The 57,671-nt window shown below is 68.7% G+C and carries 47 protein-coding genes and 1 pseudogene (1 of these 48 running past the window's edge); 23 read left to right on the top strand and 25 right to left on the bottom strand.

The genetic code is table 11. The features are described from left to right. The 8 genes and pseudogenes from VEW47_10965 to VEW47_10930 form a co-directional block, all read right to left on the bottom strand. A protein-coding gene (locus VEW47_10965) for an aminotransferase class I/II-fold pyridoxal phosphate-dependent enzyme (GenBank protein ID HYS05699.1) crosses the window boundary here: on the bottom strand, nucleotides 1-924 show its 5' portion. 294 nt of this gene lie to the left of the window's left edge; the window shows 924 of its 1,218 coding nt (coding positions 1-924); it begins with the start codon at nucleotides 922-924; its stop codon lies off the left edge, out of view. 326 nt (nucleotides 925-1,250) lie between these two features. Further along, nucleotides 1,251-1,787: a hypothetical protein gene (locus tag VEW47_10960; protein ID HYS05698.1), complete on the bottom strand. Its 537-nt coding sequence runs from the start codon at nucleotides 1,785-1,787 to the stop codon at nucleotides 1,251-1,253. Next, the gene (locus VEW47_10955; protein HYS05697.1) at nucleotides 1,774-2,316 is read right to left on the bottom strand and encodes a sigma-70 family RNA polymerase sigma factor; all 543 of its coding nucleotides are present in this window, start codon (nucleotides 2,314-2,316) and stop codon (nucleotides 1,774-1,776) included. The genes VEW47_10960 and VEW47_10955 overlap by 14 nt, the downstream gene beginning before the upstream one ends. A gap of 22 nt (nucleotides 2,317-2,338) precedes the next feature. Then, nucleotides 2,339-2,464 carry a hypothetical protein gene (locus VEW47_10950; GenBank protein HYS05696.1) on the bottom strand — a complete coding sequence of 42 codons (126 nt, stop codon included), beginning with the start codon at nucleotides 2,462-2,464 and terminating at the stop codon, nucleotides 2,339-2,341. Between the two features lie 171 nt (nucleotides 2,465-2,635). After that, on the bottom strand, nucleotides 2,636-3,199 hold the full coding sequence (locus VEW47_10945) for a superoxide dismutase family protein (protein HYS05695.1): 564 nt from the start codon (nucleotides 3,197-3,199) through the stop codon (nucleotides 2,636-2,638). A 97-nt stretch (nucleotides 3,200-3,296) separates the two neighbouring features. After that, the gene (locus VEW47_10940; protein ID HYS05694.1) at nucleotides 3,297-4,313 is read right to left on the bottom strand and encodes an alkaline phosphatase family protein; all 1,017 of its coding nucleotides are present in this window, start codon (nucleotides 4,311-4,313) and stop codon (nucleotides 3,297-3,299) included. Beyond that, a pseudogene (locus VEW47_10935) lies at nucleotides 4,310-4,657 on the bottom strand (redoxin domain-containing protein). Before VEW47_10935 ends, VEW47_10940 begins: the two are co-directional and overlap by 4 nt. Before the next feature lie 12 nt (nucleotides 4,658-4,669). Continuing rightward, on the bottom strand, nucleotides 4,670-5,122 hold the full coding sequence (locus tag VEW47_10930; protein HYS05693.1) for a hypothetical protein: 453 nt from the start codon (nucleotides 5,120-5,122) through the stop codon (nucleotides 4,670-4,672). A gap of 23 nt (nucleotides 5,123-5,145) precedes the next feature. Here VEW47_10930 and VEW47_10925 point away from each other — a divergent pair, with 23 nt between their 5' ends. The 5 genes from VEW47_10925 to VEW47_10905 all read left to right on the top strand — a co-directional run bounded on the left by VEW47_10925 (nucleotide 5,146) and on the right by VEW47_10905 (nucleotide 9,488). Continuing rightward, entirely contained in the window at nucleotides 5,146-5,721 is a 576-nt protein-coding gene (locus tag VEW47_10925; protein ID HYS05692.1) for a GNAT family N-acetyltransferase, read from the top strand. A 110-nt stretch (nucleotides 5,722-5,831) separates the two neighbouring features. Further along, nucleotides 5,832-6,341: a hypothetical protein gene (locus tag VEW47_10920; protein HYS05691.1), complete on the top strand. Its 510-nt coding sequence runs from the start codon at nucleotides 5,832-5,834 to the stop codon at nucleotides 6,339-6,341. Between the two features lie 53 nt (nucleotides 6,342-6,394). Beyond that, nucleotides 6,395-7,162, top strand: coding sequence for a hypothetical protein (locus VEW47_10915; protein ID HYS05690.1), 768 nt, complete (start codon nucleotides 6,395-6,397; stop codon nucleotides 7,160-7,162). Beyond that, nucleotides 7,156-8,763: an NAD(P)/FAD-dependent oxidoreductase gene (locus VEW47_10910; protein ID HYS05689.1), complete on the top strand. Its 1,608-nt coding sequence runs from the start codon at nucleotides 7,156-7,158 to the stop codon at nucleotides 8,761-8,763. Before VEW47_10915 ends, VEW47_10910 begins: the two co-directional genes overlap by 7 nt. A 191-nt stretch (nucleotides 8,764-8,954) precedes the next feature. Next, nucleotides 8,955-9,488, top strand: a complete 534-nt coding sequence (locus VEW47_10905; GenBank protein ID HYS05688.1) for a hypothetical protein — start codon at nucleotides 8,955-8,957, stop codon at nucleotides 9,486-9,488. Between the two features lie 74 nt (nucleotides 9,489-9,562). Here VEW47_10905 and VEW47_10900 read toward each other — a convergent pair whose 3' ends face one another. From VEW47_10900 to VEW47_10890, 3 genes are read right to left on the bottom strand one after another with little or no spacing between them, the layout of a single operon-like run. Further along, nucleotides 9,563-11,053 (bottom strand): trypsin-like peptidase domain-containing protein, encoded by a 1,491-nt coding sequence (locus VEW47_10900; protein ID HYS05687.1) that lies wholly within the window; start codon nucleotides 11,051-11,053, stop codon nucleotides 9,563-9,565. 27 nt (nucleotides 11,054-11,080) lie between these two features. After that, nucleotides 11,081-12,637, bottom strand: coding sequence for a trypsin-like peptidase domain-containing protein (locus VEW47_10895; GenBank protein ID HYS05686.1), 1,557 nt, complete (start codon nucleotides 12,635-12,637; stop codon nucleotides 11,081-11,083). After that, nucleotides 12,612-14,198: a trypsin-like peptidase domain-containing protein gene (locus VEW47_10890; protein ID HYS05685.1), complete on the bottom strand. Its 1,587-nt coding sequence runs from the start codon at nucleotides 14,196-14,198 to the stop codon at nucleotides 12,612-12,614. Before VEW47_10890 ends, VEW47_10895 begins: the two co-directional genes overlap by 26 nt. A gap of 101 nt (nucleotides 14,199-14,299) precedes the next feature. On the opposite strand from VEW47_10890, the gene VEW47_10885 reads away from it, so the two are divergent. Then, a complete protein-coding gene (locus tag VEW47_10885; GenBank protein HYS05684.1) occupies nucleotides 14,300-16,051 on the top strand; it encodes an amidohydrolase in 1,752 nt (583 codons plus the stop codon). 234 nt (nucleotides 16,052-16,285) lie between these two features. Continuing rightward, nucleotides 16,286-16,867, top strand: a complete 582-nt coding sequence (locus VEW47_10880; protein HYS05683.1) for a porin family protein — start codon at nucleotides 16,286-16,288, stop codon at nucleotides 16,865-16,867. A 138-nt stretch (nucleotides 16,868-17,005) separates the two neighbouring features. Here the strand turns inward: VEW47_10880 and VEW47_10875 are convergent, their stop codons facing one another. The 3 genes from VEW47_10875 to VEW47_10865 form a co-directional block, all read right to left on the bottom strand. Then, the gene (locus tag VEW47_10875; GenBank protein ID HYS05682.1) at nucleotides 17,006-17,218 is read right to left on the bottom strand and encodes a hypothetical protein; all 213 of its coding nucleotides are present in this window, start codon (nucleotides 17,216-17,218) and stop codon (nucleotides 17,006-17,008) included. Nucleotides 17,219-17,293: 75 nt separating this feature from the next. Beyond that, the gene (locus VEW47_10870) at nucleotides 17,294-17,680 is read right to left on the bottom strand and encodes an RNA-binding protein (GenBank protein HYS05681.1); all 387 of its coding nucleotides are present in this window, start codon (nucleotides 17,678-17,680) and stop codon (nucleotides 17,294-17,296) included. 7 nt (nucleotides 17,681-17,687) lie between these two features. After that, entirely contained in the window at nucleotides 17,688-17,891 is a 204-nt protein-coding gene (locus tag VEW47_10865; protein ID HYS05680.1) for a cold-shock protein, read from the bottom strand. Nucleotides 17,892-18,182: 291 nt separating this feature from the next. Between VEW47_10865 and VEW47_10860 the strand changes: the two genes are divergently transcribed. The 3 genes from VEW47_10860 (at nucleotide 18,183) to VEW47_10850 (ending at nucleotide 21,935) form a co-directional block, all read left to right on the top strand. Then, nucleotides 18,183-19,910 (top strand): cobalamin-dependent protein, encoded by a 1,728-nt coding sequence (locus tag VEW47_10860; protein ID HYS05679.1) that lies wholly within the window; start codon nucleotides 18,183-18,185, stop codon nucleotides 19,908-19,910. Between the two features lie 120 nt (nucleotides 19,911-20,030). Further along, complete coding sequence (locus tag VEW47_10855; protein HYS05678.1) at nucleotides 20,031-21,077, top strand: cyanophycinase; 1,047 nt, start codon at nucleotides 20,031-20,033, stop codon at nucleotides 21,075-21,077. A gap of 78 nt (nucleotides 21,078-21,155) precedes the next feature. Next, entirely contained in the window at nucleotides 21,156-21,935 is a 780-nt protein-coding gene (locus tag VEW47_10850) for a class I SAM-dependent methyltransferase (GenBank protein HYS05677.1), read from the top strand. A gap of 9 nt (nucleotides 21,936-21,944) precedes the next feature. On the opposite strand, the gene VEW47_10845 is transcribed toward VEW47_10850, so the two are convergent. From VEW47_10845 to VEW47_10835, 3 genes are all read right to left on the bottom strand, one after another. Further along, entirely contained in the window at nucleotides 21,945-24,305 is a 2,361-nt protein-coding gene (locus tag VEW47_10845; GenBank protein HYS05676.1) for an MMPL family transporter, read from the bottom strand. Between the two features lie 27 nt (nucleotides 24,306-24,332). Beyond that, on the bottom strand, nucleotides 24,333-24,782 hold the full coding sequence (locus VEW47_10840) for a thioredoxin fold domain-containing protein (GenBank protein ID HYS05675.1): 450 nt from the start codon (nucleotides 24,780-24,782) through the stop codon (nucleotides 24,333-24,335). Nucleotides 24,783-24,914: 132 nt separating this feature from the next. Then, nucleotides 24,915-25,472, bottom strand: coding sequence for a hypothetical protein (locus VEW47_10835; protein ID HYS05674.1), 558 nt, complete (start codon nucleotides 25,470-25,472; stop codon nucleotides 24,915-24,917). A 180-nt stretch (nucleotides 25,473-25,652) separates the two neighbouring features. Here VEW47_10835 and VEW47_10830 point away from each other — a divergent pair, with 180 nt between their 5' ends. After that, nucleotides 25,653-28,010, top strand: coding sequence for a redoxin domain-containing protein (locus tag VEW47_10830; protein HYS05673.1), 2,358 nt, complete (start codon nucleotides 25,653-25,655; stop codon nucleotides 28,008-28,010). Here VEW47_10830 and VEW47_10825 read toward each other — a convergent pair. Then, on the bottom strand, nucleotides 28,000-28,887 hold the full coding sequence (locus tag VEW47_10825) for a DUF481 domain-containing protein (GenBank protein ID HYS05672.1): 888 nt from the start codon (nucleotides 28,885-28,887) through the stop codon (nucleotides 28,000-28,002). The genes VEW47_10830 and VEW47_10825 overlap by 11 nt on opposite strands. 57 nt (nucleotides 28,888-28,944) lie before the next feature. On the opposite strand from VEW47_10825, the gene VEW47_10820 reads away from it, so the two are divergent. Further along, nucleotides 28,945-30,540: an MASE1 domain-containing protein gene (locus tag VEW47_10820; GenBank protein ID HYS05671.1), complete on the top strand. Its 1,596-nt coding sequence runs from the start codon at nucleotides 28,945-28,947 to the stop codon at nucleotides 30,538-30,540. A gap of 7 nt (nucleotides 30,541-30,547) precedes the next feature. Here the strand turns inward: VEW47_10820 and VEW47_10815 are convergent, their stop codons facing one another. Then, nucleotides 30,548-32,089, bottom strand: a complete 1,542-nt coding sequence (locus VEW47_10815) for a neutral/alkaline non-lysosomal ceramidase N-terminal domain-containing protein (protein HYS05670.1) — start codon at nucleotides 32,087-32,089, stop codon at nucleotides 30,548-30,550. Here VEW47_10815 and VEW47_10810 point away from each other — a divergent pair. The 10 genes from VEW47_10810 to VEW47_10765 all read left to right on the top strand — a co-directional run bounded on the left by VEW47_10810 (nucleotide 32,061) and on the right by VEW47_10765 (nucleotide 44,208). Continuing rightward, nucleotides 32,061-33,725 carry a lipase maturation factor family protein gene (locus tag VEW47_10810; GenBank protein HYS05669.1) on the top strand — a complete coding sequence of 555 codons (1,665 nt, stop codon included), beginning with the start codon at nucleotides 32,061-32,063 and terminating at the stop codon, nucleotides 33,723-33,725. The genes VEW47_10815 and VEW47_10810 overlap by 29 nt on opposite strands. 100 nt (nucleotides 33,726-33,825) lie before the next feature. Then, a complete protein-coding gene (locus VEW47_10805; GenBank protein ID HYS05668.1) occupies nucleotides 33,826-35,568 on the top strand; it encodes a glycosyltransferase family 39 protein in 1,743 nt (580 codons plus the stop codon). A 127-nt stretch (nucleotides 35,569-35,695) separates the two neighbouring features. Next, complete coding sequence (locus VEW47_10800) at nucleotides 35,696-37,741, top strand: VIT domain-containing protein (GenBank protein HYS05667.1); 2,046 nt, start codon at nucleotides 35,696-35,698, stop codon at nucleotides 37,739-37,741. 1 nt (nucleotide 37,742) lies between these two features. Continuing rightward, nucleotides 37,743-38,378, top strand: coding sequence for a class GN sortase (locus tag VEW47_10795; GenBank protein HYS05666.1), 636 nt, complete (start codon nucleotides 37,743-37,745; stop codon nucleotides 38,376-38,378). A 55-nt stretch (nucleotides 38,379-38,433) separates the two neighbouring features. Further along, the gene (locus VEW47_10790) at nucleotides 38,434-39,213 is read left to right on the top strand and encodes a carboxypeptidase regulatory-like domain-containing protein (GenBank protein HYS05665.1); all 780 of its coding nucleotides are present in this window, start codon (nucleotides 38,434-38,436) and stop codon (nucleotides 39,211-39,213) included. Next, nucleotides 39,206-41,518 carry an ATP-binding protein gene (locus tag VEW47_10785; protein HYS05664.1) on the top strand — a complete coding sequence of 771 codons (2,313 nt, stop codon included), beginning with the start codon at nucleotides 39,206-39,208 and terminating at the stop codon, nucleotides 41,516-41,518. Before VEW47_10790 ends, VEW47_10785 begins: the two co-directional genes overlap by 8 nt. A gap of 7 nt (nucleotides 41,519-41,525) precedes the next feature. Next, nucleotides 41,526-42,641, top strand: coding sequence for a hypothetical protein (locus VEW47_10780; protein HYS05663.1), 1,116 nt, complete (start codon nucleotides 41,526-41,528; stop codon nucleotides 42,639-42,641). Between the two features lie 82 nt (nucleotides 42,642-42,723). Next, the gene (locus tag VEW47_10775) at nucleotides 42,724-42,864 is read left to right on the top strand and encodes a hypothetical protein (GenBank protein ID HYS05662.1); all 141 of its coding nucleotides are present in this window, start codon (nucleotides 42,724-42,726) and stop codon (nucleotides 42,862-42,864) included. 12 nt (nucleotides 42,865-42,876) lie between these two features. Continuing rightward, the gene (locus tag VEW47_10770; GenBank protein HYS05661.1) at nucleotides 42,877-43,239 is read left to right on the top strand and encodes a phage holin family protein; all 363 of its coding nucleotides are present in this window, start codon (nucleotides 42,877-42,879) and stop codon (nucleotides 43,237-43,239) included. Between the two features lie 27 nt (nucleotides 43,240-43,266). Then, nucleotides 43,267-44,208: a homocysteine S-methyltransferase family protein gene (locus VEW47_10765; GenBank protein HYS05660.1), complete on the top strand. Its 942-nt coding sequence runs from the start codon at nucleotides 43,267-43,269 to the stop codon at nucleotides 44,206-44,208. Between the two features lie 43 nt (nucleotides 44,209-44,251). On the opposite strand, the gene VEW47_10760 is transcribed toward VEW47_10765, so the two are convergent. Beyond that, entirely contained in the window at nucleotides 44,252-46,483 is a 2,232-nt protein-coding gene (locus tag VEW47_10760) for a DUF5916 domain-containing protein (GenBank protein ID HYS05659.1), read from the bottom strand. Between the two features lie 2 nt (nucleotides 46,484-46,485). Continuing rightward, nucleotides 46,486-47,748, bottom strand: a complete 1,263-nt coding sequence (locus VEW47_10755; GenBank protein HYS05658.1) for a dipeptidase — start codon at nucleotides 47,746-47,748, stop codon at nucleotides 46,486-46,488. A 111-nt stretch (nucleotides 47,749-47,859) separates the two neighbouring features. Between VEW47_10755 and VEW47_10750 the strand changes: the two genes are divergently transcribed. Further along, the gene (locus VEW47_10750; GenBank protein ID HYS05657.1) at nucleotides 47,860-49,245 is read left to right on the top strand and encodes an aspartate aminotransferase family protein; all 1,386 of its coding nucleotides are present in this window, start codon (nucleotides 47,860-47,862) and stop codon (nucleotides 49,243-49,245) included. A gap of 1 nt (nucleotide 49,246) precedes the next feature. Here VEW47_10750 and VEW47_10745 read toward each other — a convergent pair whose 3' ends face one another. Genes VEW47_10745 through VEW47_10730 form a run of 4 tightly spaced genes read right to left on the bottom strand, consistent with a single transcriptional unit; the run spans nucleotide 49,247 to nucleotide 57,329 of the window. After that, nucleotides 49,247-51,421, bottom strand: a complete 2,175-nt coding sequence (locus VEW47_10745; protein HYS05656.1) for an EAL domain-containing protein — start codon at nucleotides 51,419-51,421, stop codon at nucleotides 49,247-49,249. Continuing rightward, complete coding sequence (locus VEW47_10740) at nucleotides 51,418-54,357, bottom strand: response regulator (GenBank protein HYS05655.1); 2,940 nt, start codon at nucleotides 54,355-54,357, stop codon at nucleotides 51,418-51,420. Before VEW47_10740 ends, VEW47_10745 begins: the two co-directional genes overlap by 4 nt. 4 nt (nucleotides 54,358-54,361) lie before the next feature. Continuing rightward, nucleotides 54,362-55,312 carry an ABC transporter substrate-binding protein gene (locus VEW47_10735; GenBank protein ID HYS05654.1) on the bottom strand — a complete coding sequence of 317 codons (951 nt, stop codon included), beginning with the start codon at nucleotides 55,310-55,312 and terminating at the stop codon, nucleotides 54,362-54,364. A 16-nt stretch (nucleotides 55,313-55,328) separates the two neighbouring features. After that, nucleotides 55,329-57,329, bottom strand: a complete 2,001-nt coding sequence (locus VEW47_10730) for a TonB-dependent receptor (protein ID HYS05653.1) — start codon at nucleotides 57,327-57,329, stop codon at nucleotides 55,329-55,331. Nucleotides 57,330-57,671: the final 342 nt, after the last annotated feature.

Here is a 57,671-nt window from a genome sequence, read left to right as displayed (position 1 = left end):
CCGGCGGGCGCGGTACCCCTCGGCGAGACCGGCATAATAGGTCCGTGGCAGGTCGAGGGCTGCGGCCCCCGCCTCCTGCAGCGGCGCCGGCGCCCCCACGGTGAGGAAGTCGTGCACCTTGCGGATGGCGCCGCTGATCGGGGCGGGGGCGATGGCCCAGCCCACCCGCCAGCCCGTGACGCTGTAGGTCTTCGACATCCCGTTGATGGTGATGGTGCGATCGCGCATCCCCTCGATCCGCGCCATGGAAAGGTGCGTGACGCCGTCGTAGAGGATGTGCTCGTAGATCTCGTCGGTGATGGCGAGCGCTTTGTGCTCGTGGCAGAGGTCGCGGATGAGCTCCAGCTCGGCGCGCGTGAACACCTTGCCGGTGGGGTTGTTCGGCGTGTTGAGGACGATCGCCTTGGTGCGCGCTCCGAACGCCCGGCGCAGCTCGCGCTCGTCGAAGGTCCACTCCCCGTCGGGGTCCTCCGGCGGGCGCAGCCTCACGAACCGGGGACGCGCGCCCGACAGGATCGCGTCGGGTCCGTAATTCTCGTAGAAGGGCTCGAAGATGACGATCTCGTCTCCGGCGTCCGTCACCGCCAGGAGCGCCGCGATCATCGCCTCGGTCGAGCCGCAGCAGACGGTGATCTCGGACTCGGGGTCGATCTCGAGCCCCTGCGACACCTTGACGTTGCGCGCGATCGCCTCCCGGAGGTTCTGCGCGCCCCAGGTGATCGCGTACTGGTTGATGTCCGCCGCGATCGCCTGCTGCGCGGCGCGCTTGATCTCCTCCGGGGCCGCGAAGTCGGGGAACCCCTGCGCCAGGTTGACGGCGTCATGGAGCATCGCCTGCCGGGTCATCTCGCGGATCACCGACTCCGTGAAGCGCTCCGTGCGGGCGCTGACTATGCGCTTCCCTCCGATCGCACCCGGGTCCATGACCGCGAAGCGTAGCACACCCCCGGGGGAGGAACGGCCGGGCCGATTCCCGGTTTGCCGTGGGCAAAATTCCGTCTTATAAGAGTTGTGTTCGGAGGCGGCGATAGCACTCGGTTTCGCCGCTCTTCCGGCTCTGGCGGACGGCACCGGAAATGGAGTCCGAAGTCGACACCGGGACCGACGGGCACTCCAGTAAATCTGATGTCACCGGTCTCGAGCGGGCCAAGGAGGCGGTGTCCGCCGGGTTCGCGAAGAGCATCGCCACGCTCCAGGGGCTCCTGGACAAGGTCCCGTCCGGAGGAAGCGGGGGCGCTGACGCCCTCCAGTCATGCTCGTCGGGCGGCGAGGACCGGGGTGGCCCCCGCCAGGAGCCCGGCGATCATCACACCGAGCCCCACGAGACCGTACAGCAGGCAGCCGACCGAGCCGGCGACGCCGGCGATCAGGCAGGCGGTGACGAACGGGATCGCGCGGCCGTCACGCGGGCGGGGCGCCAACACCCCGAGGGTGATGCCCCCGAGAAGACCACCCACACCACACACCGTCGGGAAGAGAAGACAGCCGCCCGAGGCGCAGACATGTCCGGTCGCCTGCGCCAGGATCGGCAGCAGGAGAGGAACGAAGCCGGCGACGAGACCCGGCCCGACACCGCGGCGGTAGCCCTGGCCGCGCCACTGGCAGAATGCGACAAGGAGGACGAGACCCGCGCCGGAGATGAGGGTAGGGCCGGGGTTGTGGCAGCAGACGAGCGCGATCCCGACGGCCGGCAGCAGGAGGAGGCTCCAGCGCAGGGCGGCCCCGAGACGCCCCATCTCGTAGGCGCGCCGCGCCCGTTCCAGCAGGAGGCGGTCAGGGTCGGCCATCGGTCGTCCTCCAGACGGAGCGCAACCGCGTCAGCGCGCGCTCGACCCTCTTCCTGAAGGTCGCGGCCGCGAGGGAGGGACGCTCGCCGCGCGCGTACAGGCGCAGCGTCTCGGCGTCTTCCGGTCGCAGCGCGCCCAGCGCTTCCTGCAGCATCCTCTCCGTGTCATTGGTCATGGCCTCCATCTCCGGGGTCTGCGCCCCGTCCCGCAGCCTCCCGAATGACCCTTCCCGGACGGCGTCCTCCCTGCGGCGCAGCCGGCGCCTGCGCAAAGTCTTGATCTCGAACGCGGTGATTCCGAGGGCCCAGGCGAGAGCGTTGCGCGACGGATCGAACTCGCCCGCCCTGAAGAAGATCTTCACGAGGGCCTCCTGGGCCGCGTCCTCCGCCTCCTCGGGCCCAAGGTGCCGGGCCGCGAAGCGGCGCAAGAGGGGCCAGAGGACCGCGAAGACCGGATGGAACGCGGAGCGGTCGCCGTCGGCGAGCCGTTCCATCTGCGTCTGCAACTCGGAAAGCGTTGCGCGGTCCATCCGGTCTTCGGTCGGTTCCGTTTCAGGGGCAGCAGATCGGGCAGCAACAGTGACTGGCTGCCGTGACGACCTTGTCGGCCGCCCAGGCGGCCATGGGGATCGCCGCCAGTAGGACGGCCGGCAGCACGCGATTCAGGAGCTGTCTCATCTCAATCACCTCCTCCCCTCGAAGCGTCGGACCTCGAGAGGGATAGGCGCGGCCCCGTCGTGGCGTGACAGGGATCGCCACGGCAAACAGCGATCCTGCCGGCGCCCCGCGCCGAGGAGTGCGTGGGAAGGGGGATTGAATCAGGGCGGGCGATGGCGCCCGGGCCGGGGGCTATTTCTTGGCCAGCTCCACGACACCGCAGGCGATACGCCCGCCGGCATTGCCGGTCGGCTGGGTCGTGAAGTCGTCCGCCTTGGCGTGGACGATGACCGCCTTGCCGACCACGTCGGTCTCCGGCGCGCCGCCGATCGTCCAGAGGTCCGTCGTCAGCGTGAGGGTCCCCTTGCCGTCGGCGCCGACGTCGATGACGCCGATGTCGCCGTGATGGAACGGCGCGGTCCCCCACTTGCCGTGGTTCTCGTGCGTCGGGTTCCAGTGCCCGCCCGCGGATGCGCCGTCCGGCGCGGTGCAGTCCCCCTTCTCGTGCAGGTGGACCGCGTGCGGCCCCGGCTCGGCCCCCACGATCATGACCTCGAGATTGACCTTGCCGCCCTCTTCGCGGAAGGTCGCCTCGCCGGTCACGTGGCTGTCGCTTTTCGACTGGATGACGGCGACCGCCTTCTTGTCCTGCTCCTTGGCGGCTGTCTTGGCCTTGTCACCGGCCGCGTAGCACCCCCCCGCCACCATCCCCGCGACCACCGCCACACCGATCAAAAAGCGGACTGTCTTCTTCACGTTGGCTCTCCTCTGTTGTCCTGGGTCTCGATGCCGGACGATCCTACAGGCGACCGGGTCGATCGTCAACGTGGCGCCCGCGCACCGGCGCGGCTTCTCAGGAGCCGCCGGTCCAGATGGTGTTGACCGGCGTCACGGCTCCGGCGTCGCCCAGATAGCCGGGCAGATCGAATCCATCCTCGAGCATGCGCAGCACGCTGTAATGATAGAAGGCTCCGTCGTAGGATCCGGGGACCGCGAGCGCGCTCAGGATCGCGCACGCGACGTGTCCCCCCTGGGCGAGCCCGTTCTTCTTGGCCAGGCCGCCGGCTCTCTCGTCCTCGTCGTAGACGATGATGATCACGCCGTCCGGGCCGAACGCGGGCGAGGCTTCGATCAGCGGGACCTCCCGCGCCAGGAACGCGTCGAACTGGGTGTAGCGGTTGTTGATCGGTGCGCAATTCCCCTCGCCGTCTTCACAGCCGTTCGGCAGGATGAGGTTGAAATTCGCGACGCGGCCTGTGGCCAGAGCCGCGTTGAAGAAACCCATCGGGTCGGTCCGGTCGCCCGCCGGGATGTCGTTCTGCAGACATTCCTGCGAAAGGTCGGTCGCCGACCACACGCCGTAAGCTCCCTCGATGTCGTCGAACAGGATGGCGGGGTTGCCCGTGGTGTAGAAGCCGGTCAGCGGACAGGGCGTGCTCGACTCGCAGGTCCCCCCCATGCCGGTGTCGCATCGGGCGCTTCCCCCCTCGAGCCAGGTCGTCCAGGTGAGGCGGCTGAGATCGAGCTGGTGGAACAGGTTGTCCACGTCCTGGTGGCATGCGGCGCCGTAATCCTGCTGCTCGCAGCGCGTGAACTGCCCCGACACCAGGGCGACGTAGTTCGCCTGCGACCAGTGCGTTGCCGCGTAGTACTCCGTGAGCCAGGCGGACCGCGGTCGGATCGACCCCATGAGGTAGGGGGCGTTGGTCGGCGTCAGGTGATCGTAGGTGGTGTTTTCGCCGACGATCAGGAAGACATGCCCGAACCGGGGCACTCCTTCGATCGTCCTGCTGGCGGCTGCTGCGGGCAGGCTCGACGCCAGGAAGACGAACGCCGCGAGACCGGGGCGGAAGAGCCGGAACGAGTTCATGATGGACCTCCGAGCTTGAGATCGTCCACGATCTTCAGCACCTGCTCCGGCCGGGCGCGCACCGCGATCGAATCGGTCAGGTTGGCCCAGCGCACGGTTCCCTGGGAATCGATCAGGAATTCGGCGGGACGGGAGATGTCCGTTCCGCCCGGCCCGGCCTTCTCGTGGACGAGGTCGTAGAGACGAATGGCATCCGAGGAGACGTCGGAAAGGAAGGTGAACGTGTAGCCCTGCTTGCCGCAAAGCTCGCGGTTCCGCTCGGGTGGATCGACGCTGATGGCCACAAGACGCACGCGTCGGGCGTCGAAATCGACGAGCCGGTCCTGGAAACCCCGTAACTCGGAGTTGCAGAGCGGTCACCAGTATCCGCGGTAGAAGATCAGGAGCGCGGCCCGTGCCCCCGCCCCACCCCCCGCCTCCGCCTCGAAGAGCTTCGAGAGGCTGACCGGGTTCCCGTCCGTGTCCGGCAGCGTGAAATCCGGGGCCTTCTGGCCGACTCGCGGCGCGCCGTTCGACGGCGGAAGCTGTCGCAGTGTGTAGAAAATCGAAACAAGGAACAGCCCGAACAGAGCGACCCCGGCCGTCAGGACGATCGAGCCCGAGATCTTCCCTCGATAGATCTGCGGCTCCCGGAAGGCCCGCCTCAACCCGAAGACCATGAGGAGGAGGCCCGCGCCGAAGATCAACAGGGTCGCCCAGGGGAGGTCCCGCGTGACCGGGAACCGGACGAAGACGGTCAGGTAGGTGACGGGGGCGGCAAGAACGACCAGGAAGCCCGCCCACAGGAGAGCGTTCCAGCGACGTTTCATCCCGCGCAATCTCCAGGGGGTGCATGCAGTATAGCGCAGCCCGCCGCTCCCTGGGATACGATTTCCGGCGCACGGGGAAGGAGCGTGACATGGCGGAGGACATCCTCATCGTGAAAGCCGGCGCCGAGCGCATTCAACACCTCGAGCCGCTCTGGAAGGTCCTGCACTCCCGGCACCTGGAGGTCGATCCCGGGCTGCCGGGAATCCCGATCCGATCGCAGGAGGAGGCCTGGGATGGCCGTCGCCGCCTCTACGCCGCGTGGCTCGCCGAACAGGACGCTTTCCTCCTGATCGCGGAGCAGCGGGGACGGCCCGTCGGATACGCCTTGACCCACCTGCACGAGGCGGACGAGAGCTGGGACACCCGCGGCCGCTTCGGTGTCCTCGAGAGCCTGTCCGTTCTGCCCGAATTGAGACACCGCGGTGTGGGGAGGCGGTTGATGTCGGCCGTGTACGACGAACTTCGCAGGCTGAAGGTCGCGGTGCTGGACATCGGAGTCGTGGCGACCAACGAGAGCGCCCGGCGGTTTTACGAGCGCCAGGGCTTCGCGCCCTGGCTCATCCATTACCTCGGCGTCATTCCCGGCCCGGGCGGCTGAGTCCGCGCGCCGGAGTGCGGCGGCGTCATCTCCTGCTGCACTCGAGCCGCGGGAACATCCTGAGTCCGGGCCGGCGCGGACGCGTGCTGTCGTAGAGTGCGGAACGCACCATGCGCACCGTTCATCTGTTGATCGTACCGTTCCTGCTGGCCTTCCTGCCCCCGGCCCTTGCCGCGGACCCCCCTCCTCCCTGCGGCGCGCCGCAGCACCGCCAGTTCGATTTCTGGATCGGCGAGTGGGACGTGCGGACGCCGGACGGCAAGCGGGCTGGAACCAATCGCATCACCGGGATTCTGGGCGGCTGCGGACTCCAGGAAAACTGGACGGGGGCGGGCGGCACCACCGGCACGAGCCTCAACACCTACGACGCCACCCGCGGTCTCTGGCACCAGACCTGGATCGACAGCAGCGGCTCCGTCCTGCTGCTCGAGGGATCCTTCCGCGACGGCAGGATGGTCCTCGAAGGCGTGACGCGCCCGGCCCGCGGCGCCACGACCCACGATCGAATCACCTGGGAGCCGCTCGTGGGCGGCGACGTCCGCCAGGTCTGGGAGCAGTCGTCGGACGGCGGCACGAGCTGGACGGTGGTGTTCGACGGACGGTACACCCGCAGGCGCTGACGGCCCTGCGCGAAGGACATTTCTGCTATGGTGCGCGCGTGCGGACGTCGCGCGTGGCGAGACCCGGGGGCGGAGGGCTGGTCGGGGCCGTTCTCTGTCTTCTCCTGGGCGCCGATACCGCGCGCGCGGGCGACGAGATCCAGGTCTACAACGCCGAGATCAATCCTCCGGGACGGTTCAGCCTGCAGCTGCACGGCAACTACGTTCCCCGCGGCCGCGCCGCCCCCGAGCATCCCGGCGGCCTGGTTCCGGACGGAGCCTGGAACGGCACGCCGGAGTTCGCGCTCGGCCTGACCGATTTCTGGGAGGTGGGTCTGTACCTCCCTTATGCGGTGACGCGTGGCGGTGATTTCGCCGCGGGCGGGGCCAAGCTGCGCACGCTCGTCGCCTCGCCACACGCCCACGACCGGCGCTTCTTCTACGGCGTCAACTTCGAGCTGGGCTATCAGCCGCGCCTGTTCGAAAAAAGCCATTGGAACTCGGAGATCCGTCCGATCATCGGCTGGCGCCGCGCCCCGCTCGAATTCATCCTCAATCCGATCGTGGACGTCGTTCTGAGCGGACCGCGGCATACCGTCGATTTCGCGCCCGCGGCGCGCCTGGCGTACCTGTTCTCCTCCACCTGGGCCGCCGGGATCGAGCACTACGCCGACTTCGGTCCCATCGACGATTTCGAATCCGGCGGACGGCGCTTCCAGGAGGTGTTCCTCGTCGGCGACTATTCCGGCCCGAAGCTGGACGTCGATTTCGGAATCGGCCGGGGTCTCACCGCGGGGTCGGACGACTGGACCGTGAAGTTCATCCTCGGGTGGGGATGGTGAGCGGGCCGTTCGACGTCATCGTGCTGGGGGCCGGACACAACGGCCTCGTGGCGGCGGCGTACCTGGCGCGCGGCGGGATGAAGACCCTGGTCGTCGAGCGCCGGCCGATCGTCGGCGGCGCCTGCGTCACGGAGGAAATCTTCCCGGGGTACAAGTTCTCGACGACGTCCTACGTCCTGTCGCTCCTGCGCCCCGAGATCATCCGGGATCTTCGGCTGCGGGAGCACGGCCTCGAGATCCTGCCGTGCCGCACCTCGTTCACGCCGTTCCCGGACGGACGATCGCTCCTGCTCGGGCTCGGTCCGGAGGAGGACGCGCGTCGGATCGCGCGCTTCTCCAGGAAGGACGCAGAGGCCTATCCCCGGTTCAACGCCGCCATCGCCCGCATGGCCGACTTCGTCCGCCCGACTCTGGCGATGCTTCCTCCAAGCCTGCCCTCCCCCGGCGTCGTCGACCTGCTCGGCCTGCTGAGGCTGGGGAACCGATTTCGACGTCTCACCCTGGCCGACCAGACGCTTCTTCTCAAGACGATGACCATGAGCTGCTCGGCGCTCCTGGATGAATGGTTCGAGTCGAAGGAGCTGAAGGCCGGCTTCGCCGCCACCGGGACGATCGGCACGTACGGCAGTCCGAGCGCGCCGGGGACGGCCTTCGTCTTCCTGCACTACTACCTCGGAGAGGCGGACGGATCACCGGGCTCGTGGGGATTCGTGCGCGGGGGGATGGGGGGCGTGACCCAGGCCCTGGCCGCCGCGGCCCGCTCCCACGGCGCGGAGATCCGGGTCGGCGCGCCGGTCGAGCGGATCCTGGTCGCGGACGGCGCCGCCCGGGGGATCGTCCTCGAGGGAGGCGAGGAGATCCTCGGCCGGTGCGTCGTCTCGAACGCCGACCCGAAGCGCACGTTCCTGGGATTGATGGAACGCTCCCAGCTGCCGCCCGATTTCGTGCTCGGCATCGAGAACGTCCGCTGCGTCGGCAACTCGGCCAAGATCAATCTGGCCCTCTCGGAGCCTCCCGACTTCACGGCCCTCCCCGGCGACGGACCGCATCTGCGCGGCTCCATCCAGGTCTGCGGGCAGAGCCCCGGATATCTGGAGGAGGCGTTCGAAGACTACCGGGCCGGACACCCGTCGCGCCGGCCCTACCTGGACATCGTCCTCCCTTCGACCGTCGACACGACGCTCGCGCCTGAAGGCCGCCACGTCCTGTCGATCTCGATGAAGTTCGTCCCCTACCGCCTGGCCGAGGGGGACTGGCCGTCCCGCAGGGAGGCCCTCGGGGACCTGGCCGTCGACACTCTCGCCTCGTACGCCCCGAACCTGCGCCGGGCCATTCTCCACCGCCAGGTCCTCACGCCGCTCGACTTCGAGGAGATCTACGGCCTGACCGGCGGAAACATCTGCCACGGCGACATGGCGCTCGACCAGCTCTTCGCGATGCGCCCGCTCCTCGGTTGGGCCCGCTACCGGACTCCGATCGATAACCTTTATATGTGCGGCTCCGGGACGCACCCGGGAGGAGGGGTCATGGGAGCGCCGGGCAGGAACGCGGCCCGGGTCGTCCTGAAGGACCGGCGGAGCGGGCGGCCGCGCCGGGGCTGAACGGGACGAATCCGTCATCCTCCCCGTCCAGGCTCCTCTCCGATCGCCGTCCTCTGCTCCTCCCGTCACACGATCGTGATCCCCGCGACACCTTGCGCGGCGCGGGCTTGCCGGATTTCGGGGCGGCCGCCATATTGACACCTCGAGTCCCGTGCCTCCCCGCGGGGTGACGGGACAGGGAGGATTCCAGCATGGACAGGGCGCGCGCTCTGGGCATTCTCGCCGTGATCGCTCTTCTCACCGGCGGCTCACGTCTCATCGCCGACGACACGTCGCAGAAAGAGGTCACGACGACCAAGGACGGCAACACAGTCACCCGTCACGGCACGGTGACCGGCCCCAACGGCAAGACCACGACCAGCGAGTCGACCACGACCCGGAGCGGCAACACCGTCACGCGCGTCGGCACCACCACCGGCCCGAAGGGCAAGAAGGTCACCACGCAGAACACCTGGACCAATGACGGCAACACGATCACGCGCCAGGGCACCGTGACCGGCCCCAACGGGAAGACCGCGAGCAGCAGCGCCGGCTGGACCAAGGACGGCAACACCGTCACGCGCGACGGCTCGACCACGGGGCCGAACGGCGGGACCGTGAGCAGCCACGGCACCTGGACCAAGGACGGCAACACGATCACGCACGAGGGGACGACCACGAAGCAGGGCGCCGCTGCCAAGAAGAAGCCGCGGGCGCGCGTGCCACGGCCCAGAGCGCATTCCTGATCGAACGCACGCTCCGAACGGCCCCGGCCGATGGATCGGTCGGGGCCGTTCGTTTCGGTGGAGATCGGAAGAGACTAGAGCGCCGCAGTAGGGGTCAGGATTTCCCACAGGTAAAGCTCGCGCTTCGTCCCGTCCTTCGACTTGAATCGCAGCCCCAGGGCAAAGTCGAGGTCTGAATACGCCGTCTCGAGGCGCGTCTCGAGATCGGACACCGTGTGCACCGAGCGCCAGCGCGAGTTGTCCTTGGCACCGTGCAACCAATCCTTCTTGCTCAGGACGCTCTGCAGGACGTCCCCCGCCGCAATCTTGTAATGGACGAGCTCCGATCCCGGGACGACAGAGGCGACGACCAGCCTGTCGTCCCCCTGGGGGATCAGATCGAGGCCGGCGAAAAAACGCAACGCATCGATCCCGGCGAGCCGTGGGCGCTCCGGCCGCGGCGACAGCGTCACAGCAACGTGCTGGACATCCGCTCCCCGCATGATCTCGAGGGCGACCGGCTCCCCGGTCTTCATGGACAGCAGCCTCTCCTGCACGCGGGGCAGCGTGGAGACTTCCTCGTCCTGAACTTTCAGCAGACCATCGCCTCTCTTGAGACCGGCGGCGGCCGCCGGGCTGCCCGGGAAAATCTGCTCGATGACGAGCTTCGCCTGGGGCGGCAGCCTGTACCTCTCCCGCGCCTCGGAATCCACCGCGATGGTGTACGCCCCCAGCCAGGCGCGGGGGGGGGCGCCGGAGCGGATCCAGGCGAGCGCCCGGTCGATCCACTCCGCCGGGACGGCGTAGCCGATGCCGCTCTGTCCGAGGTAGACGCGCGAGCCCAGCACGAGTCCCGTGCTCATCCCGACGACCCGGCCGCCGGGGTCGATCATCGGCCCTCCGGCAAGCCCGCGCGGCAGCGATGCGTCGGTCTGGAGATAGTCCTCGATCGGGTGGTAACCGGCATTGCCGCGGTGCAGCCCGCTGACGACCCCGGATGAGACCACCACCGTGCCGCCGGGGCCCACGCCGCTCGAGAACCCGAGGGCGTCGAGGCTCTCCCCCGTGCGCGGCGGCTCGTTTTCGCGGACGCTCAACGGCGCCACGTCCTTGAGATCGGCCCGCAGGAGGGCGACTCCAATCATCGAATCGGTGCCGACGATGGACGCGATCACCGTCCGACCCGTGGAGGTCCGCAACGATACCTCCTTCGAGCCGACCAGCAGGCCGCTGTCCGTCACGAACTCTCCGGGCCCGATGGCGAATGCGCTCCCGAGAATCGCTCCGACCTGCACGTTCGACTCGCTGGCGAGCGAGTTGTAGGTCGAGGTCAGCTCACTGTCGTGGACCGTCACCACCTGCACCACGGCGCTGCGCCTGTCCGGAGTGGCGAGTGCGGGGACGGCAGGCTTCTCGAGCCTGTAGCCACAGCGTCCGCAGAACTGGGCGCCCGGTTCGAGCGGAGCTCCGCACTTCGGGCAGGTCGCGTCCTCCGCGAATCCCCAGAGCGCCGGACCGCACGCGATCAGGGCCGCGACGGTCAGCCCCCAGAGCGGGAGGCGTGTCAGGACCTCGCGTCGTCTCATCCTGGACTGTCTCCTGCGGACGCACCCCTAGTACACGGGTGGCGCCAGGAAATCGGGAAACAGGTTCACGTAATCCCGCGTCACCTTCTCGTCCCCTTCCTTGCGGACCTCCAGCGTCACGACGTAGGAGGAGGCGAAGCGCTTGTCGCTCACGGGTCCGTCCGCGAAGATCTCCTTGAACTTCGTCCGGATGGTCTCGTCGAACGTCGCGAACGTCTTGACCGATTTCTTGTCGACCGCCGTGATGATGTCGCCGTCCTTGTAATGCCCCTTCTCCCCCCGGCCGCCTCGCACCATGTTGGTGACCACCAGTCCCTGCTGCGCGCCCGGTCCGGTGGTGACCTCCTTGAGATTCACCTCGAGCGTCTCCTGCAGCTCATCGATCGGGTCGAGCATCACGCGCTCCGGCCGCTTCGCCGGCGTCACGGTCACCCGGGTCTCGGTGTTGCCGCGCGCGACCATCAGCGTCACGCCGGCACCGCCGGGCGGCGCCGCCAGCAGCCTCTTTCCCGCCTCCCAAATGGTCGTGATCTTCTCCCCTCCGACCTGCAGGAGGAGGTCCCCCGGACGGAGCCCGGCCTGGACCGAGGGCGAACCCGGAATGAGATAGGAGATCAGCGGCTGGCCCGCGCCGCCGTCGAGGCCGAATTTCGCGCGCCGCCGCTCATCGGGAGCAGAAAGACCGATGCCGAAGAACGGCCGGACGGGCTGTTCGTGCCGGACGAGGGATGCGACGATGTCCTGCAGACCGTCGAGCGGCAGCGCGTAGGTGATGCCGTCGTCCGGACTCCCCAGGATCATCCCGGCGATTCGTCCCCGCGAGTCGACCAGAGGGCCGCCCGAGCAGCCGTCCTCGATCGAGTGATCGGTCCGCAGCAGGTTTTCGAACGAAACCTGAAAGGTGCCGGCCTGGCCGGTGGCGGTCAGGTGGCCGCGGTGGAGGGATACCGGGAGATATCGAACCACGTCGTCCTCGAAAACCACCGGGAAGCAGACCGCCCACGAGGACTCGGGCGGAGCCGGAACCGTCTGTGCGACCTGAATCGAAGGCACGGCTGGAATGTCCGCCTTCAGCACGCCCACCCCGGAGGGCAGGTCGTATCCCACGATCGAGGCGGGATACTCCCGATTGTTGTACGAGCGCACCCTCAGCTTGCTTTCGTCGGCGCCGATCAGAAAGCGCGCGTTCGTCAGCCACAGTCCCGGGCCTCCAAAAGGGAACGCGGTCGAGAAGCGGTTCCGCCGGCCGCCCACGATGACGCCCATCGAGGCGCGCGCGATCGCCTGCAGGCGGCTCTCCTCCGCCTCTCCAATGAGCCTTGTCATGTCCCATCCACAGGCGACGCAGTAGTGCCAGGCAGGATCGCACAGATAACCGCACCGCGGGCAGGTCGAGAGCTTCGGACCGGGCGGCTTCGGGAGCGGCGCCGGCGTCGGAGTGGCCTCGAGGCTTTCGGGCGGCGGCGGCAGAGCATTCTGGGCGAACAGGCCGCTCCCGACGAGACCGGCGGCCAGGGTCAGGACCGCCGCCCCGGGGCGCCGGCGCGGCGCAGGGCGGCTAGAGGATGATCGGCCAGAGCTCATCGAACACCAACGATGCGACGGGGGCTGACGGGTTGTCGATCTCGAACGTGGCGGCCATTTTTCCGCCGCGGTAGGCACGCTTCAGCGCCGACCTCAGATCGTCGAGGCTGTCGATCGGGATCGGCCTCGCGTGCGTCTTGTAGTAGCTCAGGGTGATCGGCTCCTCGGGCCAGTCCTGGGCCGGCAGCACGCTCTTGACCCGGAAGCCATCGTAAAGACCGGGCGCGCGGCGCGAACGGTAGGGGTCGCGAATCATCACCTGTTTCCGTTTCACGTCCTCCTCGAAGTGCAGGCGAAGATAGTTCTGCATGTCCTCGAGCGGATCGACGCGGGGCGCCGCCGGACGCCCGGTGGTCGTCACCGGCAGTTCAAGGGTCTTGCCCTGCCGGTCGAGCGCGAGTCTCACTGCGGCCCCGGCGCCCACGCTGGACACCGCCTCCTGGAGGAGATAGGTCGATGCCACCTGATGGCCGTTGACGCCGTACAGCACGTCCCCCGGCTTGAGACCGGCCCTGCCGGCCGGCGAGTCCGGCAGCACGTACTCCACGACCGAGCCGTCGGTCCTCGAAAGAGCGAATTTCTTGATGGCGTCGGAGTCCACCGAGCGGACCTGCACGCCGATGAATCCCCTCTCGTACCGTCCGTCCTTCGCCAGACGGTCGACCACCAGCCGCGCCATCCGGGACGGGATCGAATAGCCCTGTCCCTTCTCGCTGGAGAATACGATGTCGCTCACCCCGATCACCTGCCCCTGCACGTCCACGAGGGGACCTCCGCTGTTGCCGTGGGTGAAGTGTGCGTCGGAGTGCACGAACGACTCGACCTGATTCATCCCGACCCGCGTCCCGGCGATCCCTGACATCGTGCCGCGGGCGATCGAGATTCCGATGTTCAGCGGGTTCCCAATCACCCAGGTCTCCTGCCCCACCCGAATCGCGCCCGAGTCGCCCCACGCGAGGGGCGCCAGCGCGTTGGTGTCGATCTTCAGGAGCGCCAGATCGCTCGGGACGTCCACGCCGAGCAGGCGCGCGGGGAAACTCCTGCCGTCCTGCGTTTCGACGGTGAGGTCGGCCTGCATGCCGTCGGGGCTGGCGACATGCGCGTTGGTCACGATCTGGCCGTCCGGGCTGATGACGAAGCCGGAGCCGGCGAAGCGGCTGTCACTGTCCGACGTCTCGATCTTGCCGAGCATCGCCCGGTGGTAGTACTCGGCCTCCTCGTCCTTCCAATAGGTCATCGGGTACTTGTAGGTCGTCTTGGTCCGTACCCGGATGCGCACCACCGACTCCGAGACGCGGCGCATGACCTGCTGGATCTCGTCCGGGGAGATCGTTCCCGGCGAGCGGACGAAGCCCTGCACCCGGCGCTCGGGGTCGATCGCCGGCAGAGGGGTGCCGTCCTTCATGCAGAAGCGGTTTTCGGCGCGGTTCTGCGCTCCGCAGACCGGGCAGTAATGAAAGGAGGGATCGTCGGCGGAACGGGACGGGGCCGTGAGCGTACAGGCAAGAAGGAAGACCGTCAGCAGTCTCGGGCCGCGACGTTGCACCGGTTTGCGGGGCATTCCCCGTCTCCAGGGGGCCGATCGTGTGAGATATTCTAGGCGGAAGCTTCGGATTGGCGCAAGGGTGGTAGGCTCGGGCGGATGCGGCCTCGGGGACGCCCATGAACGGGACCGGGTGCGGATTGTCCCGCCGGACGGGGCTCCTCGCCCCGGTTCTCCTCGCTCTCAGCGCGGCGTGCGGCGTCCCGCGCCAGGAGACGGCCGACCTGGTCATCCACGACGCGAAGATCTACACCGTGGATCCGGCGCGGCCGTGGACCGAGGCGGTTGCCATCAAGGACGATCGTATCCTGGCAACGGGCAGCGACGCCGAGATCCTTCGCTTCGTATCGAGCCGGACCCGGGTCCTCGATGTGCGGGGACGTCTCGTCCTTCCGGGATTCATCGACAGCCACAACCACATCACCTTCGGGTCCGACCCGGACGTGCTGCAGCTGTCGGATGTCCGCTCGCCCCGCGAAATCTACCAGCGCGTGCGGTTCGCGGTCGCCACCCAGCGGGAGGGAGGATGGATCGAGGGGGAAGGCTGGAACTACTCCGTCTTTCCCGGTGGGGCCCTGCCGACCTGGCGTGACCTCGAGGTCGCGACCGGCGACCGGCCGGCCTTCCTGGTGTCCTACGACGTCCATACCGTCTGGCTGAATCGCGCCGCCCTGAAGAGGCTGGGGATCACCCGCACCACCGCCAGCCTGCCGTACGGAGAGGTCGACAAGGACCCGCGCACGGGGGAGCCGACGGGCATCCTCAGGTCGTTCGCGACCATGGGGCTGTCAGTCGCTGGGCAGCAGGCGCTGCGACAGATCCTGCCGTCCTGGTCGGCGGGGCGCCGTTTCGGGCGCCTGAAGCGGAATCTCGAGGTCGCGTCCCGGTTCGGCATCACCACGATCGTCGAGCCGCAGGCGTTTCTGGAAGACCTTTCGCTCTTCAGCCGGGCGCGGCAGGACGGGATCTTGAATTCCCGCCTGCAGATCGCCCTGTATCACCCGCGAGGGACACCGGAGTCCGAGCTCGCGCGCTTCGACGAAGCGCGGCGGCGATTCGACGACGACGTCCTCCGGGTCGCCGCGGTCAAGCTCTACATCGATGACGTCGTCGAGCCGCACACGGCGGCCATGCTCGAGCCTTACAGCGACAGCCCCGGTGAACGGGGCGCGACGCTCTACCCGCCCGACGAGTTCAAGACCGTCGTGGCCCGCATCGATCGGATGAAGTTTCAGATGTTCATCCACGCGATCGGGGACCGGGGGATCCGCACGGCGCTCGACGCCCTGCAGTACGCCCGCGAGCAGAACGGCCCGCGAGACAGCCGGCACCAGCTGGTCCACATCGAGTGCCTGTCTCCCGAGGACATTCCCCGCTTCAAGGCGCTCGGCGTCGTCGCGTGCATGCAGCCCCGCCACTGCGCCCCGGACATCACCGGAAAATGGGCGATGAACATCGGGCCCGAGCGTTCCCGGTACGCCTGGGCGTTCCGCAGCCTGCGGGATTCCGGCGCGACCCTGGCCTTCGCCAGCGACTGGAACGTGGCGGAGATGGATCCGCTCGTGGGGATCTACACGGCGCTCACGCGCAAGGGGCTGGACGGGCGGCCTCCCGGCGGGTGGATCCCCGAGCAGACGATCGACCTCGTAAGCGCCCTGCGCGCCTACACGATCCAGGGGGCGTACGCGAACTTCGTGGAGGGGAACCGCGGGTCCATCGAAGCAGGCAAGTACGCCGATGTGATCGTCCTGTCGGACAACCTGTTCGACCTGGCGCCGGACAGGATCAAGGACGCGCGCGTCCTTCTCACCCTCGTCGGCGGCCGGGAAGCGTACCGCTCCCCCGACCTCGCCTCACCGATCCCGCAGTAGCCTGGTCCCGTCCCGCTTCCGGGCAAACCCGCTCCGGACGTGGATTTCACGAATGAAACGCGGGCCCGGATCGACTGCGCCACGTTTTCGTCATTCGCTTGATCGGCCCCCTCCGCGTACCTAGTTTTACGCCCCGGACGAAAGGAGGGGAGGTGCGACTTCGCTGAGATTCCCGGGAAATCACACCTTCCGGGTCTGGGACGCAGTTCAATTCACCGAAAGGGAGGACACCTGATGAAGCGGATCCTTTGCTTTGCATTGTTCGTCGTAGTGGCGCTCGGGGCGCCGGCGTTCGCCGCCACCAGCAAGCCAGCCAACAAGTCGGCCAACACGGGCGAGATCGGCTTCGAGGTCGCCCAGGCCGACGTCAACAACTCGAACGCCACGGGCAGCGACTCGGCCCAGTTCCTCGGCGTCCGCGGCGGATATCACCTGAACGACCAGTGGCAGATTGAAGGGCAGATCGCGTCGTCTTCCGAGAGCGGCGATGTTGCCGGGACGAGCGTGAACTCGACGATGCGGCTGTACATGGTCAACGGCGTCATGAACTTCCATCCGCGCAACAAGGAGTACATGCCGTACGTGATGGCCGGCATCGGCCGCGCCGACATCTCGGTCGACCCCAGCACCGGGTCCTCGGTCAGCGACAACGGTGTTGCCTATCAGGTCGGCGGCGGGACGCGGATCTTCTTCGGCAAGACCAAGACGATGGCGTTCCGCGCCGATCTGGCGCTCATGAAGGAGAACACCTTCTCCGACAGCACCACCTTCACCACCGTCTCGGCCGGCATCACCTGGAAGCTCGGGGGACGCTAAGCCGCGCCGCAGGCAAGTCAGTCCGGAAAAAGACCTGTCACGTTGGGCCCCGGTCGCCGCGCGATCGGGGCCTTTTTTTCGCGCTAACGAAAAACCGGGCTCCGCACTCGGGCGGGGGGGCGGGTACGTCGGCGTAGATTACAGTTCGTCTTCGAGCGGCGGCTGCGGTCCGGGACGGATGCCGGCGATGTCCGGATCCTCCCCGGGAGCCTCTCCGGGGAACTCTCCGGGGGGCAGGTCCTTCTGCTCCTTCTTCTTCTGCAGACGGCGGGCCAGCTTGTCCTGCTGGCGCTGCTGCCTCGCCATTTCCTTCTGGCGCTTCTTGAAGGTCGAACCCGATCGTCTTGCCACGGCGGACTCACCTCGCGCTCGTTCCGGCCCCGCGAGAGCACCCGGGCCTCAGAAACCACCGTTTGACCCGGCCGATCAGAGGCTGCGCTTCCTCGCCCGGACGCCGCGGCGGCTGCCGCCGTCCTTCCGGAAGCGGGGGCCGGCGGGAGGCCGGTTGTCCCCGAAGCGCGAGCCACCCGACCCACCCATCGCGGGGCGCGGTCCCCTGCTCTCGGAACGCTCCCGTGCCTCGCTGACGCTGATGTTCCTTCCCCGGAGATCCTTCCCGTTCAGCTCGGTGATGGCGCGCTGCGCCTCTTCGTCCGTGCCCATCTCGACGAAGCCGAAGCCGCGCGATCGGCCGCTGATCCGGTCCTTGATGACCGCGGCCATCTCGCACGCCCCCACTCTCGAGAACGCCTCCTTCAGATCGTCGTCCGACGTCTCGAAAGAAAGATTGCCTACGAACAGTTTCCGTCCCATGGTGGCGTCAGACCGGGCGGACGTTCGCGGCGGCCGGGCCTTTCTGCCCCTGCACGATGTCGAAGTCCACCGCCTGTCCCTCGGCGAGACTCTTGAACCCCGGCATGCTGATGGCGGAGTGATGGACGAAGACGTCCTTCGAACCGTCGTCCGGACTGATGAACCCGAAACCCTTCGCGTCGTTGAACCACTTCACCTTGCCTCTGGCCATGTTGCTTCTCCTGTATCGCGCGAGCGAGGCGCGGGCATGATTGCCCGTCCTCTCCATCCTTCTTCCTCAACCCGACATCGGGTGCACGGAAATATTAAAGTGGAACTCCCTGCGGCACGTCGTGGTCAACCTGTGCGGAAGTCAATCCGAGGCGTGCGCCAAGCATCCTACCGGACCTGGGTCTCCCAGTCAATGAAAAAGGGTCCGGAGCATCTCCCGTGTTGCATTCCGATTCCCACCGGGATAAAGTTTCGCCGGCGCGCGGGTCTGCGCATCCCGGGGGAAATACGTATGCCGACGATCGGCAATCTGATCTGCATGACCCCGCGCGACTCCTACGTCGTCGACGAGCCGCTTCGCCGCAGGGGTCTCCTCGGACATCTGGAGCGCTCGATCGGGCCCTTCGTGCGGAGCCCGGGGATCGGCTTTCCCTACCTGATCGGGTTCCTTCGAAAAAACGGCGTCCTGACCACGGCCACGCGCGTCGCGGTGCAGCACGACAAGATCGAGGGACCGATCTCGTTCGAGGAGATCCTGCGCGACAAGGTCGATCTGGATCGAGGAGATCACGACGTCCTGTTCGTCACGGCCTACACCAACTCGGCGCGCGAGGCCTACCGACGGGCTCGCGAGGCGCGCGCCGCGTGGGCGGCCGCCGGCAGGCCTCTCACCGTCGTCTTCGGCGGACCGCACGCCTCGGCGGTCCCGGAGGAAGGGACGCGACGCGGGCACGTCGACGCCGTGGTCGCCGGTGAGGGGGAGTGGGCGGCCGCGGCCCTTCTCGGGGACATCAAGGCGGGGCGGCCCGTGCGGCCGCTCTACCGGGCGACCTTCGACCGGATCCGTGATCGCGGCACGCTCGCCCTCGACATGGGAATCTGGGAGGGATTGAGACGCCGCCCGCAGCAGATCGTCGCTTCCACGACCTTCGCGCGCGGCTGCAAGCTCGACTGTCATTTCTGCGCCGTCTTCCTGACCAACGGACCGACCGTCAGGAACCGCGACGTGGCGGACGTCGCGGACGAGATTCAGAGCCAGGGTCCGGTCTGCACCAGGGACACGATCGACACGCTGCCACCGGGCCTGTACAACACCCTGCTCAAGACCCTCGTCAAGCTGCCCGTTCTCGGCTCGGTGTACGGCGACCGCCTGATCGCCCGCATGGGGCCCGGATTCAGCCGCCAGTTCTTCTTCTGGGACGACAACCTGTACAACGCCGCCGGGTCCTTCCAGGCGCTGTGCGATGCGATCCGTCCTCTCGGCCGTCCCTGGGCCGCCGAGCTGACCATCGACCTCGCCGAGAAGCCCGAGCTCCTGAAGGCGGCCTACGACAGCGGCTGCCGCGATCTCTTCCTGGGTATCGAGTCGGTCAGCCAGACGGCGATCGACGGCCTCGACAAGTGGTCCAACGACACGGCGTCCATGCGCGAGATGGTGCGGCGCGTGCACGATGCCGGGATCAACATCATGGGGGCGTTCGTCTTCGGGCTGGACGGAGACGATGCCACGAGCTTCGACCGGACGCTCGAGTTCATCTACCGCACGGGGATCGACTTCATCGTCGCCAACATCATCCAGCCCTATCCCGGCACCGGCACCTTCAAGGACGCGGTCGCCGGGGACGATTTCCTGCCGTGGGCTCTCTGCCCGACCCGGTCCGACACCGCCATGGACTACAACTGGCCCCTGTTCGACGGGGCGCACGTCCTGGTCCGCCCGAAGGGGATGACGATCGACCAGCTTCAGGAGGGGTACTACTACTTCCTGCGGGAAGCCTATTCCCTGACCGGCATCCTCCGCCGCTTCCGCGGACCGGCGCACGATCTGCCCGGCGCCGCGGCGCACTTCGCCCGCAACTACCTTCTGAGCCGCTACGGCATGATCAAGACCGCCCACGCGGTGAAACGGAAAGGGGCGAAACCGGTCGGGATGGACGCAGCGGGGCTCGCGCCCGCCGCCGGACCCGGCGTCCCCTCCTTCCGGTCCGTGTTCAGGCCGGGTGTGGCGGAACGGGACTAGCAGAGAGTCCGAGCCCTCCCCCGGCGCAGGCGACGTGCGAGCCCCCGCGGTCCGGTCAATTTGTGTTGACGAGTCGCGGCTTTTTCTGCTTTACTCGCCGGCACTCAAGGAGGCCCCCCCATGCTCAAGACACGCGGCTCGAGTTCGGGCGCTTTCCGCGCACTCATCCTATGCGGCACGGTCTCGGCGGCTCTGTACCACTCCGCCCTGCCGCTCCAGGCCGCCCCGGCGCCCAAGCCGGGATACCAGTCGTTCATCGTCGGCAATCCCGCGGACGCCCCGCAGGCGCCGGGCATGAGCGCCGGGCTGGTGCTGATGGGAGGGGGTCTCGACGTGGACGAAGCGTACCAGTGGATGTGCCAGCGCGCGGGCGGGGGCGACTTCGTCGTGATCCGCACCAGCGGCACGGATGCCTACAATCCCTACATCCAGCAGCTGTGCCCGCAGATGGACTCGGTGGAGACGATCATCATCACGACGACCACGGGCGCGAACTCGACCTACGTCCGCGACCAGATTCACAATGCCGAGGTCCTCTGGATCGCGGGCGGTGACCAGTCGACCTACGTGAACCTGTGGAGCGGGACCGCCGTGCAGTCGGAGGTGAATTACCTTCTCAACACCAAGGCGGTGCCGGTCGGCGGGACCAGCGCGGGACTCGCGGTGCTGAGCCAGTTCATCTACACCGGCGCCCTGGGCTCGGTGACCTCGAGCCAGGCGCTGGCCAACCCGTTCCACCGCTACGTGACGCTCGTCCGCGACCTGTTCGATTCCTCGCTCGGGGCCGGCAAGATCTACGACTCGCATTTCGTGACGCGCGATCGCATGGGACGGACGATCGTCTTCCTGGCGCGCATCGTGGACAACGGCTGGGCGGCGCAGCCCCGGGACATCGGCATAGACGAGCACACCGCGATCCTGGTGACCCCGAACGGCGCGGGAACGATGGTCGGCACGGGGGCGGCCTACTTCCTGCAGGCGCCCGGCCCGGCGGAGGTGCTCGCTCCGAAGACTCCGCTGACGTATCACAACATCGGCGTGTACAAGGTCCCGCAGGGCGGGACGTTCAACCTGTCGACCTGGAACGGCTCGGGAGGGGTGGCCTACACACTCGACGTGGACGCGGGATCGCTGACCTCGACACAGGCGGGCGGCAATATCTACTAGGACGACCCTCGATCGGCAGGGGCCGTCCACCCGACTCCCCGGTCTACATCCGCTCTCCGGACGCGGTACCATGAGCGCATGCAGCAGGCCGGCGAGCCCTTCCCTGCCTGGTTCGATGCCCTCGAGTCGAGGCACCTGTCGCGTCTGACCTTCTCCGAGGTGCGGCGGGGCCTGCAGGCGCTGTCCGCCCTGTACGTGGATCGGGGGAACCGCCTCGAGGACGGAGCGGCTCTCGAAGGGGCCGGCAAGCGGGCGGCGTTCGCGCTGTTCTACGCTCCGCTCCATTTCCTGCTGGTGCGCGAGGTGGTGCGCGCGCTCGGGGCCGCCGAGCCGGGTCCGCGGCGTCTCATGGACCTCGGCTGCGGGACCGGCAGCGCCGGGGCAGCCTGGGCGACCATGGCCGGGGCCCGCTGCGAGGTCTCGGGCGTGGATCGCAGCGACTGGGCCGTGCAGGAGGCGCGCTGGAACTATCGCGCCCTGGGCGTGCGCGGCCGATCGACCCGCGGCGACGTGACCACGACACCGCTGCCCGGGCGCGGCAGCGGAATCCTCGCCGCCTACACCGTGAACGAGCTGGACGACGCGGCCCGGGCGGTCCTCCTGCAGCGCCTGCTCGATGCGGGCCGGCGCGGCGCGCGGGTGCTCGTCGTCGAGCCGATCGCGCGGCGGCCTTTCCCCTGGTGGGACTCCTGGCTCCAGGCCTTCCGCGAGGTGGGCGGGCGCGACGATTCCTGGAGATTTCCCGTCGATCTGCCCGAGCGTCTGCGTCTGTTCGACCGCGCCGCCCGGCTGGACCACCGCGAGCTGACCGGCCGATCGCTCTGGCTGGAGCCCCGAATCCAAGGAGAGCGCGCGTGAACGTCCGCCCTACCTCCTGATCGTCGCCGAAAAACCATCCGGTCTGTCGCGATAGACCAGCCAGAGGGCCGACGGCAGAACGGTCAGGCTGGCCAGCATCGACAGGACGAAGGCGCTCGCGGAGACGATGCCGAACTGGCGCATCGGCGGGAGACCGGAGAGCGCCAGGGCCAGGAACCCGACGGCGTTGATGAGCGTCGCGAACAGGATGGCGCGCCCGGCGATGAGCAGGGCGTTGCGCAGGGCCTGCTCGGTGCTCGCGCCGCCGCGCGACGCCTGGAAGTGATAGAAGAAGTGGATCTGATCGTTTTCCGACGCGCCCAGGACGGTCGAGGCGATCAGAATCGTCGCCACGTTGAGCGGTATGGAGGTCAGGCGCATGACCAGGAACATCACCAGGATCGCGAACAGCGACGGAATCATCGCCAGGACCCGGGCCGCTCCGCTGCGGAAGACCACGAGGAAGGCGACGAAGATGATCGCCACGGTGAGGCCGAAGCTCTCGGTCAGCGTGGGGACGAGGTACTCGCCGATCTTCGCCTGCAGCAGCCCCTGGCCCACGACCCGGAGGCGGCAGTCGCGCAGCGCCGCGTTCCCCGACGCCGCGGCCTCCCAGGCGCGCTGCACGAACCGCTTCAGGTCCTCCACGCCTTTGAAATCGCTTCCGCGGTACACCATCGAGAGTCGCGCGCTGCCCAGCGTGCCGACGTCGACGAAGGCGCGCGCCCCCGGCTCCTGCAGGAGGAGTTGTTCGAGGCGGGCCGCGAGCGCGGGCCAGGCGGCGGGGTCATCGGGCAGGCGATCCCCCTGGCCCGACACGTAGCGGAGGACACGCAGGAGAGTCGTGGGCCCGGTCACCGAGCCGACGCGCCGGTCCTGCTCCAGGGCGCGCGCGAACAGGTCGAGGCCGCGCAGGACGTCGGGGCGGACGATGCCCCCGTCGGTCGTCGTGATCCAGACCTGGATCTGGGACAGCCCGGAGATCGCCTGCTCGAAGCGGCGCGTGTCCTTGTACAGCGGCAGATCCGGATCGATATAAGCGAGGGCGTCGGTCTCGAGGTGCAGAGGCCGCACGAGGCCGGGGACGCCGCTGACGGCCAGGACACCCGCAACCATCAGCAGCGCGGCGACCGGGAGCATGACCCACCTCCAGCGGTAGGAAAATGCCGGCAGCGCATCGATCAGTCGAAGGAGCCGTCGACCTGCGGTCGTGCGTCGGCGCAGGACGGGCGTCGCGAGAATTTTCTGCAGCGCCGGAAACAGCGTGAAGATCACGATCCACGTGAGCAGAAGCCCCGCGGCGACCCACAGCCCCATCTCGCGGATCGGCCGGATGCCGGATACGGCCAGAGCCGCGAAGCCGATCGACGCGGCGACGATCGACGCGGTCGTGGCGACGAACTTGTCGGCCAGAGCGAACACCTGGTGCTGGTCGACCGGCGTGCCCTCGGGACACTCGGCGAAGCGCGACTGGATGTAGACCAGCGCCGCCGTGCAGGTCACCAGGATCGTCAGGGGCACGAGGGAGGAGACGATGGTGAACACAAAACCGAGGGCGCGGCCGGCCCCGACGGTCAGCGCCACGCTGACCGCGAGGGTCATGAGAAAGGCGGCCAGCGTCCTGGCCGAGCGATAGAGGATGAGGTTCATCGCCACGATGAACAGTCCGAACAGCGGGAAGTACCTCAGACTGGCGCGCGCCGTCTCCCCTTCCAGGTAGGCGTCGACGTACGGTCCGCCGACCCTGCGGATCCCGCCGGGTGCCGGGGCTCCGGATTCAAAGGGCAGGAGGGCGCGGTCGATAGCACCCAGAGTTTCGTCCCGCTGGCGCGCTCCATCAACCCCCAGGTCGAGGAGGATCCCGAGGAAGTCGTCCCTTACGAGCCCCTGCTTGCGGAGGAGGTCGGTGCCGGTTGCGAAGCGGCGGAACTCGTCCGTCCAGCCGGCCGAATCCCGGGATCCGGGATGGACACGGTCGTAGAACGCCAGGGCCGAGAACGCGCTGACGCGCGGGATCGCGCCGAGGCTGCGTTCGATCGTGCCGACCCTCGCGAGTGACCCGGGCGCGAACGGATCCGCCGCCTCGACCAGGAGAATCACCTGCTCCCCTTCAGGGAAGAGGCGCTGGAACTCCCGGTTGTTCCGATAGTCCGGGTCGCTCTCCACGATCAGCCGGGCGATGGAGTTGTCGCTCTCGACCCGCAGCGCCTGGAGAACGGCCATGGGGACGAGCAGCGCGTACAGAAGGAGGATCCAGAAGCGCCGGGCGACGATGAAGCGGAATACAGCCTGGAGACTCGGGGACGCGCTCCCGTTCATGGGCCGCACAGAGTACAGCACCGGGCGACGGCTGTCACCCGTGCGGGCCACCTTGAACGGCCTACTCGGGTCGATCGATCAGAGCCAGACCGAAGCCTTCCGGGCCCACTCGCTCTCGGGATACCCCTTCTGCAGCCTCTGGGCCGTCGCCTTCAGCGGCGCCGGGTCGTTGCTCGCCTTGTAGGCGGCAACGCCGGCCCAGTAGCACGCCTCGGGCGCGGCGCCGCTCCTGGCGTGCCCCTCGCAGACCGAACGGAAGCGCTTTTCGGCGTCGGCGTACGACGCCTGCTGGAACGCGAGCTTGGCCAGTCCCAGCTCCAGCTGCGCCAGGAAATCATCCACCGGCAGGAATCCTTCGACGCGGTGCCTCTCCACGCCGTCGGGGTCGAGCACGATCAACGTCGGCGTCCACTGGGCGTTGAATCGCTCGAAGGTCTTCTTCTGTTCCTTGATGTGAACCTTGACTGGCAGGAAGTTCTCGGAGACGGCCTTGACGACGCGGGGATCCGGATAGACCTCGGCTTCCAGCCGAGCGCATCCCCCTCACATCGGCGCGGCGCTGAAGTCCAGGAGAACCGGCTTCCGCGTCGCTTTCGCCTCCTTCAGCACGGCGTCCACGTCCTTCGTCCAGCGTATCTCGCTCATGGGGTCCTCCTCTCGTCAGAACTTTACGAGCATGGCCAGGTTGATACGGTTTTCGGTCCGGACCAGGTCCGGGGTGAAGCCGGGCACCGACGAGCCGGCCCGACCCATATTGCCGCCGGGCGGGGTCACGCCCCCGGGTCCGGCGAAGTATGGCACGCTCGCCGCCCGGTGATCAAATTCCCCCCGGAAAGTCACGAACTGCTTCGGCATGAAATCGAGCGTCATCGAGGCGTCCCAGGCGCGGAACGGATCGCCAGGGTTCTCGGTGAAATAAGGCGTCCCCGATGACGCCGTCGCGCCGTTGATGGGCGGCAGGAGGACCAAGTACCGGCCCGGGTTCACAATCTGCCCGCCCCCCAGGGTCAGCCCGACACGGTCCCGGTCGAACCAGAGGCGGTTGTAGACCATGTAACCGATGAAGTATTGCGACGGTGTTCCTGGGGTGCCGCCGGAACAGGCGACCCCGCCGCCGCTCTCACAACCGGCGTCGATCGTGAGCGAGAACGCGGCCTTGTCGAGGAACCTTCCCGGCCGGTCGAAATACTTGACCTGGATGCTGTCGTCGGTGTGCATGCGCGCTCGATCGGGATTGCCGAGCGTGTCCTTGCCCCAGTAGTTGTTGGAGAGGATCGACAGGGAGCCGTTCGGGCGCCACAGGACGACTTCCGGATCAGCATGAAGACCGCTCCATGCTCACAGTATAAGTCCTCGCGCCTGCACTTTTGCCTCCACCGGGAAGTGGGGATATCATCCGTGCCCGGGGTCACGATGATTGGACAGACCACGATTTCCGAGCGGCCCGCCGCCCCGCTGCGCGCTTGGCCGCTGGCGCTCCTGGCCGCCCTGCTTATGGCGGGCGCTGCGATCGGCCTGTACCTGACCCGCTTCCACGAGAACGCCCTGTACGGCGATGAGTCCGTCGAGCTCGCCAACTGCCCGCAGGATGAGACGACCAACTGCGAGGCGGTCAACACCAGCGCCTACTCCGACATCGCGGGGATCCCGATCTCCGCCCTCGGCATCCCGACCTACCTTCTCCTGCTCGGGCTCGTGGCCGCGGCGCGGAAGCGGCCGCGTGTCCTCTCCTACGTCTTCGCCATCGGACTCCTGACCGTCGTCTACTCCGGATATCTCTATTACGTCTCGACGGTCAAGATCGGCTTCCTGTGCGTCTGGTGCTTCCGGCTGTACTGCATCAACGCCGGTGTCCCGATCCTCGCGGGGCTCGCGGCGTGGCGCAATCCCGCGCATCTTCTGCGCGATGCGCTCGACGACCTGCGCCGCTTCGTGCCCGAGGTGAGATGGAGCGCCGCGGCCTTCGGCGCTCTGCTCGTCCTCACGATCCTCGCGGACCTCGGCTACCGCGCCGGGCTGACGCGAGTGACGGCGCAGACGCGTGCCGCGGAGCCGTCCGTCGCAGCGCCGCCCGCCAGCGAGGAGACGCCGGTCCAGCAGTCCCCGCCGACCGCGACCGCACAGCGGCCATCCGCCCCGGCAGCCGCCAGGCCCCAGACGAAGCCGGCTCCTGCGCCGGCCCAGGCGCCGGTGGTGGTGCCGCAGGCCCCCGAGGTCGAGGGCGCCGCCACGGCGAGCCCCGCCATCGCACCGGAGGCCGCGGCCGGCACTCCGGTTTCCATCGGCTTGCCGGCACCCGGCGCCGCATTCGTCCTCCCGGCGCCGCTCAAGCAGATCCAGGGCCATCCGGGTGGCGTCGACGTGAAGGGGTTCGATCTGCAGGCGCGCATCGGCAAGGGCCGGCCGGTCGCTCTCCTGTTCTGGGCGCCGGGGTACGCCGTGTCCGAGACGGCCCTGGTCGATCTGTCACGCTATCTTCGAGACAAGGCGCCGAAGTACGAGGTGTTCGCCGTCGCGGGCAGGCGGGAGGATCAGCGCGCCGAGATGCTGTGGGAAAGGTTCTGCATGCTCGATCGGCCGACCGACCTGCCGCTGCTGATGGACGACGGGTTCACCCTGTCGAAGCAGCTCGACGTGACGGATGTCCCGGACCTGGCGCTGATCGACGCCGCGGGGCATCTCGTGATCACGAAGATCAAGGGCCTGGCGCAGCTCGTGACCATGTCGCCCGAGAGGCTGACCTCGGAGCAGATGATCGAGCGGGTCGCGCAGGGAACGCCGGCGGCGCCGATCAAGGGGGTCCCGCCGTACTATCCCGCGAACGAGATGATCGGCCGCTGCGCGCCGGAGTTCACCCTCGTCGATGTGATGAGCCACCGGGACGTGACCTTCACCGGCCGCTCCCCGAACGGGCGGCCGACGTTCCTGGTCTTCTGGTCGTCCACCTGCAAGCACTGCCAGAAGGAGATCCCGCAGCTCGCCGCCTACGTCAGGAGCCACCCGGGCGCCGTCAACGTGGTCTCCGTGTCGTTCATCAAGCCCGACCGCCCGGACGGGTTCTCCCACCGGAAGATCACCGAGGCCTACATCAGGACGAACGGCATCACCTGGCCCGTGCTCGACGACTCGAGCGGCTACGCCGACGACCTGTACCGGGTCGTGTCGACCCCGACCACGTTCCTTTTGTCCCCCGGCGGGCAGATCCTGGAAGCGTGGTACTACACGCACCCGAACCTCGCGGCCGCGCTGGACTCGACGATTCCCCGACTCGCGGCCGCGACCGGCCAGTGCCGCCCCGCGGGGCCGCAGGTGCCGTCGCGCGCGGCGTTCTCGGTCACGGCACCCGACGGGTCGAGCGTGCCGCTGCAGTCCCTGACCGACCGCCCGTCGCTCATCCACCTGTGGGCCACTTGGTGCGTCCCGTGCCAGAGCGAGCTTCCGGGTCTCCTGAAGTACCGGCGGTCCCTCGAGGGATCGGGCGGGAAACTGGTCCTCGTCTCGGTCGAGGACTCGGCGGCCGGCGACCGCATCCGGGCGTACGGCTCGAAGCTCGAGCCCGGTTTTGCGAGCTACCGCGCCCCGAAGGGGGGGCTGGCCGATCTCCTGGACCTCAGCTATTCCGTGCCGCGCACCTTCGTCGTCGCCCGGGACGGCGAGGTGCTGAAGACGTTCTACGGCGCCCAGCCGTGGGACGACCCCTCGTTCCAGGAGAGGGTCCGCGCCCTCCTGCAGCTTCCCGGTCGGCTCAGAAGCTGACCACCAGCGACGCCGTGAAGATCGTGTCGAGCGTGTCCAGCTGGTCGAGGACGGTGCCGGTCTTCACGCCGCCGGGGGGCGGGGCATCGAGGAGAGGGATCTCCTTGAACGCCGGCTGGTGGTCGTAGAGCGATTGCAGGCTGACCTTGAGCGCCAGCCGCCGGCTCGTCGACACGGCCACCGAGTTCACCAGGTTGCCCCGCAGGTCCGAGGTGTCGTCGAGGTTCTCGTCGATGATGAGCTCGTTGCCGAACGTCGTCGTGTCGCCGAACTTGTGCTCGTATTTCCACGAGAACCGCAAGCCGGCGAAGCTGTCCTTGACGCCGGGGGCCTGGATGACGTCGTTCTCCCGGGTGTACGACAGCGCGTAGTCCGTGCGGAACTTGGTGCGGTCGGTGTCCCGCCAGACGGTGCCGATCCCGCCGGCCGCCTCGTAGCGGTTCTGCACGCCGGCGAACCGGTTCCGGGTCCAGCCTCCCCCGCCGAACCAGAAGGCGCGCCCGGAGATCGTCCGATCGTAGCGTCCGTTCAGGAAGTAGTTCTCGGCGCTCAGGGCCGTGTCCTTCTCCTCGATCACGACGAAGCCGGCCGGTCCGGGGCCGACGGCGGTGCGCGTGGTCGTCGTGGCCGAGGCGCGCACGCCGCCCGCCTTCAGCTCGATGGACGAACGTTCCCATTTGCGTCCCAGCGTGTTCTTGAATCCGAGGGTCGTGGATTGTGCGTTCCCCGCCGTCGCGACGTAGCCGAACTCCGCGGCGTCGGACCAGGCGCCGGCTCCTCCGGCCGGCTTGTCCTGCGCGCGCACCGGCGGCGCCGCCGCGAGCCAGGCGACGCCGCACACGACCCACACGAATGAGATGCTCCGACGACGACTCATGAAGTTTCTCCTCGACGAAGACTAGCATGAGCCCTCCGATGCTATCTTAGGGGCCGGATGAGACGTCGTCCGTGGCACGAGACCCTCGCGCTCCTCGCCGGTCTCACGTTGATCTATGTTGCCGCCGGCAAGCTGGCGCTGCGGGTGGCCTTCCTGGACCCGAGCGCGTCCGCGGTGTGGCCTCCGACCGGCATCGCCCTCGCCGCGCTCCTCCTTTTCGGTCGAAGCCTCTGGCCCGCGATCTTCGTCGGCGCGTTCCTCGTCAACCTCACCACGGCCGGCAACGTCGCCACGAGCCTCGGAATCGCGGCCGGGAACGCGCTCGAGGCGATCGCCGGCGCCTGGCTGGTGGAGCGCTACGCGGGCGGCCGCCGGGCGTTCCACCGGCTGCCGGACTTCCTGAAGTTCCTGGTCCTGTCCGGGCTCGTCGCCACCGCCATCAGCCCCACCTTTGGCATCACGTCCCTGTGTCTGGGTGGCTTCACCCGCTGGAGCGAATACGGACCGGTCTGGCTGACCTGGTGGCTCGGGGACCTGGGCGGAGCGCTGATCGTGGCGCCCCCCTTGATCCTCTGGCTCTCGAACCCCCGCCCCGGCTGGAGCCGGCGCCGGGGGATCGAGGCCGTCGCCGTCCTTCTGGCGCTGTGCCTGGTGGGGGAGCTGGAATTCCTCGGGTACCTGCTGCCCGGGTTCAGTCGCTATCCCCTGAGCTTCCTCTGCCTGCCCCCCCTGCTGTGGATGGCGTTCCGCTTCGGCCCGCGCGAGACCGCCACGGCGGGGCTCGTGCTCCTGGCCACGGCCACCTGGGGGACGCTGCGCGGCGCCGGTCCCTACGGCGCGTTCGGACCGAACGCGTCCCTCCTCCTTCTGCAGGCCTTCATGATCGTCACGGTCCTGACCGCGATGTCGCTCGCCGCGGTCGTGGCCGAGCGGCGGCGGGAGCACGCGGTCCTGGAGCTGCAGGCCGCGGAACTGGCGCGCTCGAACGCCGAGCTGGAGCAGTTCGCGCACGTCGCCAGCCACGACCTGCAGGAACCGCTGCGGACGGTGACCAACTTCGTGCAGCTCCTGGCCCGGCGTTACCGGGGCCGGCTCGACGCGGACGCCGATGAATTTGTCCAATACATCGTCGACGGCACCACGCGGATGGCGCGCCTGATCGAGGACCTCCTGGATTTTTCCCGCGCCGGCACCTCCGACCGGCCGATGCGGCCGATCGATACCGGCGACAGCGTGGCGGAGGCGGTGGCCAACCTGGATCTCTCCATCCGCGGATCGGGGGCGGTCGTCCACCACGACGGCCTGCCCACCGTGAACGGCGACCCCACGCAGCTGACGCAGCTGTTCCAGAACCTGATCGGCAACGCCATCAAGTTCAGGGGTCCCGACCCTCCCGAGGTTCGCGTCTCCGCCGCTCTCCGCGGCAGGGACTGGGTCTTCTCCGTGCGCGACAACGGCATCGGCATCGAGCCGCAGTACGCGCAGCGCATCTTCGTGATCTTCCAGCGGCTGCACGGCCGGACCGAGTATCCGGGGACGGGAATCGGGCTGTCGATCTGCCAGAGGATCGTGGCGCGTCACGGCGGGCACATCTGGGTGGAGTCGGAGCCCGGCCGCGGGTCGACCTTCTATTTCAGCCTTCCCGCCGGCTAAGCGCCCGTCACGGCCGGCTGAGGAGATCCTCGAAGGTCCGGAGCACCAGCGGCGCGACCCTGGGGCCGACCGAGTTCATCTCACCGTACTGCGGCGAGTCCCGGCCGTAGGCGAACGGCGGCTTTTCGTCCCACTCCGACATCGGGATGATGTACCCCAGCTCGTCATTGCACAGGCTGACGACGAGCCGGTGCCGCGAGCCGAGCATCGGTCCGAGCGGGCGTTCGGCGGGCGTGCCGGGGAAGTCGGCCCCCGGATCCTGCGGATCCTGGATGCCGCCCAGAACGAGCTCCGGATAGATCTCTCCCGGGACGCAGGCGAGACGGGCCAGCGGCTCCTTGCTCCCGGCCGCGCGCAGGGTCACCACCGCCTCCTCGCTCTTGAGCGTGCCGTCGTCTCCGACCTCGCGTGGCCGGATCCGGCCTTCGGTCAGACCCCGGATGAAGCGCGGATTATCGAGCGGCACGCGCAGGGCACTCGAGCGGACGTCGAGGGTCCCCCGATCGACGAACGACGACCCCTTCCCGTTCTCCTCGGCGGACGCCCGCCAGACGGCGATGAGCGCCCGCGCCAGGCGGTCTCCATACGCCTGCATCAAACTGAAGCTCTTCTCCGGGATCGCCTCCCCATTCACGGGATCGGTGAGGCCGACCCCCAGCGGGGTGAGCAGACCGCCGATGGCGCCGCTGGTGAAGATCGCCACGCCGCCGAACTCCTCCTCCAGGACGTGCCGCGTCCACCCCGGGTAATCGGACGAAAGGAGCGTGTTGCCGCGTCCCAGCGACTCCGGATGGCTGGCGAAGTTGACCAGGGTGGCGATCGTGTCCCGGCCGTCGGCCGAATCCGCCTTCATCAGGACGGCGGTGGGATCGATGACCTCGGGCAGGCGGGAGTCGTGCACGAGCTCGGGCAGGCGGGCGGAGACGAACGACAGACGCGCCGGCCGCCTGGCGCGCCACGCCTCGGCGACGGCATCCGCCGCCTCCGAGCGGACGTGCGCGACGTAGTCCGGGTCGAGCGGGACGCCGGCAGGCGTCCACAGGCCGATGAGATCGGGTCCTGCGTGCGTGTGCGTGCTGCACACCATGACGTACCCCGCGCCCACTTCGGGATGACGCGCCTTGATCTCCTCCCTGATCCGGACGACGTCATCGTGGAAGAACCCGATGAGGTCGAGCGCCACGAGGGCGATCGAGGCCTCCCCGACCTCGATCACGAGGGCGCGCGCGTACAGGTCGTCGTGGACCCCGGTCGCGTCCCTCCCCTGCCCGAAGCCGGCCATGCGGGGGGGTGTCCCCGAGGAGAGGTCGGGAGTGATGACCCGCCACGCGGCCCCGGCCCGGATCGGGCCTTGACCCGTGAGGCTCACGCCCGCCGTGGAGGCGCGCGCGGCGGCGGGCCTCCCGGCCGTGGCGTTCGTCCCGGGAGCCGTTGGTCCCGGGCGAGGCCCGCCGTGCGCTGCGCAGCCGGACGAAGCGAGGGCGGAGAGCGCCAGCAGCACGAGGAGGAGTGGCGCGAGGTTGACCGGGCCGGCGAGGCCCCCTAACATCTTCGACGACGTGGGCGAGTCCCCCGAGGTGTCGACAGAGGATAGATTATCCCCGGCGGCGGGGAAAGAGGGCGCGCCCCGCGACCTCGGCGACCGTCTCGCGAGGCTCCGCTCCCGTCTCGGACCGCCTCCGTCCTTCTGGCTCACCCGCTTCGTCATCCTGCGCCTGCTCGGAGTCGTGTACTTCTTCGCCTTCCTGTCTCTCGCCACTCAGGTCCTTCCCCTCATCGGCTCGCACGGCCTCCTGCCGGCCCGCTCCTTCCTTGAGCGGGCCACCGAGTACTTCGGCTCACATCTCGATGGATTTCTGCAGTTCCCGAGCCTGTTCTGGATCGACGCGTCGGACGGTCTCCTCGTGACCCTGGCGTGGGCCGGCGTCGGGCTTTCGATCCTCGTCGTCCTCGGCTTCGCCAACTCAATCCTGCTTCTCCTGATGTGGGCGATCTACATGTCGTACGTCCACATCGGCCAGGACTGGTACGGATACGGGTGGGAGATCCAGCTCCTGGAGACCGGCTTTCTGGCCGCCTTCCTCTGTCCGCTCGTCGACCCGCGTCCGTTCCCGCGTCTGCCGCCGCCGACGCCGGTCATCTGGCTGTTCCGCTGGCTGGCCTTCCGGATCATGCTGGGGGCGGGTCTGATCAAGATCCGCGGCGACGCCTGCTGGCGCGACCTGACCTGTCTCTACTACCACTACGAGACGCAGCCGATCCCGAACCCGTTGAGCCGCTGGCTGCATTTCATGCCGAAGTGGTTCCATCGCGGCGGGGTCGTGTGGAACCATGTCTGCGAGCTCGCGGCGCCGTGGCTGTCCTTTGGTCCGAGACGTCTCCGGCACGTGGGCGGCTTCCTCATGGTCACCTTTCAGATCATCCTGATCCTGAGCGGCAACCTGTCGTTCCTGAACTATCTCACGATCGTGCCGATGCTCGCCTGCTTCGATGACTCGCTCCTGCGCCGCGTCCTTCCCAAGGCGATCGTGCGCCGCTCCGAGCAGGCGGCCGCGCGCGCCGGCGCCTCGGCCGCGCAGTCGATCGCCTCGGCCGTCCTCGTCGTGATGGTGGCGCTTCTCAGCTACTATCCGGTGAAGAACCTCCTGTCGAGCCACCAGGCGATGAACACCTCTTTCAACAGACTATCCCTGGTGAACACCTACGGCGCCTTCGGCAGCGTCGGCAAGGAGCGCCGCGAAATCGTGTTCGAGGGAACGGACGATGAGACGATCACCGGCGCGACGCAGTGGAAGGAGTACGAGTTCGAGGCCAAGCCGGGCGACCCGGCGAGGCGGCCGGCGCTCGTAGCCCCCTACCAGCCGCGTCTCGACTGGCAGATCTGGTTCGCCGCCATGTCGGTGCCCGAGCGCTATCCGTGGACGGTCCATCTGATCTGGAAGCTCCTGCACAACGACCGGGGGGTCCTGGGGCTGCTCGCGAACGACCCGTTCCCCGATCATCCGCCGCGCACCATCCGGGCCCAGTACTACCGCTACGAGTTCGCGCCGCCCGGCAACCCCGAGGGGGTGTACTGGCGACGCACGCTCCTCGGCACCTGGATCCCGCCGCTGTCGGCGGACGACCCGCGCCTGCGGCGTTTCCTGGCGGCCCACGGCTGGCTGCCGGACGGCGGCTCGCCCTAGGACAGCCGCGGCCGCCGCGGGGTCGATCCTTGAGTATAATCGCCGTCGCCTTCTTCCCCAGGATCGCTGCATCGATCCCTCCGAGACACGGGGTCCGCTGATGAGCCGCTCGTCGCCAGACTGGACTCCTGCCGGGAACGCGGACGATGCCGCGGACCCATGGCCGGACCTCGCTGAACGCCTCGTTCTCGCGGCCCTGTTCGCCGTCGCGCTCGCGCTCCGCCTCTACTACGTCTTCCACCACGACTTCGATTCGGACGAGTGGCAGCACCTGCACGTGGTCTGGGCCTGGACCCGCGGGCTTCTGCAGTACCGCGACGTGTTCGACAACCACATGCCGCTCTTCCACATGCTGAGCGCGCCCCTCCTGGCCCGCATCGGCGAGACGCCCGCGATTCTCTACGACATGCGTCTGGCGATGATACCGTTCGTCCTGGTCATCGTGTGGGGGACCTACCTGATCGGACGCCGGCTTCTCGGACGGCGCGCCGGTCTGCGCGCCGCCGCGCTCCTGGGATTGATCCCCAATTTCCTCGGTCGATCGATCGAGTACCGGCCCGACATCCTCCAGACGATGTTCTGGATCCTGGCGCTCTCGGTCCTCCTCGGCGGCCGGATTCACTGGCGCCGGTGTCTCGCGTCCGGGCTGCTCCTCGGACTGGCGGCCGGCTCGTCGCTCAAGTCCATCCTCCTGCTCGCCGCCCTCGGCATCGCCGCGCTGGCGCTGCCGTTGGCCATCGGTCGCCGCCCGGCCCCGGTCCCGCCACTTCGAAAGATCGCGTGCATCTCGGCGGGCCTCGCCGGCCTCGTGATTCCCCCTGTCGCCCTGGCCCTCCACTTCCACATACACGGGGCGCTCCGGCACTTTCTCTACGGCACGGTCCTGCACAATTACGTGCCGCATCTGGGGACCTGGAGCCGGCCCCTGCGCGCGCTCCTGTTCGTCCCCGCGCTCGTCCTGGTGATCGTCTTCGCCCGATGGCTGGCCCGGACCGCCCGCCGGCCGGAAGACGGCACGCGTTTCGTCTTCCTGGCGCTCGTGGCGGGGAGCTTCTTCGCGGCCCTGCACCTCCTGTGGCCTCTGTTCACGACGTACGACCTGCTGCCGTTCTACCCGCTGCTGGCCCTCCTGGTCGTCGGCACGGCGTCCCGTTTCCCGCGGACGCGGGCCGTCCCTTTCCCGGGCCCTTCGCCGTGGCGCCGGGCGGTCCCGGCGGCGGTCCTGCTGTCGTTGACGGGATTGATCGAGATCGGCTGGGTGATGTGGCGCGAGCCTCCCGGACACGACGGCACCCGGCGCGAGGTCGAGCTCCTGACCCAGGTCCTGCGCCTGACCGACCCCGGCGATTCCGTACTCGACATGAAGGGGGAGTCGGTCTTCCGCCCGCGTCCCATCTACTCCGTCCTCGAGGGGATCACGCGGGCCCGCATGCAGGAGGGATCGATCGTCGAGCCGATCGAAGAGCGGGTCATCGCGACGCGCACCTGCCTGGCGGCCGCGAAGATCGATCGATTCCCGGAGCCGACGCGCCGGTTCATCGAGAGAAATTACCTGCTCGTGGGGGAAGTGCGCGTCGCGGGCCGGAACCTGCCCAGGAGCGCCGACGCGAGGGGCCGGATCGGGTTCGACATCGAGATTCCGGCCGAGTACGCCGTCATGACCCGGAAGGGACCGGCCGCCGGACTGCTCGATGGCGAGCCTTACGTCGGCCCGCGCTTCCTGGAAGCCGGGCGGCACGCCTTCACGCCGGCCGCGCCGGAGTCCCGGCACGCGCTGGTCTGGGCCCGCGCCATCGAGAGGGGCTGCTGGCCCTCCTGCGACCACACGGCGTTGACTCCCTGACACGGAGCGTGCCGGCCCGGACACGGCCGCCATCCCCGACCCCGCCTCGATCCGCCTGAACCGGGCGTCCCGTTCCTGGCACCCGGATTGCGATTCCTTCCCGCGACGACCCAAGGAGGACTCGCGCATGACACCCCAGGCGGCACGCCCCGGCGGACCGCACACACCATTTGGAAGGACTCTGGTGATCCTCGCGCTCATCTGGAACATCGTCGTCCCGCTCCTCGCCCGGGACGATGGCGGCGACGCCGCGGCCGGTCCGGTCAGGGCCTCGGAGGCGGGAACGGGCTCTCTCTTGAGGAGAACACCGGACGGTCTCGTCCCCCTCCCCGTTCTCGATATCGACGTGAGGCTCGAGGTGACAGGGATCCTGGTGCACGGGACCGTCGCCCAGACCTTCCGCAATCCGACCGGCGAGGTGATCGACTGCGTCTACGTCTTCCCGCTCCCGGAGCGCGCGGCCTTGCACCGCATGGAGATACGCGTCGGCGGGCGCCGCATCGTCTCGGTGATCGAGGAGAAGGCGGAGGCGAAGCGCGTGTACGAAAAGGCGCGCCAGGAGGGGCGGAAGGCGGCGCTCGTGGAGCAGGAGAGGCCGAACCTGTTCACGACGTCCGCCGCGGCCATCAACCCCGGCGAATCGATCGAGATCGTCCTGGAGTACCTGCAGGAGATCGCCTTCGACGGCGATGCGTTCAGTCTCACCTTCCCGCTCACGCTCACCCCCCGGTTCACGACCGGTCCCCGGGAGGACAGCGCCCGGATCAGCCCGCCGCTCGCGAGCCCGGGGAGCGCGGCGTTCCCGCGGGCGAGCCTGGTCGTCCGGATCGACGCCGGCGTTCCAGTCGACACGGTCGAGAGCGACACGCACGCCATCGGGACCTTCCATGACGGCGGCGTCCTCGTGGTCGAGCCGCGCGGGAAGACGGTGCCCGCCGATCGCGACTTCCGCCTGCGCTGGAGGCCGGTCCTGACGGCCGAACCGAGACCGGCGCTGTTCTTCGAGGACCGTCCGGAGGGGCGGTACGTCCTGGCCATGATCCTGCCTCCGCTCCGCGACGTGGGGGCCGGGCGCGGTCTTCCTGCGGAGACGCTGTTCATCATCGACGTGTCGGGGTCGATGGCCGGCCCGTCGATCGAGCAGGCGCGCGGTGCGCTCCTCCTGGCGCTCGATCGGCTGCGACCGGATGACACCTTCGACATCCTCTCCTTCAACGAGGAGGTGCGGGAATTCCGGGGCGGGTTCGTTCCAGCCTCGGGGCCGGATCTCGAGGAGGCGCGCGCCTGGACCCGATCCCTCGCGGCATCCGGCGGGACGCGCATCGACCTGGCGCTGGCGCGGGGACTGGCGCTGGTCGGAGCCTCGCGAACAGCGGAGTCGCGGAGGATCATCTTCCTGACCGACGGGGCCGTCGACAACGAGGAGGCCGTCCTGAGCGAGGTCCGGTCGGGGCTCGCAGGGGCGCGCCTGCACACGCTGGGCATCGGCGCGGCGCCGAACCGCTACCTGATGCGCGCGATGGCCTCTGCGGGGCGGGGCCTGTGCGATTTCATCTCCACCACGGACGGCGCCGGGAATCGCGTGGACGCGTTCTTCTCCCGTCTCAGCCGGCCCGTGATGACCGGTCTTTCCCTCGCCTGGAAGGGTGGGGAGCCGATCGAGTCGTACCCCGCCCTTCTGCCCGACCTGCACGAGGGGGAGCCATTGTTCCTCTCCGCCCGGCTGGCCCCCGGCCGATCGCTGCCGCGCCTGGTCCTGGGCGGCAGCACGCTCGACGGGGCGCAACACCTGGAGGCGGCCGAGGAGGGTCCCGCGGCCACGGACTCCGGCGTCGCGGTGCGGTGGGGCCGCGCCAAGGTCGAGGCCCTGCTCGACACCCTGGACGATGGAGCGTCCCCCGACACGGTGCGGGCCGCCGTCATCGACGTCTCGAGGACGTTCGGCATCGTCACCCCCTACACCAGCCTCGTGGCGGAGGAGGAATTCCCCACGGCGACCGGGGCCTCCTCCCGGGTGAGGGTGGCGAACGGGTTGCCCGCGGGCTCGGGCCTGCCCGGCGACCTGCCGCAGGGAGGGACCGACGAGCCGGTCCTGGTCCTCCTCGGCGCACTCCTGGTGCTCGCCGGCACCGTCCTCATGGCGGGGGCGCTCCGGCTGCCGGGAAAGGCCTGAGATGCGGGCCCGGCGGATCCTCTGCGTCGTCGCGCTGCTGCTCCTGTCCTCGGGCGGGGGTCTCCTCGGGCGGCGGCTCTACGTCGAGGGGAAGGCTCTCCTGGCGCACCTGCTCATCGAGCGCGCGCTCGCTCTGCACCTCCGGGACGGCGCCTCGCACCCTCCCTGGGCGTGGGCCGACACCTACCCGATCGCGGTCCTCACGGTCGACCGGCTGCGCGTGAGATGCCCGGTGCTGGCGGGGGCCTCGGGGACATCCCTGGCGTTCGGCGCCGGCCACATCGACGGGACAGCGCCGCCGAACGCTCCGGGGCATTCCGTCCTGGCGGGACACCGCGATCGCGAGTTCGAATTCCTGCGCGACCTCGCGCCGGGGGACGTCCTGCGTCTGCGGACGCCGGGTGCCGTGCGCGAGTATCTGGTCGATGGCGCGGGTGTGGTGCCGCGAGACGACGGGACCGCCCTGCAACCGACGGCAGGGGACCGCCTGACGCTCGTCACGTGCTACCCCTTCGGCGGCTTATGGCGCTCTTCTCTGAGGTACGTCGTGACCGCCGCGGCCCGCGGGGTCCCGGTGTCGCAGATGATCACGAATTCGTCATCCCCCTCGGCGCGATCAATCCGTCACCAATATTGAAGAAAGCGCTCCCCCGCCTATATTGACCGGTGGACCTCGAGAAGGTGGAGGGGGGATGCCCAAGGACCGTCACCGGCTACCAGACTGCACCGACCTCCGGCGGCGGCGCCGGACGGTCCTCGCCTGGCTGACCGCCACCGCGTTCGCCGCGATCCCTCTCGTCGTGCCGCGCGCGGCCGCGCAGGCGGTGCGCGCGGCCACCGGCCGCCTGGAGGGATCGATCGTCGTCGGTCCACAGCTGTCCGCGAGAAAGATCCGCTTCAACCTCTATCCCGATCTTGCACAGCCCGCGGCCGCCCCCCAGCCGGAGTCGACGGTCAGCGAGCTGGCGAACGTCATCGTCTCCTTCGAGGCGTCACCGGCGCTCGCGAGCGCACCGTCGCGGACGACGCGTCCGGTGATGCGTCAGGAAGGGTTGACCTTCGTCCCGCACGTCCTGGCGATCGCGAGGGGATCCCAGGTCGAATTCCCGAACGGAGATTCGATCTTCCACAATGTGTTCTCTCTGTCGAAGGCGGCCTCGTTCGATCTCGGCAGGTTCCCGAAGGGGTCGTCGAAGTCGGTGCGCTTCGACAGGCCCGGGATCGTCAAGGTCTTCTGCCACATCCACTCGGACATGAGCGGCGTCATCGTCGTCCTGGACAACCCGTTCTTCGCGATTCCGGACGCCCGGGGCCATTACGTGATCGACGGCGTCCCTCCCGGAGAGTACCGGGTGATCGCCTGGCACGAGCGGGCGCATCCCCTCGAGAGGACCGTCCGGATCGAGCCGGGGCGGGCCGCCGCCGCCGATTTCAGCATCCCGCTGACCGAGGAGAGTCCCGCCGGTGAGTGAGTCCCCCTGGTCGCGGATCCGCTCGGCCAGCCTGTCGGCGAAGCTCATCCTGTTCAGCGCCCTGCTGACGGCGCTCGCGGTCGGAGTGGCGTTTCTGGCCCTCAGTCTCGAGCTGCGCAAGCAGACCCGGCGTCTCCTGGCCGACACCCTCGCCCAGCACCAGAAGATGCTGCTCGAGGTGCAGCGACGGGGGCTCGAACAGCTGCTGCGCGCCTCGACCCTCATGTCCGACAGCCCCACGCTGCGCGCCGCCATGGAGACCTACCGCTCGGAGACGAGCCAGCGGGCGGGCCCCCGGGCGGACCTGCTCGCGACCATCCAGACCGAGGCTGAGAAGATCGCCGGCGGCCTCGGGCGCGACCTCCTGATCGTGACCGATCGCGACGGTCGCGTCCTGGCGGTCGGCGGGCGGCCCGAGGACCGCCCCGGCATCGGCGAGAATCTCTCGACCCGCCCGATCATCCGTCACGCTCTCGAGCAGGACGCCCCGGTCGGGACCGGAAATTTCTCGGTCCTGCGCATCCGCGGACGCTATTTCCAGATCGGCTGCGTGCCGATCGTCCTGCAGGGGTTCATCATCGGCACGTTGACGCTGGGCGACCGGATCGATCAGGGATTCGTCGAGCACCTGCGCCGGTCGTTCGACAGCCAGATCGTGGTCACCGGAGGCGAAGGCGTCCTCGGCTCGACACTGGAGGGGACGCCGTGGCCCGTCGGCGTGGCGGCCGCGCCCGGGCAGGCAGGCGGTGTGCCACCCGACGACGCACGGGTCGTGTCCATCGCGGGGGATGAGTACGTCACGGCCCCCCTGACGCTGGGGCTCGACGAGGACGGCCGTCCGGTCACCCTGCATCTCCTGCACTCGCTGACCCTGGCCCTCGACGAAGCGAGCCGCTCCCTCTTGAAGACCCTCGTCGGATACGGCTCCCTGGTCGTGATGATCGCGGGGCTGTGCGCCTCGGTCGTGGCCCGCTCGGTCCTCAGGCCTCTCGAGAGCTTCGTGAAGTTCATGCGTTCGGCCACGGACAGCGGGGACCGGTCGCGGCGCTTCGACGCCTCGGATGCCGGCGCCGAGGTTCGCCTCCTGAGCGACACGTTCAGCGGCCTGATGGACTCGCTGCGCCAGCACGAGGATCGCCTCCTGACGACCGCCCGGGAGGACCTGGTCCGTCTCGAAAGGTTGAAGGAGTCGGAGAAGCTCGCGGCCCTCGGGCGTCTCCTTTCGGGCGCGGCGCACGAGATCAACAATCCGCTCACCGGCGTCGTCGGCAACATCGAGATGCTTCTGGCGCGCCCGGGGCTCGCCCCGGATCTCGAGGAGAAGCTCGAGACGATCCGCAAGGAGGGGCAGAGGATCGTCGCCCTGGTGAGGAATCTCCTGAAGGTCGCGCACCGTGACTCCGGTCAGCGGGCGATCGTCGACCTCAACCAGGTGATCCGCGACACCGCGGCGCTGCGGCGGCACGACTTCGAAAGGGCCGGGATGCGCATCATCCTCGATCTCGCGCCCCAGCCTCTCCGTCTGCCGGCCAGCGAGCTCGAGCTCCAGCAAGTCTTCCTGAACATCATCAACAACGCCTACGACGTCCTCAAGACGACCCAGGGGCGTCCGGCGCTCACCGTCCGCACCTCGGCGCTGGACGACGAGGCGACGGTGGTGTTCACCGACAACGGCCCCGGCATCGAGGATCCCACGCAGGTGTTCGAGCATTTCTACACGACCAAACCTGTCGGCCAGGGGACGGGGCTCGGCCTCAGCATCTCCCAGGCCATCGTGCAGAGCCACGGCGGGCGGATCGCGGCCGAGAACTCTCCCGAGGGCGGGGCGCGCTTCACCGTGGTCCTGCCGCGCGCCGGTTCGGCGGCGGTCGAGCCGGCCCCGGCCCGTCCTGCGACCGAGACGATCCCGGCCAAGCACCGCCTCCTGCCGGTCTCGGTCCTGGTGGTGGACGACGAGCCGGTCGTCCTGGAGCTGCAGATGGCGATCCTGGGCTCGCTCGGGGCGAAGGCCGTCGGCGCACGCTCCGGCGACGAGGCGATAGCACTGTTGCGGACGCGGGACTTCGACCTGATCGTCTCCGATCTCCTCATGCCGGGGGACGTGTCGGGGAAGGACCTGTACACCTGGGTCGGGGTCCACCGTCGGTCGGGAACGCGGGGGTTCCTGTTCGTGACCGGGGACACGGTCGGCGAGGCCGCGTTCCTGCAGCAGGTGAAGTCGCGCTGCGTGCTGAAGCCGTTCACGATGGAGGAATACGTGTCCGCCCTGCGGGAGACCTGGAATGGCTTGCAGAGCGCGGCTTGAGCCGCCGATGATCCGGGCGCGCGCACGACGCCGCGCGCTGTCTCTTCTCGCCTGCGCCCTGTTCGCCATCGCGCCGGCCCCGTGCGATGAACACGTCCTCGTCGGGGGGCTCTTTGACGCCGAGTACTGGCAGACGGACGACGGCTCCCGCCTGCTGAGCCGGAACGACGGCGACGCCGCCCCGGGCGGCCGCCTGCGTCTGTGGGCGGCCTCCGAATTCCGCCCCCGCCTGCAGGGGTTCGTCCGCGGCGAGGCCTATGGCGGCAGGGCGAACAGCGAATACGGAACGGAGACGAAGCTCGAGCAGGCGTTCGTGCGCTACTCCTTCAGCGAGCCGAGGCATCTCGTGATCGAAGCGGGACAGCTCCTCTCCCCGATCGGCAACTTCTCCCGGCGCTACCTGTCGAGCGTCAATCCTCTGATCGGCTCGCCCGACGGGTACAGCCTCGACTATCCACTTGGTGCGCAGGCCACCGGGCAGGTGGGACGGTTCGATTACCGGGCCGCGCTCGTGGACCGTCCGTTCGTCAACGATCGCTACGTCCCCGAAACCGGCCGGGCGCTGCGGCCGGCTCTGGCCGCGGGGCTGACGCCTGTCGTCGGAACCCGGCTGGGCGTCTACGCCGCGCTCGGTCCGTACCTGGGGCCGCGTGTCGCGCCGATGCTGTCCTCCGGGGAGAACTGGAAGGACTTCAACCAGACCGTCTACGGTCTCGACGTGCAGTTCAGCCACGGCTACTTCGAGCTGAACGGCGATTACGCCCATTCGTCCTACGAGGTCCCCAGCGGCGCTCCGGACGTCCACGGCTTCGCCTACTTCATCGAGCCGAAGTACACTTGGTCCCCCCGTTTCTTCACGGCGCTGCGCCTCGAGCGCAACGACTACCCCTACATCGCCCCGCTGGCGCCCGGCGTGTGGCTTTCGACCACCGCCGATTTCTACGACGCCGAGGTCGCGGCCGGGTACCGGCTCGGGCCAGGCGCTCTCCTCAAGGTGGCCTACCGCCGCGACCGCTGGATGGTGGACGACTCCCTCAAGACCTTCTTCCCCGACGGCTACGCCCTCTCCGCCCAGCTCTCCTACAGCTTCAACGTCAACTCCTGGTTCGAGCGGCCGAGGTAGGACTCTCCGGCCGCCCCGCGCCCGGCCCCTCCGCAGTCCGCCGGGAATGGACTCGCGTATACTTCCAGGCGGAGGGCCTTGCGTGAATTCACAGCCGGAACAGCTCGGGCGCGTCGAGGCCCGGCTCCCCTGCCCCGCCTGCGGCGGACCCACCGAATACCGCAAGTGCAAGGAGATCTGCGCGCGCTGCCGCGTCATCGTGCAGAACTGCAGCGGGGATTAAAGGAGACAGGCGATGGCCCGATTCCTGGTGCACTGGCTGAGCACGGCCGTGGCGCTCTTCGTCTGCTCGCACATCGTGCCCGGCGTGCACGTCGATTCGTACGCGACGCTGGCTGTGGCGTCCCTGGTCCTGGGGTTCATCAACGCCATCATCCGGCCGATCCTGCTGTTCCTCACGCTGCCGATCACCCTTCTGACGCTCGGTCTGTTCTATTTCGTGGTGAACGGGCTGGCGTTCGCGATGGCGGCCTGGATCGTGCCGGGGTTCGACGTCGACTCCATCGGCTGGGCCATCGTCGGTTCATTCGTGGTCAGCCTGGTGTCGTGGTTTCTCGGCTGCTTCGGCCGGCCGCCGCAGCCGTCTCCGTATCGCTGAAGACGATCCCTCCGACAGGAGGACCGCATGGGGGACAGCGTGACCTCGCCTCTCTCGGGCGCCTCGCTGGACTCCCTCCTCGCCCGGCGACGGCCGGTCCTGCTCGACGGCGCCACCGGGACCGAGCTGGCGCGCCGGGGCGTCGACACGACGCTGCCGTTGTGGTCGGGGCGGGCGCTGTTCGACGACCGGGGGCTCGAGACGCTGATGAAGATCCACGAAGACTACGCGCGCGCCGGCGCCGAGATCCTGGTCACGAATACCTTCCGGACGACGGCGCGCATCCTGGAGCGGGCGGGCCGGTCCGGCTCCTGGCGCGAGGCGAACCGACGGGCGGTCGAGTGCGCGCGGGCCGGCTCCCAGGCGAGCGCCGGCCGCGTCTGCCTGGTCGCGGGCGGACTCGCCCCCCTGGAGGACTGCTACCGTCCCGACCTGGTGCCGACGCGGGACGAGTGCCTGCGCGAGCACCGGCCGCAATCGGAGCTTCTCGCCTCGCTCGGCGTCGACCTGATCATCATCGAGACGATGAACAGCCTGCGCGAGGCCGAGGCCGCGCTCCAGGCGGCGCGCGAGACCGGACTCCCGGTCCTGCTGAGTCTCTGCCCGCGCCCGTCGCACCACCTTCTTTCCGGGGAGCCGCTCGAAGCGGCGCTGCCCCGTCTGGCCGGAGCGGGCGGCGACGCGCTCCGCGGCGTCCTCATGAACTGCGCGACACCGGAGGCGCTGGAGCAGATTTTTCCGCGCTTCGCGTCCCTGGCCCCGGCCTTGCCGCACGGGCTGTACGCGCACCTCGGAGAGCCGGACGACGTGACCGGCTGGCGCATGCCGGATCGCCACGAGCCCAGAGCCTACGCCGTCTGGATGGAGAAGCGGATCGAGGAGGGGGCGCGCTTCGTCGGCGGCTGCTGCGGCACGACACCCGATCACATCGCGGCGATCGCGGAGAGGCTTGGCCGGCTGCCAGGCTGAGAAGGCTCGAAGCGGCCGAACGGTCCGGGGCGCGCGCGCCCGGTCATCCGGTCCAGGCGAACCGGACCTTGACCGCGACCTGGTCGCTCTGGGGCTCGAGATTGAACGCCCCTTCGCCGGCCGGATGGACCCAGTTCCGGTTCCAAACGACGAACAGGTCGTTGCCGGGGCGGAAGGTGAAGCGCAGGCGCGTGTTCATCCCCATGCTCCTCGTCTCGGTGTCGTACTGGAAGTAGCCGAACAACAGGAGGCGCGGCGAGAAGGCGAAGACGTTCTGGAGCTGGAACAGGCGCTGGATGAAGTCCCCCTCGGGCAGGTGGCCGAAATCGTTCTCGAGATCGAGCTTCTGGTGCAGGTGCCCCTTGAGGACGTCCCAGTTCACGAAGGCTTCCGTCTGGGTCAGCCGGCCTCCGTAGAAATCGCCGAACCAGACGGTCGAGCCGATCCTCCAGCCGCGCGTCTGGGCCGACTGGGCCTCGACGCGGTAGCGCGTGAAGCGGTAGGCGCCGGGCGTGATCACGATTCCGGGCACGATCTCGAACGGCGGCCCCGCCGGGTCGACGCGCTCGTATGTCGGCACCCAGTTGGCCTCGAAGTGCTCCCCTGATTCGGTCTCGATGTTCAGAGGCGCCGTGTACAGACGACGCGATTCGGGCCGCCCGTCGAGGTCATCGATCCGCTTGTAGCCGGTCTCGAAGAACGCCTGGCGGATCCAGCGAAAGGCGCCGTCCGGCCTCGGCCGCGGCTTCACGGCGTTCCAGAAGTCGTACCAGCGCGTCCCCGGGCGCGGCAGGAATCCGAGCGCGGGATCGAGAGCGTCGCCGAACTCCATGACACGCGCGTAGGCCTCCCAGAAATCGTTCGGAAGGTCCACCTTGAAGCCCCAGCCGCCCCGGTTTCCGCGGGGAAGCTCGCCGCTCGAGCGCGCCGCCCAGCCGCCGATCGAGAGCTTCTTGTCGCCCGCGATCTGCGAGCTGTGCCAGACGGCGTCGATCCCCGCCAGCGAGTTGGAGGTCAGTCCTCGGGGGTCGCCGTGCGTGCCGATCGCCCCCACGTGGAAGCTGTCGGTGAGGTCGTAGGTGACCCGGCCCGCCGAAAGGTTGGTGCGCGGCGCCGCCGTCGATTCCCCGGTCTGGATGTCGAGCGCCCCCACGCTCAGGGGGCCCGCGTGGCCGAGGATCTTGCCGCCCCAGTCGATCGGGACGGTCTCGAACTCCGTCGGGAGCTCGACCAGCCCTATCCGGCGCGAGTAGAACGGCACGAAGTCCTGCTCCAGACCGAGCCCGAAATTGAACAGGCTCGACCCATCCAGGAAGAACGGCCGCTTTTCGGGAAAGTACAGGTCGAAGCGCGTCAGGTTGATCTGGCGCGTGTCGACCTCCGTCTCGGCAAAATCGGTGTTGGCCGTCAGGACGCCCGTCAGTCCCGGGGTCGGGCTGCAGGTCAGATCCAGGCCGCCCCGTCCGATCGTCCGCTCCGTCTGCTCGGCGGGCGCTCTCTCGTATCGGCCCAGGGCGTAGGGCGCGACCGTCAGGCCCTTCCCCTGGTCGAGCCCGGCGATCCCCGAGAGCAGGCCGGCGCTGCTGAGATCGATCACGTCGGAGTCGATCGTCACTCCCGACCAGTGGAAGTTGAGGCGGTCACGCGCGACCCAGCGCAGGACGTTGAATCCCCACTCCGACAACCCTCTCTTGAAATGCAGCGTGCGCGAGGGGATGCGCATCTCGACCGTCCAGCCTTGCGCGTCGATGCTGGTCCTTGCGTCCCAGATGCCGTCCCAGTCCGTCGTGAGGATGCCGGGGCCCGGAATCAGACCGTCGCTCACGGCCCCCGTGGCGTGGACTTCGAACATGTATCCCGTGCGCTTGTCGCCGAAGGTGTCGAACACGAGTGTAATGAAATCGTCCCCGAACGGATCCTCGATATCGCGCTGCATCGAGTGCAGCGAGATCTTCGCCGGCTCGGGGTCGAAGCAGTGGATCCCGACGTAGAGGTTGTCCCGGTCGACGAGAAGGCGGATTTCCGTCCTGTAGGGCGTGGGCGCGCCCGGGTTGGGCGCGTGCTGCGTGAGGTCGGGGATGACGCCGGCCCTCTCCCAGGCCGGCTCATCCAGCCGGCCGTCCACGGTGACGGCGCTCTCGGTGCGGACGGCCGCGACGCGCGACGGGCCCGCGGCCGCGGGCGTGTCCGCGGCGGCACGGGCGGCGAGTGCGTCCCGCCCGCCGGCGGCGACACCTCCCGCGAGGACCCACAGGAGGAGCGGTGCCGCGCGCACTCCTACTCGGCGGGCAGCGTCGCGGTCGAGGGGGATTCGCCCGCAAGGCCGCGCGCCGTCTCCTCCACGCGCCGGAAGAAGCGCAGGAAGTTCTCGCCGAGGACCCCTTCGACCTCCCTCTCGGAATGGCCCCGGCGCAGGAGCTCCGCGGTGATCACCGGCAGCTTCGAGACGTCGTCGAGCCCTTCCGGCGGGTCCTCGATGCCGTCGAAATCGGTCCCCAGGCCGACCGCCTCGGGCCCGGCGATCTGGATGACGTGCTCGATGTGGTCGACGACCCTGCTCCACGTGGTGCGGCGTCGCGGGAGGGTGTCGAACAGCTTGCTGATCGCCTCGTCGCGCTTCCTGGGATCGGAGGCCATGTCCTGCTTGATCCTCAGGTACTCGGGCGCGACCTTCTCCCGCTCGGTCTTCATGGCGGCCACGACCTCCGGGTCGACGAAGTAGGACGAGACGTTGATCATCACGACGCCCCCCTTGGCGGCGATCCTCCTGATCTGGTCGTCGGTCAGGTTGCGCGGGATGTCGCACAGGGCGCGGCAGGAGGAGTGCGAGGCGAACACCGGGGCGCGCGACGTCTCCAGCACGTCGTCGATCGTCTCGTCCGAGACGTGCGACACGTCCACCATCATGCCGATCCGGTTCATCTCGCGCACGACGACGCGACCGAAATCGCTCAGCCCGTGGTGCGTCTGGTAATCGGCGCCATTGAAGTCGGGCAGGTAGAACTTCCCCGACGAGTCGGCCCAGTGGTTGGTGTTCGTGTGGGTCAGAGTCATGTAGCGCACGCCGAGGCGGTAGAACTCGCGCAGCGCGCCGAGCGAGTCCTCGATCGCGTGCCCCCCCTCGATCCCCATCAGCACCGCCATCTTGCGGTCGCGCTTCGCCTGGCGGATCTCCGCCACCGAGGCGGCCCGGGAGAGATCCTTCGGATGGGCCCGCACGACGCGATCGACCAGGTCGATGAGATCGAGCGTCTCCCGCGCCGCGCCGCCGCTCTCGGCGTAGCTCGCCGGCACGTAGATCGCGAAGAACGGTGCCGTCAGCCCACCTTCCTGGGCGCGTGGGATGTCGAAGTGCGGCGTCGCCCCGCGCTCGCCCACGTCGGCCCATTTCTTCTCGAGCGTGTACGGCGCGTCCACGTGCGTGTCGACCACGATGGCGCGCGCCTGCAGGCGCTGCGCCCTGGTCTCGGCGTCGCCGGCGGCGGCCGGCAGGATCGTGATCCCCACAACGACAACGGCGGGCAGGAACAAGCGTCGCATGCGGTCCCCTCCGGAAGCCGGAGATTGTCGCATACCTCGGGCCCGTTCGCAGCGTTTCAGGATGCGGATCGCCGCGTTGACCCGTTCGCCGCGGCTTTGCTAGCATCCGCCATGAGCATCGAGAGAATCCAGGAACCTGCGTCGCCGTCAGTCCCCCGCCCGGCCTCCGACCCCCTCGCCGCGGAGGTCCGCCGCTTCCGCGGCCGCACCCCGGGCTCGCTCGACGAGTGGGAGCGCGCCCGCCGCTTCCTGCCGGCGGGCGTGTGCAGCAATTTCCGCCTGATGGAGCCGCACCCGATCTTCCTGCGCTCGGCGCGCGGGTCGCGCGTGCAGGACGTCGACGGCAACGAGTACGTCGATCTGGGAATGGCGCAGTCGACGCTGCTCGCGGGTCACGCGCACCCCGCCGTCCTCGACGCGGTGCGGCGGCAGGCCGAGAACGGCACGATGACCTGCTACCCGAACCCGCGCACCGCGGACCTGGCGGCGATCGTCTGCGATCGCTTCCGGCTGGACCTGGTGCGCTTCGTCAACACCGGGAGCGAGGCCACGCAGTTCGCCCTGCGCGTGGCCCGCGGCGCCACGGGCCGCGACGGGATCCTGAAGTTCGACGCCTGCTATCACGGCGGGGCGCCGGAGTTCTGGCTGGGCAAGGCCGAGACGGACCTCCCCCCGGGCGCCCCCGAGTGGATGGGCCAGGAGATGTACAGCGCCGGCATCCCGCACGCCATGGTCTCGAAGACGTTCCTGGCCGATTACAACGATCTGGAGAGCGTGCGCGCCGCCTTCCGCGAGCATCCGCGGGAGATCGCGGCGGTCATCCTCGAGCCGATCTCGTTCAACCTGGGGATCCTTTTGCCGCGGGAGGGGTTCCTGCAGGGGCTGCGCGATCTGTGCGACGCCGAGGGGGCGGTCCTCATCTACGACGAGGTGAAGATGGGGTGCAAGCTGGGGCTGCGGGGCGCCGGCGAGTATTTCGGCGTGCCGCCCGACCTCGTGGCCATGGCCAAATCGATCGGCGGCGGCTTCCCGATCGGCCTGTTCGGCGGCCGGCGCGACCTCATGGAGGGGATCGAGACGCGCAACGTCAAGCACGTCGGGACCTACGCGGCCAACATGGTCGGACTCGCGGCCGCCTACGCGACGCTGACCGAGGTGCTGACGCCGAAGGCATACGACCGGCTGTTCGCGGTCAACCAGGCGCTGGCCGACGGCTACCGCGAGATCATCGCGCGCACCGGTCTCGAGGCGCACGTCGTCACGGCGGGGGCGTCCGGCTCGCTGTTCTTCAGACGCGCCCCGGTGAAAAGCGTCGCCGACTTCAAGACGACTCGGATGGACAAGTGGCCGATCTTCTGGCTCGGCATGGCGAATCGCGGAATCCTCCCGCAGGCCCACGGCCCGGAGGACATCTGGACGGTCTCGGTGCAGCACACCGACGAGGACGTCGAGGCGACCCTGCGGGCCTTCCGCGAAGTGGCTGTCCTTCTCGCCTGAGTCACCTGGCGGCTCGGCGAGGGGACGTCATCTCGCCTCCGGGCAGTTCACCGGCGGCCTGTTTCTGTAGCAGGAGCCGGAACTGGTCCGCCGGCAGCGGCCGGCTGAACAGGTAGCCCTGCATGAGCCGGCAGCCCCTCTCGCGCAGGCAGTCGCGCTGCTCCGGGGTCTCGACGCCCTCGGCGATGACGGCCATCTTCAGCCCTTCCGCCATGGCGATGATGGCCGCGGTGATCGCCGCGTCGCCCGGATCGGTCGCGATGTCCCGCGTGAACGACTGGTCGATCTTCAGCGTGTCGATCGGGAATCGTCTCAGGTAGGTCAGCGACGAGTACCCGGTGCCGAAATCGTCCACCGAGACGCGCAGGCCCATGTCCTTGAGCCGCTTCAGCGCGGTGATCGTCTCCTCGACGCTCTGGACCAGGATGCTCTCGGTGATCTCCAGCTCCAGGCAGCGCGGATCGAACCCCGTGGATTTCACGATCTCGTCGACGGTGTGCACGAGGGGCTGCTGGCGGAACTGCCGCCCCGACAGGTTCACCGCGATGATCATCTCGCCGAGACCCTCGTCGCGCCACGCCTTCCCCTGCGCGCATGCGGCGCGCAGCACCCACTCGCCGATCGGCATGATCAGACCGGTCTCCTCGGCCAGCGGGATGAAGTCGCCCGGTGGGACCATCCCGAGCTCGGGATGACGCCAGCGGACCAGCGCCTCGGCCCCGATGATCCGGCCGGTCGCCACGTCGATCTGCGGCTGGAAGTGCAGCAGGAACTCCTGGCGCTCGAGCGCCTTGCGCAGGCTGTTCTCCATCGCGAGGCGCTGCAGGGCGGCGGCGTTCATCGAGGCGTTGTAGAACTGGTAGGTCCCGCGCCCCGCGTCCTTGGCGTGGTACATCGCCGAGTCGGCGTTCTTCAAAAGCGTGTCCGCGTCCTTGCCGTCGTGCGGGAACAGGCTGATGCCGATGCTGCCGGTCACGAAGACCTCGTGCTCCTCCAGCTTGAACGGCTCGTTCAGCGCCTCCATGACACGGCGGGCGATCTTGGCGGCATCCTCCCCGCGTGCGATGTCGGTGACGGTCACGATGAACTCGTCCCCCCCGAGGCGGGCCACCGTGTCGCTCGAGGCGAGCGGGTCGCCGCGGGCGATCGTGTCGGTCGAGCGCAGGCACTTCTTCAGGCGCTCCGAGACCGCCTGCAGCAGTCGGTCGCCCACGGTATGCCCCAGGGTGTCGTTGATCCTCTTGAACCGGTCCAGGTCCAGGAACAGCATGGCGAGCGTGTGCCCCTGCCGCTGCGCGTTCGACAGCGCCTGGTTGAGCCGCTCCATGAACAGGACCCGGTTCGGCAGCCGGGTCAGCCCGTCGTAGTACGCCAGGAAGCTGATCTGCTCCTCGATCTGCTTGCGCTCGGTGATGTCCTGCGTCGTGCCGGCGAGCCGCAGCGGCGTGCCGTCGTCGTCGAAGACCACCTCCGCCTGCTCGTGCACGAAGCGGACGGAGCCGTCCGGCATCAGGAGCCGCGCGTCGAAGCTGTACGGACCCTCCTTCCGTACCGCCTCGCCTGTGGCGCGCGCGACCAGCTCCCTGTCCTGAGGATGCACGCGCTCGAGGTACGACGCCAGGTCGGGCGTGAAGGTCTTCGGGTCGACGCCGAAGATCCGGTAGGTCTCCTCCGACCAGCGCATCCGCCCCGACTTCAGCTCGCGCTCCCAGTTGCCGAGATGCGCGATGCGTTGCGCGCTCGCCAGGCGGGCCTCGCTGTCGCGCAGGTCGTCGACGGTGCGCTTGGCGCGCAGCATATAGCGCAGGCGGTGCCCCAGGACGAACAGGTTGATCGGCTTGGACGCGAAATCGGTGGCCCCGGCCTCGTAGGCAGTCTTGATCGAGTCGGTGTCGTCGAGGCCGGTCAGGATCAGGATCGGGGTCCCGGCCCCGCCCGGGACCTGGCGCATCGCGGCGCACGCCTGGAAGCCGTCCATCTCCGGCATGCGCACGTCCATGACGACGAGCTCGGGCTTGTGCCGCGTGAACGCCTTGACCCCTTCCGCGCCGTTGCGCGCCTCGACGACATTGAACTGGAAGAGCTCGAGCGCCTCCTTCACCAGCTCGCGGATCGCCGTGTCGTCGTCGACCACGAGGATCAGGGTCTTCGTCTCGGCCTGGGCTCCGGCGCTCACGATCCCCCCCCCGCTCCCAGCTTCCGGAGGGCCTCGACCACCCTCGCGTACTCCGCTTCAATCTCGGGAAGACTGTCCGGGACCGCTCCGTCCTTGGTCTCGCGGGCCCTGGCCTCGAGCGTCTTGCACAGGGCCGACAGCCGGAGGGCGCCGACCATGGCGCTGCTCGACTTGAGACTGTGGGCCAGGCGGTACACGGTCGCCGTATCGCCCCGCTCCACGGCGATCTGCAGCTCCTCCATCATGGACGGCGCGTTGGAGAGATACAGACCGATCACGCGGGGGATGACATCCGGCTGGCCCGCCCGCTGTAGCGGCCGCATGCTCTCGAGCGTCTTCATGTCGATGGGGGCGCCGCCGTCCGGAGGGACGTCCGGGACCGCGGCCGCACTGGCTGCAGCCTTCGGTGCGGCGACCGCCTCGGCCTGCGGCCCGGCGGGCGCGGGCTCGGCCGCGACCTGGGCTCCTGCCTGCGGGTCCTCGCCGATCCAGCGCTCGAGCACGGTGCGCAGGGCCTCCCTTCCCAGCGGCTTGCTCAGATAGTCGTCCATACCGGAAGTGAGGCAGCGCTCGCGGTCCCCCTCCATCGCGTTGGCGGTCAGGGCGACGATCGGGATGTGCCGTTTCTCCCCGGCCGCGTCCTCCAGTCGGCGGATCTCCGTGGTCGCTTCATATCCGTCCTTGCGGGGCATCTGGCAGTCCATCAGCACGAGGGAGTAACCGCCCTTCGCCATCTTCTCGATCGCTTCCTCGCCGTCCCCGGCGATCTCGACGCTGCAGCCCAGAGATTCGACCATGGCCAGGATCACTTCCTGGTTCACCGGGTTGTCCTCGGCGAGCAGGATGCGTCCCTGCAGCGGCGGCGCCTTCTCAGAGAGGCTGTGGCGCGTCACCAGCATGTAGTCCTCCGCGGGCCGGCCCAGCACCGCCGCGAGGCAGTTGTAGAGATCCGACTGGCGCACCGGCTTGCTCAAGTAGCCCTCGATCTTCGCGCGCCGCGCCTCCGCGGCGTCGCCGCGCAATCCGACCGAGGTCAAAAGGACCAGCCGCACTCCCGAGATCGACCCCTCCGACTTGATCCGGCGGGCCAGCTCGATCCCGTTCATCCCGGGCATCATCATGTCGAGCAGGCCGACGTCGTAGGGGTGGCCTGCTCCCGCCGCCTCGCGCAGCATGTCGAGCGCCTTGGGCCCGCTGTCCGCGCTCCCCTCCTTCATCCCCCAGGAGGCGACCTGGTGCTGCAGCAGCTCCCGGTTCGTGGCGTTGTCGTCCACGATCAGGACGCGCAGCCCCTGCAGGTTGCGCCGCGGTGCCACGCGCCGCGTGGCCAGGCGCTGCCGGCCGAGCCGGGCGGTGAACCAGAAGGTCGATCCCTTCCCGGGATCGCTCACGACACCGATGCTGCCGGACATCATCCCCGCGAGCTGCTTGGCGATCGCCAGGCCCAGCCCGGTCCCCCCGAAGCGTCTCGTGGTCGACCCGTCCGCCTGGGTGAAGGCGCCGAAGATCCTGTCCTTCGCATCCGCGGCCACGCCGATTCCCGTGTCGCTCACCTCGAAGCGCAGAAGCGACGAATCGCGTCCCTGCTCCTCCGACGTGACGCGCACCACGACCTCACCTTTCTCGGTGAACTTGACCGCGTTCCCGACCAGGTTGATCAGGACCTGGCGCAGCCGCCCTGGATCGCCGTGGACCTGAGTGGCGACGCCGTCGTGAATGACGCAGGCCAGCTCCAGACCCTTGCGCTGGGCCCGCTCGGCCAGGAGATCGCAGACGTCCTCGATGGTCTGGCGGAGATCGAAGTCCACCGCCTCGAGCTCGAGACGGCCGGCCTCGATCTTCGAGAAGTCCAGAATGTCGTTGATCACGCCGAGGAGGGACTCGGCCGAGCTGCGCACCGTCTCGGCGAACCTCTTCTGCTTGGCGGTCAGATCGGTGTCGAGCAGGAGATCGGTCATGCCGATGACGCCGTTCATCGGAGTGCGGATCTCGTGGCTCATGTTCGCCAGGAACTGCGACTTGGCGCGGCTCGCCGCCTCGGCCTGGTGGGCCAGGTCGTAGGCCTTCCTCGTAGCCTGCTCGAGCTCGTGGGTGCGCTGCTCCACCTTGCGCTCGAGATCGTGCTGCGAGCTCTCCACCTGCTCGCGGTACTGGCGCAGCCTGCCGAGCATGGCCGAGAACGCCGTCCCCAGCTCCCGCAGCTCGTCCCGGGTGTCGACACGGATGGTGTGGTCCAGACGCCCCTCCGCCACGGCGCGGGTCGCCTCGACCAACTGGTTGATCGGTGCGGTGATCTTGCGCGTCAGGAGGATCGTCGCGGTGACCCCGAACAGGACGCAGATCGCCGCCGACGCCGCAGCGTGCATCAGGAGCGCTCGCAGCCTCTGGCGCATCGGCTCCTGGCTGAGACCGAGCTGGACGTAGCCGATCACCTCTCCCGCCGCGGGCCGGGGCGGGGCATCGGGGAAGAGGGACGCCTCGCCCGCATCGGCGGCGCCGTGCACGGGCACCAGGACGTCGAGATAGGCGCTCCCGTCCATGCGGTCCCGGAACTCGCCGACCGCCGCCTCGGTCCCCTCCACCCTGCGCGCATGACGCTGGAATCCCGGCAGACCGATGGAGCGGAAGGCGCGCTCCAGGAGGCCGTGTCCGTCCCGGTCGGCGAAGCGGACGTAGGCGACCGCGGGGTAGGCGTTCACCCCGGCGGCGACCTGCTGCAGGGCCTCGCGGTTCTGGGTGTACAGGGCGTACTCGCTGTTCTGCGACACCATCGCGGCCAGGGCGGCGCCGTCGGACTGGAGCTGCTGGACGTTGGCCGCGATCTCCTCGCGCACGATCAGGGCGCCCATGCCCAGCGTCGTCGCCAGGATGGAGGCGACGATCAACGCGTTGAACTTCGTGGCCAGCCCGAATTTCTGCGGCAGTCGCGGTCTCATCGGCTCACTCGATCACTGTCTGCGCGGCCTGCAGCACCTGTCCGCCGAGGTCGAGCTTCAGGAGGCGCGCCGTCTTGAGATTCACCGAGTACACGACCTTGCGCGGCGGCACGGGCGGCAGCGCCGAAGGCGCCGTCCCCTGCAGGATCTTCAGCGCCAGCTCGCCGCACTGACGCCCGATGTCCTTGTAGTCGCGGTCGAGCGCGTACAGCGCTCCGGCCTTGACCCAGGTCGCCGACAGCCCGACGAACGGGATCCGGTTGCGCAGGGAGAACAGCAGGATCGGCTTGACGGTCTGAGGGTTCAGGACGATCTGGTCCGCGACGCCCCACAGGACGTCGGCCCGCTTGTTCAGGCTGTCGAGGGCGTCCGGCAGCTCCTTGGGGGACTCGACCTTGCGCGCGAACAGCGTGAGCCCCAGGGCCGCCGCCACGCGCGTCGCCGCGTCGATGCGCGCCTGGTTCTCGGAGGGATTGAACAGGACTCCGACGTTGCGCTGGCCGGGGAGGAGTCGCTGCAGGTAGCGCAGCTGGGTCTCGACCGGGAACTCCAGCACCACGGCGGTGGCGTTCGGCGTCTTCGCGACGTCGTCCGCGTTCAGCACCAGCCCCGCGACGATCGGCAGGTCGCGCACGTCCCTTACGGCGGCCTGCGTCCCGAGCGATCCGAGGGTCAGGACGAGGCTCGCGCGGTCCTGACGCGACCGCTGCAGCGCCGCGGCTGCGGCCGCGGAGTCGCCGTGCAGCGACTGAACGTCGATCGCGAGGCGCACACCCTGCTGCTCCAGGTAGTCCCGGAAGCCGTCGAGCGCCTCCTGGTAGGGGGGGGCGTCCTGGCTGACGAGGACCGCGACACGCGCGTCCTCCTTCACCGCCGCGGCGCCGGCCGGGGCGGAGACGGCCAGGCCGAAAGCACCCAGCGCCAGCAGGGACGCACGCACAGGAGCGATCTTCATCGAGGCGGCGACGCTCCTAGAACTCGTAGCGGATCTGGACGCGGACGCTCCGGCCGTCCTGCGGGATCACGTCCTGCACGTGCTCCGTCCCGCCGGGATCGCCGTACCTCTTGTCGAACAGGTTGAATACGCTCAACGACACGCCCGGCCCGCTCTTCCAGTTACGGCTGAGAAGCGTCAGGTTGACCACCGAGAATCCCCCGGCGGAATCGCCGGCGAGGGTCTCGCGCGCCGAGGTGTACTGCGCCTCCAGACTCGCCAGAAGCCTGTCGTGCTTGAACGGAACGCTCAGGTTCGCCTTCGCCAGATGCCGCGGCGAATTGGTCAGGATCGAGCCCGTCGTCAGGTCCTCGCTCTTCTGCAGCGCGTAGCTGAGGCGCCCCTCGAGAAAGCGGGCGAAGGACCCTTCGACCTCGAGCTCCACGCCCTCGGCCTTGACCCGGTCCACGTTCCTGAACACTTCGAGCAGGTCCGACGGGTCGATCATCGCCGTGATCAGATTGTCGATCCCGTAGCGGTACACGGAGGCGGCGCCCCGCATGCGGTTGTGGAAGGTGTGCTCGAGGACGGCCTCGTACGTGTTGATCGTCTCCGGCCGCAGGCCCGGATTCGCCTTCTGCGAGAATCCGCCGTCGTCGTAGTACAGCTCGTAGTCGTTGGGCGCGCGGAACGCCCGGCCGTACAGGAACTTCATGGTGGTCGCCTCGCGTACGGAGCAGATCACCGCGAGACGGGGGTTGGTGGTGCCGCCGAAGGTCTCGTAGTTGTCGTGCCTCACCCCGAAGTTCAGGATGAGGTTGTCGCGCACGCGGTATTCGTCCTGGACGTAGGCCCCCCAGAAGGAAGTCTGTCTCCGGTCGTCGAGGTAGACGAAGGAGGGGTTGGTGTCGTAGTACCCCTGGTCCTGCTGCGCGTTGTAGCGCGCTTCGACGCCGCCGATCACCTTGTGCCTGTCGGCCAGCGTCGTGATGGTCTGCGCCTCCACGGTCCACCACTGGCCGTAGCCGTAGTCCTTGGACACCGCCCCCGAATAGGGATAGTTCCCCTTGTACCAGTAGCCGTCGTAGGAGGCGGTGCCCACGAAGCGCGACTTCAGACCGATCTCGCGGTCGTAGCGCAGATCCAGAAAGCCGCGCTCATCGAGGGTCTTCTCCCGGGAATCGTTGAAATCGGTCCCGAAGGAGGCCGTGGGAATCTTCTTGTCCCGCGACGAGTAGCCCCCTTCCACGCGGACGTTGCCGACGGACATCTTGCCGAACAGCCGCGCATACCTGTCGCCGTCGGCCCCCCTGGCCCATCCGTTGTTGGTGGCCGGACTGTTGAACTCGGGATAGAACAGGTTCTGACCGCCGCTGTCGGCATAGCTGCCGCTGATGAAGGTCTCCACCCCGCTGTCGGTGCGGCCGCCGTACGACATGCGCAGCTCGCCGGTCGAGAAGCTGCCGCCCGTGGCCGCGATCTCCGTCCCCTTCAGGCTGCGCCCGGACTTGGAGATGACGTTGATGACCGCCAGGAAGGCGTTGGTGCCGTAAAGGGAGGAGCTCGGTCCCCGGATGATCTCGATGCGCTCAATCGCGTCGACCTCGATGATCGTCTCGGTCCCGACCGACGCCTGGTCGTAGATGTTGTCGTTGATCCGGTGCCCGTCGAGAAGCAGCAGGACGCGAGTGTCGTAGTCCCCGGGCCGGTCGAAGCCGCGCACTCCGGTGTAGCTGTAGTTGCGATCGTAGGTCGCGAAGAACCCCCGCACGCTGCGCAGGATCTCGGAGAGGGTGCGATAGCCGTACTTCTGGATCTCCTCGCTCGTGATGATGCTGACCGACGCGGGGGCCTCGCTCGGCTTCTGCTCGTACTTCGAGGCGCCGAAGATCGAGGGCAGGTCCTCGAACAGGATCATCTCCTCCCCGCCGGCCGTCTTGCGGACCGAGGCCGCCTGCGTCTGGTCCGCCCCCAGCGAGGGCGGCGCTCCCAGGGCGAGGCCGAGGACCGCCGCGAGAACAGATTTGTAATGGCTCATCCAACGCCCTCCCCGGGAGGACCCGTCGATTCGTCGCGGGCACACCTCCCCCCAACTGCTGAAACCTAGGTTCCGGCGGGGGTTGAATCAAGCCGCGCAATGTGGTGCCGAGAGTGTGGTTCTTGATGTCTGGAAGTGTCCGCGACCCGATTGACAGGGCAATCTCTCCGGGGTCAGGTTCCAAGGCTCAGTGATTGGCAGGTCGATTAGAACGCCCGGGCGAGGTTGTGGCGGGTATTGGAAGGAAGGAGGGGTGTGGTCCAGAGGCGGCGGTAGAGGGAGGACCAGACGCCGGGGAGCTTCAGTCGGTGAAAGAACAGGCGGTGTGACAGCAGCCGCTTC

The organism is Candidatus Dormiibacterota bacterium, from assembly GCA_035635555.1.
Taxonomy (GTDB): Bacteria; Acidobacteriota; Polarisedimenticolia; order Gp22-AA2; family Gp22-AA2; genus Gp22-AA3.
Note: the sequence above shows the minus strand (reverse complement) of the source record. Positions and strands in the feature narration are given on the sequence as shown.

Coding starts and splice junctions, on each gene's coding strand:
- VEW47_10800 (HYS05667.1), top strand. CDS start 35,696: ATGACACCCCAGGCGGCACGCCCCGGCGGACCGCACACACCATTTGGA.
- VEW47_10780 (HYS05663.1), top strand. CDS start 41,526: ATGATCCGGGCGCGCGCACGACGCCGCGCGCTGTCTCTTCTCGCCTGC.
- VEW47_10805 (HYS05668.1), top strand. CDS start 33,826: ATGAGCCGCTCGTCGCCAGACTGGACTCCTGCCGGGAACGCGGACGAT.
- VEW47_10930 (HYS05693.1), bottom strand. CDS start 5,122: ATGAAACGTCGCTGGAACGCTCTCCTGTGGGCGGGCTTCCTGGTCGTT.
- VEW47_10835 (HYS05674.1), bottom strand. CDS start 25,472: ATGCACACCGACGACAGCATCCAGGTCAAGTATTTCGACCGGCCGGGA.
- VEW47_10880 (HYS05683.1), top strand. CDS start 16,286: ATGAAGCGGATCCTTTGCTTTGCATTGTTCGTCGTAGTGGCGCTCGGG.
- VEW47_10955 (HYS05697.1), bottom strand. CDS start 2,316: ATGGACCGCGCAACGCTTTCCGAGTTGCAGACGCAGATGGAACGGCTC.
- VEW47_10735 (HYS05654.1), bottom strand. CDS start 55,312: ATGAAGATCGCTCCTGTGCGTGCGTCCCTGCTGGCGCTGGGTGCTTTC.
- VEW47_10925 (HYS05692.1), top strand. CDS start 5,146: ATGCAGTATAGCGCAGCCCGCCGCTCCCTGGGATACGATTTCCGGCGC.
- VEW47_10895 (HYS05686.1), bottom strand. CDS start 12,637: ATGAGCTCTGGCCGATCATCCTCTAGCCGCCCTGCGCCGCGCCGGCGC.
- VEW47_10815 (HYS05670.1), bottom strand. CDS start 32,089: ATGTTAGGGGGCCTCGCCGGCCCGGTCAACCTCGCGCCACTCCTCCTC.
- VEW47_10900 (HYS05687.1), bottom strand. CDS start 11,053: ATGAGACGACGCGAGGTCCTGACACGCCTCCCGCTCTGGGGGCTGACC.
- VEW47_10850 (HYS05677.1), top strand. CDS start 21,156: ATGCAGCAGGCCGGCGAGCCCTTCCCTGCCTGGTTCGATGCCCTCGAG.
- VEW47_10905 (HYS05688.1), top strand. CDS start 8,955: ATGGACAGGGCGCGCGCTCTGGGCATTCTCGCCGTGATCGCTCTTCTC.
- VEW47_10765 (HYS05660.1), top strand. CDS start 43,267: ATGGGGGACAGCGTGACCTCGCCTCTCTCGGGCGCCTCGCTGGACTCC.
- VEW47_10740 (HYS05655.1), bottom strand. CDS start 54,357: ATGAGACCGCGACTGCCGCAGAAATTCGGGCTGGCCACGAAGTTCAAC.
- VEW47_10750 (HYS05657.1), top strand. CDS start 47,860: ATGAGCATCGAGAGAATCCAGGAACCTGCGTCGCCGTCAGTCCCCCGC.
- VEW47_10790 (HYS05665.1), top strand. CDS start 38,434: ATGCCCAAGGACCGTCACCGGCTACCAGACTGCACCGACCTCCGGCGG.
- VEW47_10860 (HYS05679.1), top strand. CDS start 18,183: ATGCCGACGATCGGCAATCTGATCTGCATGACCCCGCGCGACTCCTAC.
- VEW47_10920 (HYS05691.1), top strand. CDS start 5,832: ATGCGCACCGTTCATCTGTTGATCGTACCGTTCCTGCTGGCCTTCCTG.
- VEW47_10825 (HYS05672.1), bottom strand. CDS start 28,887: ATGAGTCGTCGTCGGAGCATCTCATTCGTGTGGGTCGTGTGCGGCGTC.
- VEW47_10910 (HYS05689.1), top strand. CDS start 7,156: ATGGTGAGCGGGCCGTTCGACGTCATCGTGCTGGGGGCCGGACACAAC.
- VEW47_10755 (HYS05658.1), bottom strand. CDS start 47,748: ATGCGACGCTTGTTCCTGCCCGCCGTTGTCGTTGTGGGGATCACGATC.
- VEW47_10730 (HYS05653.1), bottom strand. CDS start 57,329: ATGAGCCATTACAAATCTGTTCTCGCGGCGGTCCTCGGCCTCGCCCTG.
- VEW47_10865 (HYS05680.1), bottom strand. CDS start 17,891: ATGGCCAGAGGCAAGGTGAAGTGGTTCAACGACGCGAAGGGTTTCGGG.
- VEW47_10950 (HYS05696.1), bottom strand. CDS start 2,464: ATGAGACAGCTCCTGAATCGCGTGCTGCCGGCCGTCCTACTGGCGGCG.
- VEW47_10770 (HYS05661.1), top strand. CDS start 42,877: ATGGCCCGATTCCTGGTGCACTGGCTGAGCACGGCCGTGGCGCTCTTC.
- VEW47_10870 (HYS05681.1), bottom strand. CDS start 17,680: ATGGGACGGAAACTGTTCGTAGGCAATCTTTCTTTCGAGACGTCGGAC.
- VEW47_10890 (HYS05685.1), bottom strand. CDS start 14,198: ATGCCCCGCAAACCGGTGCAACGTCGCGGCCCGAGACTGCTGACGGTC.
- VEW47_10855 (HYS05678.1), top strand. CDS start 20,031: ATGCTCAAGACACGCGGCTCGAGTTCGGGCGCTTTCCGCGCACTCATC.
- VEW47_10960 (HYS05698.1), bottom strand. CDS start 1,787: ATGGCCGACCCTGACCGCCTCCTGCTGGAACGGGCGCGGCGCGCCTAC.
- VEW47_10795 (HYS05666.1), top strand. CDS start 37,743: ATGCGGGCCCGGCGGATCCTCTGCGTCGTCGCGCTGCTGCTCCTGTCC.
- VEW47_10820 (HYS05671.1), top strand. CDS start 28,945: ATGAGACGTCGTCCGTGGCACGAGACCCTCGCGCTCCTCGCCGGTCTC.
- VEW47_10940 (HYS05694.1), bottom strand. CDS start 4,313: ATGAACTCGTTCCGGCTCTTCCGCCCCGGTCTCGCGGCGTTCGTCTTC.
- VEW47_10885 (HYS05684.1), top strand. CDS start 14,300: ATGAACGGGACCGGGTGCGGATTGTCCCGCCGGACGGGGCTCCTCGCC.